This is a genomic window from Gemmatimonadaceae bacterium, from assembly GCA_036496605.1.
GTDB lineage: Bacteria > Gemmatimonadota > Gemmatimonadetes > Gemmatimonadales > Gemmatimonadaceae > AG2.
Genome location: DASXKV010000067.1, coordinates 173,014 through 214,332 on the forward strand (window position 1 = coordinate 173,014; position 41,319 = coordinate 214,332).

Annotated in this window: 34 protein-coding genes and 2 pseudogenes (1 of these 36 only partly in view); 24 read left to right on the forward strand and 12 right to left on the reverse strand. The window is 63.5% G+C overall.

Annotated features, from left to right (window positions below):
- Positions 1–424, forward strand: partial view of an amino acid permease gene (locus VGH98_25295; GenBank protein HEY2379323.1) — the 3' end only. It extends 941 nt beyond the left edge of the window; 424 of the gene's 1,365 nt are visible here — the last part of the coding sequence; its start codon lies off the left edge, out of view; it ends in the stop codon at positions 422–424.
- Positions 425–511: 87 nt separating this feature from the next.
- Positions 512–733, forward strand: coding sequence for a hypothetical protein (locus VGH98_25300; GenBank protein ID HEY2379324.1), 222 nt, complete (start codon positions 512–514; stop codon positions 731–733).
- 25 nt (positions 734–758) lie between these two features.
- Here VGH98_25300 and VGH98_25305 read toward each other — a convergent pair whose 3' ends face one another.
- Positions 759–1,655: a M55 family metallopeptidase gene (locus tag VGH98_25305; protein ID HEY2379325.1), complete on the reverse strand. Its 897-nt coding sequence runs from the start codon at positions 1,653–1,655 to the stop codon at positions 759–761.
- Positions 1,656–1,869: 214 nt separating this feature from the next.
- Here VGH98_25305 and VGH98_25310 point away from each other — a divergent pair, with 214 nt between their 5' ends.
- The 4 genes from VGH98_25310 to VGH98_25325 all read left to right on the forward strand — a co-directional run bounded on the left by VGH98_25310 (position 1,870) and on the right by VGH98_25325 (position 6,796).
- Positions 1,870–2,337 (forward strand): FKBP-type peptidyl-prolyl cis-trans isomerase, encoded by a 468-nt coding sequence (locus tag VGH98_25310; protein HEY2379326.1) that lies wholly within the window; start codon positions 1,870–1,872, stop codon positions 2,335–2,337.
- 51 nt (positions 2,338–2,388) lie between these two features.
- Positions 2,389–4,386, forward strand: coding sequence for an acetoacetate--CoA ligase (locus VGH98_25315; GenBank protein ID HEY2379327.1), 1,998 nt, complete (start codon positions 2,389–2,391; stop codon positions 4,384–4,386).
- Positions 4,387–4,455: 69 nt separating this feature from the next.
- Entirely contained in the window at positions 4,456–5,580 is a 1,125-nt protein-coding gene (hppD, locus tag VGH98_25320; GenBank protein ID HEY2379328.1) for a 4-hydroxyphenylpyruvate dioxygenase, read from the forward strand.
- A 22-nt stretch (positions 5,581–5,602) separates the two neighbouring features.
- Positions 5,603–6,796 (forward strand): homogentisate 1,2-dioxygenase, encoded by a 1,194-nt coding sequence (locus VGH98_25325; protein ID HEY2379329.1) that lies wholly within the window; start codon positions 5,603–5,605, stop codon positions 6,794–6,796.
- An 11-nt stretch (positions 6,797–6,807) separates the two neighbouring features.
- Here VGH98_25325 and VGH98_25330 read toward each other — a convergent pair whose 3' ends face one another.
- The 3 genes from VGH98_25330 to VGH98_25340 all read right to left on the reverse strand — a co-directional run bounded on the left by VGH98_25330 (position 6,808) and on the right by VGH98_25340 (position 9,434).
- Complete coding sequence (locus VGH98_25330; GenBank protein HEY2379330.1) at positions 6,808–7,686, reverse strand: hypothetical protein; 879 nt, start codon at positions 7,684–7,686, stop codon at positions 6,808–6,810.
- Between the two features lie 15 nt (positions 7,687–7,701).
- Positions 7,702–8,172: a hypothetical protein gene (locus VGH98_25335; GenBank protein ID HEY2379331.1), complete on the reverse strand. Its 471-nt coding sequence runs from the start codon at positions 8,170–8,172 to the stop codon at positions 7,702–7,704.
- 461 nt (positions 8,173–8,633) lie between these two features.
- Positions 8,634–9,434: an enoyl-CoA hydratase/isomerase family protein gene (locus VGH98_25340; GenBank protein ID HEY2379332.1), complete on the reverse strand. Its 801-nt coding sequence runs from the start codon at positions 9,432–9,434 to the stop codon at positions 8,634–8,636.
- Positions 9,435–9,511: 77 nt separating this feature from the next.
- On the opposite strand from VGH98_25340, the gene paaA reads away from it, so the two are divergent.
- The 4 genes from paaA to paaD are packed head-to-tail and all read left to right on the forward strand — an operon-like array spanning position 9,512 to position 12,110.
- Positions 9,512–10,501 carry a 1,2-phenylacetyl-CoA epoxidase subunit PaaA gene (paaA, locus tag VGH98_25345; GenBank protein HEY2379333.1) on the forward strand — a complete coding sequence of 330 codons (990 nt, stop codon included), beginning with the start codon at positions 9,512–9,514 and terminating at the stop codon, positions 10,499–10,501.
- 28 nt (positions 10,502–10,529) lie between these two features.
- A complete protein-coding gene (gene paaB, locus VGH98_25350) occupies positions 10,530–10,862 on the forward strand; it encodes a 1,2-phenylacetyl-CoA epoxidase subunit PaaB (protein ID HEY2379334.1) in 333 nt (110 codons plus the stop codon).
- Complete coding sequence (gene paaC, locus VGH98_25355) at positions 10,846–11,607, forward strand: 1,2-phenylacetyl-CoA epoxidase subunit PaaC (GenBank protein HEY2379335.1); 762 nt, start codon at positions 10,846–10,848, stop codon at positions 11,605–11,607. Before paaB ends, paaC begins: the two co-directional genes overlap by 17 nt.
- On the forward strand, positions 11,601–12,110 hold the full coding sequence (paaD, locus tag VGH98_25360) for a 1,2-phenylacetyl-CoA epoxidase subunit PaaD (protein HEY2379336.1): 510 nt from the start codon (positions 11,601–11,603) through the stop codon (positions 12,108–12,110). The genes paaC and paaD overlap by 7 nt, the downstream gene beginning before the upstream one ends.
- Before the next feature lie 479 nt (positions 12,111–12,589).
- On the opposite strand, the gene VGH98_25365 is transcribed toward paaD, so the two are convergent.
- The 4 genes from VGH98_25365 to VGH98_25380 all read right to left on the reverse strand — a co-directional run bounded on the left by VGH98_25365 (position 12,590) and on the right by VGH98_25380 (position 17,982).
- Complete coding sequence (locus tag VGH98_25365) at positions 12,590–13,555, reverse strand: hypothetical protein (GenBank protein HEY2379337.1); 966 nt, start codon at positions 13,553–13,555, stop codon at positions 12,590–12,592.
- Positions 13,552–14,994, reverse strand: a complete 1,443-nt coding sequence (locus VGH98_25370; protein HEY2379338.1) for a hypothetical protein — start codon at positions 14,992–14,994, stop codon at positions 13,552–13,554. Before VGH98_25370 ends, VGH98_25365 begins: the two co-directional genes overlap by 4 nt.
- Entirely contained in the window at positions 14,991–15,665 is a 675-nt protein-coding gene (locus VGH98_25375; GenBank protein ID HEY2379339.1) for a hypothetical protein, read from the reverse strand. Before VGH98_25375 ends, VGH98_25370 begins: the two co-directional genes overlap by 4 nt.
- Before the next feature lie 190 nt (positions 15,666–15,855).
- On the reverse strand, positions 15,856–17,982 hold the full coding sequence (locus VGH98_25380) for a transketolase C-terminal domain-containing protein (protein ID HEY2379340.1): 2,127 nt from the start codon (positions 17,980–17,982) through the stop codon (positions 15,856–15,858).
- Between the two features lie 220 nt (positions 17,983–18,202).
- Here VGH98_25380 and VGH98_25385 point away from each other — a divergent pair, with 220 nt between their 5' ends.
- The 7 genes from VGH98_25385 (at position 18,203) to VGH98_25415 (ending at position 27,616) form a co-directional block, all read left to right on the forward strand.
- The gene (locus VGH98_25385; GenBank protein HEY2379341.1) at positions 18,203–19,057 is read left to right on the forward strand and encodes a hypothetical protein; all 855 of its coding nucleotides are present in this window, start codon (positions 18,203–18,205) and stop codon (positions 19,055–19,057) included.
- Positions 19,058–19,215: 158 nt separating this feature from the next.
- The gene (gene paaG, locus VGH98_25390; protein HEY2379342.1) at positions 19,216–20,001 is read left to right on the forward strand and encodes a 2-(1,2-epoxy-1,2-dihydrophenyl)acetyl-CoA isomerase PaaG; all 786 of its coding nucleotides are present in this window, start codon (positions 19,216–19,218) and stop codon (positions 19,999–20,001) included.
- 2 nt (positions 20,002–20,003) lie between these two features.
- Complete coding sequence (locus VGH98_25395) at positions 20,004–21,188, forward strand: 3-hydroxyacyl-CoA dehydrogenase NAD-binding domain-containing protein (protein HEY2379343.1); 1,185 nt, start codon at positions 20,004–20,006, stop codon at positions 21,186–21,188.
- Positions 21,185–21,646, forward strand: a complete 462-nt coding sequence (paaI, locus tag VGH98_25400) for a hydroxyphenylacetyl-CoA thioesterase PaaI (protein HEY2379344.1) — start codon at positions 21,185–21,187, stop codon at positions 21,644–21,646. The genes VGH98_25395 and paaI overlap by 4 nt, the downstream gene beginning before the upstream one ends.
- Positions 21,647–21,652: 6 nt before the next feature.
- A complete protein-coding gene (gene pcaF / locus VGH98_25405; protein ID HEY2379345.1) occupies positions 21,653–22,876 on the forward strand; it encodes a 3-oxoadipyl-CoA thiolase in 1,224 nt (407 codons plus the stop codon).
- 28 nt (positions 22,877–22,904) lie between these two features.
- On the forward strand, positions 22,905–24,995 hold the full coding sequence (gene paaZ, locus VGH98_25410) for a phenylacetic acid degradation bifunctional protein PaaZ (GenBank protein HEY2379346.1): 2,091 nt from the start codon (positions 22,905–22,907) through the stop codon (positions 24,993–24,995).
- A 158-nt stretch (positions 24,996–25,153) separates the two neighbouring features.
- Positions 25,154–27,616, forward strand: a complete 2,463-nt coding sequence (locus tag VGH98_25415) for a DPP IV N-terminal domain-containing protein (GenBank protein ID HEY2379347.1) — start codon at positions 25,154–25,156, stop codon at positions 27,614–27,616.
- 8 nt (positions 27,617–27,624) lie between these two features.
- On the opposite strand, the gene VGH98_25420 is transcribed toward VGH98_25415, so the two are convergent.
- Positions 27,625–28,593, reverse strand: a complete 969-nt coding sequence (locus VGH98_25420) for a homoserine kinase (GenBank protein ID HEY2379348.1) — start codon at positions 28,591–28,593, stop codon at positions 27,625–27,627.
- Between the two features lie 348 nt (positions 28,594–28,941).
- On the opposite strand from VGH98_25420, the gene VGH98_25425 reads away from it, so the two are divergent.
- The 3 genes from VGH98_25425 to VGH98_25435 all read left to right on the forward strand — a co-directional run bounded on the left by VGH98_25425 (position 28,942) and on the right by VGH98_25435 (position 34,476).
- Positions 28,942–32,097: a SusC/RagA family TonB-linked outer membrane protein gene (locus tag VGH98_25425; protein ID HEY2379349.1), complete on the forward strand. Its 3,156-nt coding sequence runs from the start codon at positions 28,942–28,944 to the stop codon at positions 32,095–32,097.
- A gap of 3 nt (positions 32,098–32,100) precedes the next feature.
- Positions 32,101–33,579, forward strand: coding sequence for a RagB/SusD family nutrient uptake outer membrane protein (locus VGH98_25430; protein HEY2379350.1), 1,479 nt, complete (start codon positions 32,101–32,103; stop codon positions 33,577–33,579).
- Between the two features lie 102 nt (positions 33,580–33,681).
- Complete coding sequence (locus VGH98_25435) at positions 33,682–34,476, forward strand: carboxypeptidase-like regulatory domain-containing protein (GenBank protein ID HEY2379351.1); 795 nt, start codon at positions 33,682–33,684, stop codon at positions 34,474–34,476.
- Positions 34,477–34,592: 116 nt separating this feature from the next.
- Here VGH98_25435 and VGH98_25440 read toward each other — a convergent pair whose 3' ends face one another.
- Together VGH98_25440 and VGH98_25445 are read right to left on the reverse strand one after the other, a co-directional pair.
- Positions 34,593–35,420, reverse strand: a complete 828-nt coding sequence (locus VGH98_25440) for a hypothetical protein (protein HEY2379352.1) — start codon at positions 35,418–35,420, stop codon at positions 34,593–34,595.
- A gap of 285 nt (positions 35,421–35,705) precedes the next feature.
- Positions 35,706–37,589 carry an ABC transporter ATP-binding protein gene (locus VGH98_25445; protein ID HEY2379353.1) on the reverse strand — a complete coding sequence of 628 codons (1,884 nt, stop codon included), beginning with the start codon at positions 37,587–37,589 and terminating at the stop codon, positions 35,706–35,708.
- An 81-nt stretch (positions 37,590–37,670) separates the two neighbouring features.
- Here VGH98_25445 and VGH98_25450 point away from each other — a divergent pair, with 81 nt between their 5' ends.
- The 4 genes and pseudogenes from VGH98_25450 (at position 37,671) to VGH98_25465 (ending at position 41,010) form a co-directional block, all read left to right on the forward strand.
- Complete coding sequence (locus VGH98_25450; protein HEY2379354.1) at positions 37,671–39,023, forward strand: APC family permease; 1,353 nt, start codon at positions 37,671–37,673, stop codon at positions 39,021–39,023.
- A 286-nt stretch (positions 39,024–39,309) separates the two neighbouring features.
- Positions 39,310–39,504 (forward strand): annotated as a pseudogene (locus VGH98_25455) (hypothetical protein).
- A 27-nt stretch (positions 39,505–39,531) separates the two neighbouring features.
- Positions 39,532–39,728: pseudogene (locus VGH98_25460) on the forward strand (hypothetical protein).
- Between the two features lie 973 nt (positions 39,729–40,701).
- The gene (locus VGH98_25465; GenBank protein HEY2379355.1) at positions 40,702–41,010 is read left to right on the forward strand and encodes a hypothetical protein; all 309 of its coding nucleotides are present in this window, start codon (positions 40,702–40,704) and stop codon (positions 41,008–41,010) included.
- 63 nt (positions 41,011–41,073) lie between these two features.
- Here the strand turns inward: VGH98_25465 and VGH98_25470 are convergent.
- A partial coding sequence (locus VGH98_25470) for a hypothetical protein (protein HEY2379356.1) occupies positions 41,074–41,319 on the reverse strand: 246 nt, incomplete at its 5' end.

Here is a 41,319-nt window from a genome sequence, read left to right on the forward strand (position 1 = left end):
CGCCAAGCTCGCGGAGGTGCACCCACGCTTCAGCACGCCCGCGATCGCGATCGTGACGAGCTCGGTGTGGGCGATGGTCCTTGCCGCGACCGGGACATTCCAGCAGCTGCTGACATACGTTGTGTTTGTCGGTTGGATTTTCTACGCCTTGGGCGCGCTCGCGATCTTCGTCTACCGGCGGCGCGAGCCCAACCTGCCGCGGCCATTTCGCACGCCGGGATATCCGCTGACGCCGATTCTCTTCGTGCTTTCCGCCGCGGCGATCGTTATCAACACGATCGCGACGCAACCGCAGAATGTGATCTTCGCGCTCGCGCTCATGGTGCTCGGTGTGCCCGCCTATTACATGTGGCGGAGCCGATTGGCGAAAGCACCGGCGGATGCGTTGAAGTCGCCGTCGTCAAAGGTGCGCGAAAGGGTCTAGCCGCCGCGCGTATCTTGGTGCGCGCCGTGTGAGGCCGGTCACCGCACGCCGCGCAAAAATCGGCACCTTCAGGCGTCCGGAGGTGTCATGTTTGAGAAGCAACTCGAGGTTGGCGCGAAGCTCGTCGTGTCGACCGCTGATGGTGACGAGGAAGACGAAGTGACGCGCGTGCTCGTGACCGCCGTCGATGCCGGAGTGTGGGTCGTCGAGACCGCGCGCAACGGCCGGGTCATCGTTATGAAGGGCCGTGGAGCTTCCCACTGGACGAATCCCCAGCCTTTCGTCCTGGATAACAACACGCTGGCGTAGCGTCGCAAAGCCTAACGGGAAATGGTCAGGGTGTCATATCCGGGTCGTACGTGCCGATGAATTCCAGAAACTTCGACACTTGCAGAATATCCCGACCTTCGAAGCGAATCGCATGGGACGAGGTCCGCTGCACGATCGGCAGGAAGCTGAGCATCTCTGCAGGCGTATAGTTCTTGAACGTCACGTCGAGACGCACGGGCGCGCGCACGACAAATGGCCGCAGCGACGCGCGGCGCTGCACGCCGGCCTTCACCTTCTGCCTGACGAGTAACTGTGCGGCCTCCGGCGTCATCGTCGCCGCCGCGTGGAAGCTGATCGCTTGTTTCACGACGGCACCCTCCATTGCTCCGATGAGCGTCTGCGCTTCGGCGACGGCGACGTTGTCCCCCGAGATCGCGACGATCGGTACGCCGAAATAGCCCGCGATGGCCGCGTTGATTCCGGACTCCGGCATCGCGACGCCATTGAGCTCGACGGCCGCATAGTGAGCGCTCGAGATGGTGTGCGCCCGCACGCCGGCGGGGTTGGTCGTGGCCGCGTGATAGCCGATGAAGACCGCCGCGTCGAAGGTGGAGTCGATGCCCTGCATCATCATCAATGGACGGGGCCACGATCGAATGATGGTCACGTCCGGAGGAAACTTGTCGATGAGCAGACTCTCACCATTGCCGTGCGAGTCGCTGACGACGATCTGCGTCGCGCCGGCGTCGCGCGCTCCAGCGATCGCCGCGAGCGCTTCGCCGGTCATGAACTCCCGAGCACGCTGGTACTCGAAGCCGGTCGGCGAGAGTTGATCCGCCGTGACGACGCCAGCGATTCCCTCCATATCGACCGAGATGTACACCTTCAGGGGGCGTTGGGCGGCGAGCGGAGTGCCCAACAGCAGGAGGAACAATGCGAAACAATGGAAAGAGCGACGCATGGCAGGGAAGGAGGGCGGGGAGCACCGGGATTGTAGCCGCGGCGCAGGGTGAGGCGTCGGAATATCGGCCAACTTAACTCTGGCGGGGTTAGCCGCCAGTAACGGTCCATTCGTCACACTCGTCTCGTCGCGCGAGGGAATCCCCCTCCCGTCCGGCGGATTCCTCACACAGTTTGTACATGCTCCGCGCACCCACCACCCTGGATTCCCGCAAATGAAGCGAATAGCGTTCGTCCTCCTGCCTTGCCTCCTCCTCGCCGCCTGCCTAACGTCGCCCAAGGAGTGCCTGCTGAACCCGAGCGACCCCGCGACCGAGACATTCTCGCCCGCGCTTGGCGTCAATCTCGACTCGATGTTCAAGACGCAGCTTGGCGACTATCTCCAGGACAACGTCGTCGGAACCGGCGTGCTGCTGGACTCGTTGCAGGTGGTGCAGATTCACTATTCGGCCTACCTCAAGGACGGCACACTGATCGATCAAGAGATCAGCACGCCGTTTCCGATCGATCTGAGTAGCACGGCGACACTCGGATTGGCCGACGGGATGCTCGGCATGAACGTCGGCGGACAACGGACCATCGTCGCGCCCTCGGCGAACGCGCTCGGTGCGTGTCCGAATGGACCCGTGCCCGGCAACTCGACGCTCGTGTACAAGGTCGAGCTGCTGCAGATCGGGACCTGACGGTCGGCTGGGTTCGCAACGTCGACGCTCCGCACCAATCGGCAACCCTCCGTGAGCGGCCCGCTGTGGACGCCGTCACCGGCGGACGTCGCGCAGGCTAACGTCACGCGATTCATATCGTTCGTGAACGGTCGCGGCGCGGCTGTTCACGATTATTCGAGCTTGTACGCCTGGTCTATCGCGCGGCCGGAGGAGTTCTGGAGCGCGCTGTGGGAATTCTCCGGCATCGTCGCCGAACGCGATGCGCTGGGGAGCGGGCGAGCATGGCGGTCGGTGCTCATCGGCGGCGATCGCATGGCGCCTCCTGACCCGACGCGTGGTCCCCGCTGGTTCGATGGCGCGCGGCTCAACTTCGCCGAGAATCTGCTCCGCTTTCGCGACGAGCACGTTGCGATCATCGCGTGGAATGAGCTCGGTGCGGGCAGACGCCTCACGTATGCTCAGCTGTACGCGGAGACCGCGCGCCTGGCCGCCACGCTCCGCGCACACGGCGTCCGGGCCGGAGACCGCATCGCGGCGTTCATGCCTAACGTTCCCGAAACGATCATCGCGATGCTCGCGACGGCAAGCATTGGCGCGATCTGGTCTTCCTGTTCTCCCGATTTCGGAGTTCAGGGAGTCATGGATCGATTTGGCCAGATCGAGCCTCGCATCCTGTTCTGTGCCGATGGGTATCGATACTCGGGCAAGGAGGTCGATTCGCTCCGGACAGTCGCCGGGATTGCGCAGCGGATCTCGAAGATCGAGCGCATCGTCGTCGTCCCTTACATGCGCGAAAGACCAGATGTGAGCGAGGTGCCCCGAGCCGTCATGTACGAAGATTTCATTGGCTCGACGCCGGAGCACGAATTGGAGTTCGCGCGACTTCCATTCGATCAGCCGCTCTACGTGATGTACTCGTCAGGCACGACGGGCCTCCCCAAGTGCATGGTCCACGGTGCCGGCGGGACGCTTTTGCAGCACCAGAAAGAGCACCTCCTGCACTGCAATCTCACGCGGGGCGACCGAGTGTTCTACTTCACGACCTGCGGTTGGATGATGTGGAATTGGCTCGCCTCCGCGCTCGCTGTCGGGTCCACGCTCGTGCTCTACGACGGAGCAGCGTTTCTTCGCGGGCGAGCGATTCTGTGGGACATGGCGGCGGCCGAGCGGATCACAGTCTTCGGAACGAGCGCGAAATGGCTCGCGCTCGCCGAGAAGGAAGGGCTCAGGCCACGCCAGACTCACGACTTGTCGGCGCTCGAGTCGATCCTGTCCACAGGCAGCCCGCTTGCCGCGAACAGCTTCGACTACGTGTATGAGCATGTGAAATCCGACGTGCGCCTCAGCAGCATCAGCGGCGGTACTGATCTCGTCTCCTGCTTTGCGCTCGGCAACCCCATCGGTCCCGTCTGGCGCGGAGAAATTCAAGTGCGGGGCCTCGGCATGAAGGTCGAAGTCTTCGACGAAGAAGGACATTCCATCATCGAGCGCCCGGGAGAGCTGGTGTGTACCGCACCGTTCCCGAGCATGCCGATTTACTTCTGGAACGACTCCTCCGGCGAGAAATATCGGTCGGCGTACTTCGATCACTTTCCGAACGTGTGGCGTCACGGCGACTGGGCGGAATTGACCAGCCACGATGGTGTGGTGATCTACGGCCGGAGCGACGCGACGCTCAATCCCGGCGGGATTCGCATCGGCACGGCCGAGATTTACCGTCAGGTCGATCAATTACCGGAAGTGCTCGAGAGTCTCGTCGTTGCTCAGGAGCTGCCCGGCGCGCATGACGACGTGCGAATCGTGCTCTTCGTACGCCTCGTCGCGGGCGAGCTCCTCAGCGAAGCGCTGAAGGAGCGGATCCGCTTACAGATTCGAAGGAACGCGAGCCCGCACCACGTTCCGAAGAAGATTGTCCAGGTCGCGGACATTCCGCGCACGATCAGCGGCAAGATCACGGAGCTCGCGGTGCGCGACGTGATTCACGGTCGGCCGGTAAGGAACCGGGATGCCCTGGCGAACCCGGATGCGCTGGAGCTGTTTCGCGATCTGCCAGAGCTGCGCGACTAGCCCCTAGGCTCTAGCCCCTAACCCCTTCGTATATTCCGCTCAGGGGACACTTTCAGCGCCGGAGCTTCGATGGCGACCGCGACCTTACCAGCGTCAACAGCAACTCAGGACATTTTCCCGATCAACGGAACCGACTACGTCGAGTTCTACGTGGGAAATGCAAAGCAGGCGGCCCACTACTACCAGTCGGGCTTTGGCTTCCAGCTCGTTGGGTATCGCGGACCGGAAACGGGAACGCGAGATCGTGCGAGCTACGTGCTGCAACAGAACAAGATTCGGCTCATCGTCACATCCGCACTCGGACCCGATGGCGAGATCGCGCAGCACGTCAACACGCATGGTGACGGCGTTCGCGACATCGCATTGTGGGTCGACGACGCACGAGATGCCTTTTCGAAGGCCGTCGCGCGTGGTGCTGTGCCGCTGCAGGAGCCCAAGGTGCTCGAGGACGACAGGGGCGAGGTTGTCGTCGCCGCGATTCGTATCTACGGCGACACGATTCACTCACTCGTCGAGCGACGGAATTATCGAGGGCTGTTCATGCCGGGCTTCGTTGCCCGGACGCCGCACTATCAGGCGCCAGACGCCGGACTGCTCTACGTCGATCACTGTGTGGGCAACGTCGAGCTGGGGAAGATGAATGTCTGGGTCGGCTTCTATGAAAAAGTGATGGGCTTCAAGAACCTCATCACATTCGACGACTCCGACATCTCCACCGAATACAGCGCGCTGATGTCGAAGGTGATGGCGAATGGGAACGAGCGCATCAAGTTCCCGATCAACGAGCCGGCGCAGGGCAAGAAGAAATCGCAGATCGACGAGTATCTCGATTTCTACGGTGGGCCGGGCGTGCAACATCTCGCGCTCGCAACGAACGACATCATCAAGACGGTCACCTCGCTACGTGACCGGGGAATCGAGTTCCTCAAGGCGCCGACCTCGTACTATGACGATCTGCAGCGCCGCGTCGGCAAGATCGACGAGCCGATCGACACCCTCCAGGAGCTCGGCATCCTCGTCGATCGCGACCCGGATGGATATCTGTTGCAAATCTTCTCACGCAACGTGCAGGACCGACCGACCGTGTTCTACGAGATCATTCAGCGCAAAGGCGCGCGCGGGTTTGGCAAAGGGAATTTCCGCGCGCTGTTCGAAGCGATCGAGAGAGAGCAGGCGGCGAGGGGGAACCTCTAACGAGCTGCCAGGTGATACGCATATGCCCATCTATCACACGTTAGGCTCCATCCCGCGCAAACGGCACATCGCCTTCCGAAAGCCGAACGGCGGCATCTACGCGGAAGAGCTGATGGGTCACGAGGGTTTCACCGGGACGTCGGCGCTGCTGTATCATGTGCATCCGCCCACGACGGTGAAATCGGTGAAGCGGATAAGAGATCTCAAATACGAAGCCGACCCCGAATCGGCGTTGCGGCACCGCCATTTTCGGACGTCGCAAGCAAAGAGTGGCGGCAGCCCGACGCTCGACCGGCTACCGCTGCTGTTCAACGCCGACATTGCGATGCTCTATGTCGAGCCGGACGAGCAGGACGCGCATTTCTACCGGAATGCGCAGGCCGACGAGGTGGTCTACGTCGCCAAAGGCAGCGGGACGCTCGAATCGGTCTTCGGCGACATCCCGTTTCGTGAGGGGGATTACCTCATCATCCACCGCGGCATCCTCCACCGGTACAAGCTCGACATGAAAGGGGATCATCCAAAGTTCCTCATCATGGAGAGCCGGGGTCACGTGCGCTGGCCCAAGCGATACCGAAACGAATTCGGTCAGCTCAAGGAAGGCGCGCCGTACTCGGAGCGCGACATTCGACGCCCGATCGAGCTCAAGACGCACGACGAGATGGGCGACTTTCGTCTCCTCGTGAAGCAGTACGACGGCCTCAACGAGTTTATCCTGGATCACCATCCATTCGACGTCGTCGGTTGGGACGGCTACTTCTATCCCTGGGCGTTCAATATCTATGACTTCGAGCCGATCGTCGGCCGCGTGCATCAGCCGCCGCCGGTGCACCAGACGTTCGAAGGCGATGGGTTTGTCATCTGCTCATTCTGTCCGCGGCCCTATGATTTCGACCCGGAGGCGGTGCCGGCACCCTACAATCACAGCAACGTCGATTCGGACGAAGTGTTGTATTACGCATCGAGCGAGTTCATGAGCCGCAAGGGCATCGAATTTGGCAGTATCACGCATCATCCGGACGGAATTCCGCACGGTCCGCATCCGGGGCGCGCTGAGGCATCGATTGGCGCGAAGCGCACCGACGAGCTGGCGGTCATGATGGATTCTTTCCGTCCTCTGCACATCGCGAAGCAAGCGCTCGCCATCGAGGAGCCGAATTACCAGAAGAGCTGGATCGAGCAACAGCACGCCGGCTTCAATCCGCCGACGAGCTGACACGAACGCGCCTAACGGCTATTCGCGAGCGAATACAATTGGGCTGCCTGGGCTGCCGTGAGATCGTACGGATCGATCGATTTCGCGACGGGATGGGTGCCGTCCATGCCGATGGCCGCCGCACGGATCCAGCTTCGCCGACACGACGGACAGGTCGCGATACTGAGATTCAGCCCAACAAGGCGCCGCCTGCCGAGCGCTCGCGCGATACGTTCACCGACGTTCGGTAGCTTGATACCGGCTCGCGCGAGCACGTCGTCGAACACCGCGGACGGTGCGCGCTGTAAGAGCTTCCTTGTCCGCGCATAACGACTGCAGGCCGTACATGCTTCGCGCGCCTTGAGCCCGAGCCACATCGTCAATCCGCCGACGAGGAATCCGGCGACCTGCAGCAGCTCGTGCGCATAGCCCAGAAGCCCGAGCTCCGGTGTCGTGTCGATCGTCCGGCCGCCCTGATTCTGAAGCACGAGCTGCATGTGCTCGGTGCGCAGGCGAAGGTAGTACCAGAACGGCACTTCGTCGCTGACTGGCGTCCCGTCCGACAGGCTGACGGTGGCAAAGTCGACCCAGTGCATCAGTAGCCACGTCGACAAGCCGATCGCGAGCATCTCGAAGAGCATTCGTCGGGTGGGCAGCGTCTGCGTCGCTCGCGCCGCGGCGTAATAGCCGCTTGCGGCACCGAGTCCGCCAAGCAGCGCACCCGCCGGAATGACGAACCACAGGGTGAGGCCGAGCATGTCGAGATCGAGCCAGTGTTGCAGTCCGACGTTGACGGCGACGACGGTGATGGCGGCGACAATGCCCGCGAAGGTCGTGAAGACCTCCGCGGACATGTCGCGCATCTCGGAGGCAAATGCCGACCGAACGGGGACCGCGAGCGGCGTGTTCATCGTGCGCGATCGACGTTAGGCAGCGCGTCGCGGTGTCGTGCCGGTGCCGCCCGACGGCATCGGCTGTGTCGCGGCGGCTTGGTACACCGGGCGGCCGTGCTGAGTGAAGACGAGCACGGCGATGCTCCAGAGCACGGAGAAGACGAACATCGTGAGCCACAAGTCCGTCACCTCACCTGGCGTTTCGAGCCAGGCACAGAGCGCGACGGGGAGTGCTGCGATCAGATCGATCGCGTATATCCGCAGCACGCGACGCCAGTTCATCGGGCGCTTGCCGACGAGCTGGAAGTTGTACTGCATCATCGTGCCGTGCCCTTCGGCGCTACCGGGCCGGACGAGCAGCGTCCCGATCGGCAGGATCGGAATGAAGAGAATCGTCAACCACCGCGTTGCTTCGTACGTGTCTTCGGATACGCGACGATAATCGAGAAGCCGAATTCCGGTTCCATTCACGGAGTACGGCTTGAGGAACAAGCGCGTCGACATGATTGGTTAGTGGCTGAGACCCCGAGCCGGGGGCGGGGAATACACCAGCGTGGCTCGCGTTGGTTCGACGTGCCGATGGGCAGTCGCGTCACGCGTTCGCGTTATGCAATGCCGGGCAGATTAGCCGTGTCGTCGCCCTGTGGCGAGAATGCTTTTCTTATCGGAGTGAGCGAACGATCTACATGGAGTTCTGTCCGACCGTCTCGAACTCGTCTTTGAGACGGGTTTCAACTGTTCTCAACACGGACACGGCCGGACACGCGCGGACACCGCCGGACAACAGAAAGAAACCGTGAACAGCTTTTTCAGAAGATCGTCGACGCCCTTTGGTCGTGTCCGGCCGTGTCCGCGCTGTGTCCGGCTATGTCCGTGTCCGCGTTCAATTGTTGATCGCTGCGCCGCCAGTGAGCGGCGACGGTCGGAGATCTCAAAACTGGTGATCCCGCAGTCCGACGACGGCATTAGCTCCTCGCGCCTTGATCGAACGCCGCAATCGCGTTCCTCGTGAAATCGGACAGCACCAGCGTTCCGCTCATCTCGGCCCGCGACTCGAGCAACCGATCCCAGTCATCGGTGCCTTGCCAGAAGATTGCTTTCAGCTGCGCGAGCGCTTGCGGGTTCGATCGTGCGAGCTTGCGAGCGAAGGAATCGAGGCCGCTATCGAGCGCGTTCACGCTGTCGAACACCTTCGCGTAGAGACCGAATTCCTCCGCCCAACGAGCCGTTCGCCAATCGGCGTCGATTGCCATGGCGCCAAAACCGCCGAGGCCAATCTTCTTCTGGATGACCGGTCCGACGACGAACGGGCCGATTCCCACCGCGAGCTCGCTCAATCGTATCGATGCCGATTCCACGGCCATCGCATAGTCGGCCGCCGCGACGAGGCCGACACCTCCGCCGACGGTTTTTCCGTGCACCCGCGCGATGATCACCTTGGGGCACCGCGTCATCGCGAGGATCACGCGCGCGAAGCCCATGAAAAACTCCTTACCGCCAGCGGCGTCGCGGATGCTCCTCAGCTCATCGAACGATGCGCCGGCACAGAACGGGCTACCCCCCGTGTCGCCGCTCCGGAGGACGATCACGCGCACCTCGTTCTGCGTTCCGAGTCGGTGAATCTCGGACGCGAGTCGAGCGAGCAGGGCGGCGGGCAGCGAGTTGCCCTTGGGATGCGTGAAGCGAACGGTGGCGATCGCATCGGTGATGGCGACGTCCACCTCGCCGTCGGCGGTTTGCGACCTCGAGATCGTCAAATCGGGCATTGCAACACGCTATACGCGCCGTGGCCGGCGCGCCACGCTTCACGCCTCCCGCGACCCGCGTGTATAATTCGAGTGTCATGACGCCAATCCAGCCTCAACAGACCCCTGTTTCGTCGCCCGAGGATCCCGAGCGCGTCGCGGCGTTCGAGGCGCGCATTGCCGCGGGGGAGACGATCGAGCCGAAGGACTGGATGCCGGAGCGCTATCGCCGGCAGTTGGTTCGGATGATGTCGCAGCATGCCCACTCGGAGATCGTGGGGATGCTCCCGGAGGGCAACTGGATCACGCGCGCGCCATCGCTCCGGCGCAAGATGTCGCTACTCGCCAAGGTCCAGGACGAGGCGGGGCACGGTCTCTACATCTATTGCGGGACGGAGACGCTCGGCGTCGATCGCCAGGAGCTCATTGAGCAGTTGCTCACCGGCACGGCGAAGTACTCGAGCATCTTCAATTATCCGACGCTCAGCTGGGCGGATATCGGCGCGATTGGCTGGCTGGTGGATGGCGCTGCCATCGTCAATCAGACGATGCTCGCGAAAGCGTCGTACGGACCGTACGCGCGAGCGATGGTGCGCATCTGTAAGGAAGAGAACTTCCACAAGCGTCAGGGCTACGAGATCATGGTGACGCTCGCAGCCGGGACGCCAGCGCAACGGCGCATGGCGCAGGACGCGCTCGACCGCTGGTGGTGGCCGTCGTTGATGATGTTCGGACCGCACGATGGCCAGTCGTCGAATAGCGACGAGCTGATGCGGTGGGGTGTGAAGCGCAAGAGCAATGACGAGCTGCGTCAGCGTTTCATCAACTTGACCGTTGCTCAAGCCAAAGCGATCGACCTGGTCATTCCAGATCCGCAGTTGGGCTTTGACGAGACCACGCAGGACTGGAGGATTGGACCCATCGATTGGGACGAGTTCTGGCGGGTAGTGAAGGGGAACGGCCCCTGCAATCAGGAGCGGCTCGCCGCTCGCCGTGACGCGCACGCCGATGGCGAATGGGTACGGGTTGCGGCCGCGGCGTACGCCGCGAAGCAGGCGAAGATCGATTCCGCCTTCGAGGCAGCCTAACGAGGCAGCAGCTTTCTTCACGACGACGATGGCGAACGAGAGCACGACGCAGGGATCGCGCGCCGACGCGGCGGAGCCGCGCGACAGCCAATGGCCGCTCTGGGAGGTGTTCGTCCAGCCGCCCGGGGGCGATCCCCACGAGCACGCGGGCAGCGTGCACGCGGTCGACGCCGAATCGGCGCTGCAGAACGCGCGCGACGTGTACGCGCGACGTGGCGAAGCGGTCAGCATCTGGGTCGTCCGCTCGGGGCAGATCACCGCGTCGACACCCGAAGACATGGGTCCATTCTTCGATCCGGGCAACGACAAGCCCTACCGGCATCCGCAGTTCTACAAGATCCCTCGTGGCATCAAAGTCTGAGCAGCGCGCCGAGTATCTCCTCCGCCTCGGCGACGACCGGCTCGTGCTCGGTCATCGCCTGTCGGAGTGGTGCGGTCACGCGCCCATCCTCGAGGAGGACATCGCGCTCGCGAACATCGCGCTCGATCTCGTCGGTCAGGCGACGCTGCTGCTCGGCCGCGCCGGCACGGTCGAAGGGAAGGGACGCGACGCCGACGCGCTCGCCTATCTGCGCGAGGCGGTCGAGTTTCGAAACGCATTGCTCGTCGAGCTCCCCAAAGGTGACTTCGCGCTCACGATCGTTAGGCAGCTCTTCTTCGGCGTCTTCGTACTGCTGCAGGCGGAAGCCCTTCAGAAGAGCACCGATCGCGATCTCGCCGGCATTGCGGCGAAGGGCGTGAAGGAATCGCGCTATCACGTGCGCCACAGCGCCGATTGGGTCGTGAAGCTCGGCGCCGGCACGGAGGAGAGCCATGCGCGCACGCAACGCGGCGTCGACGACCTCTGGCGCTATACCGGCGAGCTCTTTCTCGCCGACGACGTCGACCGCGCCGTTGCCGCCGAGAGCTTCGGCGTCGATCCGTCGACGTTGGAGAGCGCCTGGCAAGCGACGGTACGAGACGTTCTCTCCCGCGCCGGCCTAACGATTCCCGCCACTACCTACATGCAGCGCGGCGGACGCGAGGGCCGGCACACCGAGCACCTCGGCCACATGCTCGCCGAGATGCAGATCGTCGCACGCTCGCACCCGGGAGCGTCATGGTGAGCGCAGGCGCCTCGAGCCGAGACGAGATCTTCGCGATCCTCGATGAGGTAAAGGATCCAGAGGTGCCGGTGCTGAGCGTCGTCGAACTCGGCATCGTGCGCGATGTCGCGGTCGACGGGTCGGCGGTGACGGTCACGATCACTCCGACGTATTCGGGCTGCCCGGCAATGCGCGTGATCGAGGAAGAGATCAGGGCCGCGCTCGAAGCTCGGGGGCTGTCGCCGGTGCGACTCGAAACGGTATTCGCCCCGGCCTGGACGACGGAATGGATGAGCGCCGACGCGAAGCGAAAGCTCGCCGCCTACGGCATCGCACCACCCGGCCGGGCGCGTGAGGAGTCGCTCGTTAGCCTCACGCGTGCGCCGGTCGTCGAGCGAGTGCCATGCCCCTACTGTGGCTCGCGGGACACGGAAGTGCGAAGCGAGTTCGGCTCGACGGCGTGCAAGTCGATCGCATACTGCCGTACATGCGCGCAACCGTTCGAAGCGTTCAAGGCGATTTGACGGTCCAGAAGTAAGAGAGCATGAGGGCGCGTCGAGAGAGGCGCGTCGAGAAAGGCGCGTCGAGAAAGGCGCGTCGAGAGGGGCGCGTCGAGAAAGGCGCGTCGAAAAGGGCGCGTCGAGAAAGGCGCGTCGAAAAGGGCGCGTCGAAAGAGGCGCGTCGAAAAGGGCGCTGACCAACAGAGCGGAGAGCCTCGAGCGGCGAGTCCTCAGCCGGGAGTTGAGTTGAGCTGGGGGTTCCGGCTGTGAGAGCTTCGAGCTGAGAGCTCGTAGTTCGGCGCTGGTCTCGACGCGCCCCTTTCGACGCGCCTTTCTCGACGCGCCTTTCTCGACGCGCCCCTCTCGACGCGCCCCTCTCGACGCGCCCTTTTCGACGCGCCCTTTTCGACGCGCCTTTCTCGACGCGCCCTTTTCGACGCGCCTTTCTCGACGCGCCCTTTTCGACGCGCCCCTCTCGACGCGCCCTTATAGGCCGTTCCGACTCACCGCTCGACCAGGACCAGCCACTTGCTCCCTCTCCAGAACCCCTCGGGATCGCGTATGTGCAAACTTCCGCGGAACGTCCCGTCCGCGCTCAGCTTCGTCTCGAGCGCGGAGGTACTCTGTGGAGACAGGATCTGATACTCGCGCCCTTCCTCGAGCTTGATCACGCGACTTCGCATGTGCCCCACCGTGAAGTGCGTGCTGTCGCGGATGTCGGAAGGTTGCAGGATACGTCCCCACCCGGTGACCGGCACGCCGCCGACTTCGCGCGCGAGGTGCCAATCGACGAGCTGCTTGCGGGTCCCGACGACGTAGTAGACCGTGCTGTCGCGCGCCGCGTCGGCGGTAATCACAGCCGTTAGGCGCTCATTCTCGTCGTGCAGTACGCGCGAGTACGTCGTCAGCGAATCGACCTGGTGCTGGAGATCGTCCAGGCGCATGCGAAGGTCGGCGACCAGCACGCGCACGCTGGCAAGGGCCGTGCGGCTCGAGTCGCGTTCGGTGCCGCTGGCGAGGGCGCTGTCCGCGCTCGCACGCACGCTGTCGCGCAACGCCGTCAGCACCCGTCCCTGACGCTCGGCCGCCGCCTCGAGACGCGCCAACCGCAGCCGCGCCGACCGGGCCTCGGTCAGAATGTGCGACCGTTCCGATTCGACGCTCGATAGCGGATCTTCGTGCGGATCCAGCGCGCCTGCTTCCTGCTGCAGCGTTCTAATCTTGCGAAACTCCGATTGCAGCTGCTCCATGAAGTAGTCGAACCCGTGGATCTCGCGAACCAGCAGGTCCTTCTCCATGGTCTGCCGCTCGGTGACGCCGCGAATCACGCGCAGCGACTCGTCGAGCGCCGCGTTGCGCAATCGGAGAATCATGGCATCGCCGGCGGCGCTGTCGCTGATGCTCGCTCCGTGTGATTCCGCACACGAGCCCAGCACCAGCAACCACACGAGCCCCTTCAATCGCTTCATTGCACAACCACCGTGTCCCCGACCAGCGCGGCACGGAGACGTCGCGCTCGGTCCTGCTCCACTGGCGTCCCGAGCAGAATCACCCACGCGAGATCCTCGCGTATCTGGTCGGCGGGACAGTCGAGATGTCCGCCCATACACGCGCCCGCGCGCGCGAGCGACAGCGGGGCCACCACCGCCGTACCCGGGTGAGCGCGGTCAATGGCCGCTGACGTCGATGCCACGATCAACTGCAGTACATCCGCCGCGGGCGTCGGAGCATTCAAGGTTTGCTCGGTCGCGGCTACCGCGGCGATCGCGAGTACGCTGTCGGCGACGATGCGCTCGCTGCTGCTGTCGCGCAATCGCAAGGCGGCGAGTATCCGCAAGCTCCCAACGCCGTCCCCACGCTCCACCGCTGCGGCGGCGGAGTCGACTGTCCGTGGCGCGATCACTCGCGGCGGACTCGCCGGCGGTGCGGTGTCCTGCGTTCCCTGCGCGGCCACCGAGCCCGCCGAAGACGCCCACGTCTGAGCGCGCTGACCTAACAGACGCGCTGCTGCGACACCAGCGAAGACGACGATAGCCGCGCCCGCGGCGATGGTCGCCACGAATGGTGCGCGGCTCCGCGCTCTGGCGACGCCGGCGGAGATACGTGCCGATCTGCGTGCCGCGTCCGCATCGTGTTCCTCGCGACGCCACTCGTCCGTGAACCAATCCAGCAGAGTCGTTAGGCCCGCCGGCCGAATCGCGTTCCGCACCGTACCAGCCGACGAGAAGGCAAAGCAGCGAAGTCGCGGGAAAGCAGCCAGGAGCCACCCGAATGCGGCATCGCCGAGCGCGGCGCGAAGCGCTGCCTCTGGGGAGTCGATCATGCGCTGCATGTCCGCAAGCGGCAGCCGATCGATCTTGGTCAACGCGACGGCAACCGGGACACCGAGCTCCGTGGCCGACGCGGCGTCGAGCATCGCGATCAGTTGACGCAGCAGCGCTGGACGATCTGGCGCGGGGACGGAGCCCGGCACCGGCGCCTCGAGCAGCCACAGAATCGCGTCCGCCGTTTTCGCGGCTGCCATCGTCCGACGCGCGCTGGCGCTCGACGGGTCGGCCGCGAGCTCGCCGCGCGGATCGAGAACGGTCAGATCGGCGGCGAGCGTTGCGCGCCGGCCGGTGTAGCGCCTAACGGGCGCCGTGAATGCGCGCTCGGCGCGCCGGACGGGCGTCTCTTTGACGCCCCGGAGCCGCAACGCGAGCGAGGAACTGTCCGCATAGGTGAGGACATCGGGCGAGGCCGCCTCGAGGTCGATCGTCCAGCGATCCCCGACGCTTTTCGCGCCATCGCTGAGCAGCGCGCCAATCAGGCCGCTCTTGCCGCTGTTCACACCGCCCCAGAGCACGATCGTGCGCCGGCGCTCCACCTCGGGAGCGCGTGGCTGGCCGCGCGTCGAGATGCGCTTCATGCGGCGGCTTCCTCGGTGCGGTCGGCGAGAATCCAGCGAATTGGCGCGAGCACCCCGCGAGGTTCCGGCGCTCCGACGAGAACCGTGGCGCCGTCGCGACGTCGCGGTGTGCGGCCCAATGAGGACACTTTAAACAGTGCGAAACGGGCGCAGTGTGCACGTAGGGCGCGCATTGGCTCGCTGCCGAAACTCTCGAGCCATCTCGCTGCATCTCGCCGCGACGCGTCAGGCGCTTCGTCCGTCTGCGTGAGGCAAACAGCAACGGGTACCGAGACGGCGGGAGGTGCGGCGCCCGCCCGCTCGGGCAAGCGAGCGAGGGTTGTCGTGAGCCACGTGACGCACGCGTCGCGGGCGTCGGCGCTCGCGGCCATCGTCGCGACCGGGAGGAGCAGGATGACGCCGCACGCATCGTCCAGCCGCGCCGATGACGGATCGCCTGCTGCCGCCTCACTCGGGATCAGTTCGGCGACGCACGCCGACCGACGCCCAGAGACATCTGGCGCCTGCGTGATCGAGTAGATGCGAAACACTGGCGTCGCGCCAGTCGGAACGTTCGAGGACGTGAGCGCAATCCCCTCAGGATGCGGAGCACTACGCCGCGCCACCCAGGTCGCCGACGCATCGTCGGCCGGTACGATCGCGAACGGGCGCTCATCTCTCTCTCGCGTCACCCACATAACGAGTGACGTGAGGTAGAGCGACTTTCCGGAACCCGGCGGGCCCCACAAAATGATCGAACGACGTCGTTCGCTTGACACGTTCCCGCCCCTTTGCGCGATACGCGAACATCAATGGGTCAGTTCGCGTATCGTACCGCTTGAACGGCGCTGCATCAAGCGCGAAAAACACCTGTGATGAGCATCACATAGAGAGCAATGCCGCAATGCGTTCGGCGATTCGATCGGCATCCGGAAGTACGGCGTCGAGCAGCACTGGATGGTACGGCATCGGAACGTCCTCGACCGCGAGGCGATCGACCGGCGCGTCGAGCGCCCAAAACGCTTCTTTCGCCACCGTCGCGGCGATCTCGGCACCGAATCCAGCCGTGAGCGTATCCTCATGGACGATCAGGCAGCGACCGGTTCGCCCCACCGAGGCGAGCACCTGGTCCCGATCCCAGGGGGCAACCGTGCGCAAATCGAGTAGATCGATCCGGTCGGGAAACCGGTCGGCCGCCTCGACACATCGATGAACCATGGCGCCCCAACTGACCAGGGTCAGATCTCTCCCCTCGCGCAATCGGTTGGCGCGGCCAAGCGGCAGGACGTAGTCGTCGCCCGGGTAGCGTGCGCTGCCGTCGCTGGTCATGAGCAGCGAACGATGCTCGAAGAACATCGTCGGGTTCCCGCCGCGCATCGCTGCCCGCAAGAGACCGACGGCGTCGGCGGCATTGGAGGGAACGAGTACCTGCCAGCCTAACGAATGCGCGAAGCGCACCTCGTCGCTGAGACTGTGCCAGGGATCGCCGACGTCCTTGCCGAATCCGCCTGGCATGCGGACGACGATGGGAGCCGCGAATCGGTTGGCTGTCCGCCACCGCAGCGTCCCGCAGTTATTGAGCTGTTCGGCGGCGGGGTCCGCGTATTTGCGAAATTGAATCTCCGCGACCGGCATCAAACCGCCGATTGCCATGCCGACGGCGCGGCCGATGATGCCTTCTTCCGAGAGGCTGGTGTCGAAGACACGCTTGTGGCCGAACTGACGCTGCAACCCCTCGGTGACGAGGTGCACGCCCCCCTTTCGGCCGACATCCTCCCCGAAGACGAGGCACTTCGGATTGACCTCGAGCTCGCGGCGCAGCGTACGGCGAATCGCGTCCGCAAAGCGAACCACTTCGCCGTCGCCTTCCGGTGCTTCGTTGCCATCGAGCGCCGTACGTTCCTGGAGCGTCAGACCGCCGACCGTGGCCGGCTCGCCAGCCTCCTCGAGCACGTGTCGCCTAACGAGATCCGGATCCGCCGGTGGCCGAGCGCGTGCCTTCCGCAGGCCTTCGTCCACGTCGCGCTGCACTTCGGCTTCGACCTCGCGCCACTGAGCCGCGGAAATGACCCGTGGCACCAGGTGGCGTTTCAACTTGGGCAGCGGATCTCGCGTGAAATCCGCGGCGATCTCCTCTTCGGTGCGATAGCCGCGCTGATTGTCCGGACCCGAGTGACTGCAGAGCCGCGGCACCGCGAGGTGAACCAGAGCGGGTCCTACGCCCGAGCGCGCGTAATCGACGCATTCCTTGAAGAGTCGAGCCGCTTCGACCGGGTCGGTACCGTCCCCGTCGCGGACCAGCAGATTGCCGAATGATGCAAGATTCTTCGCGATGTTCCCGCCCGGCGTCTGCATCTCGCCGCGCACCGAGATGCCAAGTCCGTTGTCCTCGATGTAGAAGACCATCGGCAAGACCAGCGTCGTCGCCATCGTCAGCGCGGACCAGAATCCGTTCGTTGCAACCGAGCCTTCGCCGCCCAGTACGACGCTGATTGCACCCTTGTACGATGCGTCGCCGAGGACGTCGCGATGATACAGAATCGATTGCGCCCACCCTGCGCACGGTGTGTACTGCGAGCCGACGTCGCCCGACATCGGTAGTACGATCGGACCATCCTTTCGAGGAAGATTGCAGACGACGCCGATGTCGCGGCCGTCGCTGAATCCACCGGAACGCCCGAGGGGACTCGCGAGCGCGTCATCGATTCCAAGACCAAGCGACAGCAGGAGAGGGCGCGAGCGATAGTAGGCGCTCGCTGCATCGCGCGGATGTGTCAGCAGCGAACCGAGGATGACCTGCGCCACCTCGTGCCCGCGCGCCGAAAACTGATACAGCACCAGATGCTCGCGAGGCACCGACGCCTTGTTGCGGTTCGTTGCTTCCTCGACGTCGTCGAGCGCGCGCGACACGAGCGACGTGTACGCGATCCGCCGCCAGTCGAACGGTCCATCTGCTACGCTCGGTCGAGAACGCGCCGGAGTGCGCTTCGGTGCTGCGTGTGTTGCCATCGGTAGGTGTGAATTGAGCCTTGAGCCGGACGAAAGGTCCGAGAGTGACGACGAGTACAAAGATCGCGCAAAAACATATCTCATGTGCGCGGAATCACGTAACGACGAGCCGCCGCAGACGTCGAACGGTCGACGCGCGGTCGCAGAAAAGTCGCACCGCCGCGGCTCATTCCAATTCCGTGGCGCTTCCGCGCCCTCAACCTCATCGAGGGAAGTTCTGATGAAACGCTCACTCCTTGTCGGCGCGCCGATGCTGGCGCTCGTTTTCGCCGCCGCATGCAGCTCCGACAGCACGGGTCCCATTCAGATCACGGCCGACGACGTCAATCAAGCCGCCGTGATCTCCGCGTCCGACGCCACCGCGGAGGACGTGGCCATCCTTACCGCCTCGGATATGACCATGTCTGGCGGCGCGGTGCAGGACGTCGTGGGCAGCGGGTTGATGCTCTCCCGCACGCCGGTGACCTCGCCGAGCTATGCCTGGACCTTTGGCGACGGCTGCACCTACAGCAGCAGCACCGGTCGATTCACCTGCTCGGCGATTACCGCGGGTGGTCTGACGTTGAACCGCGACTATGCGTTCTATGATGCCGGCAACGTCGCGCAGTCGGCGTATGACGCCAGCCTCACGGCGTCGGCCAATTTCCATGTGTCGGTGACGGGCACCCACACCGCCGACAATGGTCAGGATGTCGTCAACCGCGATCGCAATCTTACGGTCACGGGCCTTGCCGGCGCCGAGACGTCGCGCACCTGGAACGGAACGGGGACGCGCAGCGACAACGGCTACCGGAACCTCAGCGACGTGAAGCGCAGCTACACCGTCAACGACAACGTCACGGTCAGCAACGTGGTCGTGAATCTGCCGCGGTCGAGCAATCCGTGGCCGATGTCGGGCACTATCACCCGGCAGATCTCCGGTACGGCGAGCGTCGAGAAGACGGGCGTCAGCAAGTCATTCTCGGTGACGAAGACGGTGACGATCACCTTCAACGGCACGCAGGACGCGACGGTCAGCGTGGGTGGCAACACCTACACGCTCGATCTCTCGACCGGGACGTGGACGAAGAACTAACGGGTAGAGGGTTGAGGGCGGGTAGAGGGTAGGGTGGAGGGTAGAGGGTTGAGGGTAGAGGGTAGAGCGTAAAGTTCGTTGAGGGTCCGGTAAGCTTGCTTACCGGGCCTTCGCCGTCTACGCTCAACCCTCTACCCTCTGCCCGCAACGCTCTACGAATGCAGCACCTACTCGTTGAAACCGAACAAGGCGTCGCACGCCTCACGCTGAATCGCCCCGATGTGCTCAACAGCTTCAACCGCGCGATGGCGCGAGAGCTGTGTGAGGCGCTGTCGTCCATTGCTTCGAACGACCAACTGCGCGCTGTCCTTCTCACCGGTGCGGGCCGAGCCTTCTGCGCCGGGCAGGATCTGGCCGAGGCAGCGCCCGCACCCGATGGATCGCTCCCCGATCTGGGGGATTTCGTGCGACAGGGCTACAACCCCATCGTTCGCGCGATTCGGAAGCTCGAGAAGCCCGTCATCTGCGCCGTCAACGGCGTGGCGGCCGGCGCTGGCGCGAACCTCGCCCTCGCCTGCGATATCGTCTTCGCCTCGAGCAATGCGTCGTTCATTCAATCCTTCTCGAAGATCGGCGTGATTCCGGACAGCGGCGGGACGTTCATTCTCCCACGGATCGTCGGGCTGCAGCGCGCGGCGGCGCTCACCATGCTCGCCGACAAACTCACGGCCGAGGAAGCACGCGACTGGGGGATGGTGTATCGGGTCGTCGAGCCACCGGCATTATTGGACGTCGCCTTGACGACAGCGGTCCATCTCGCTTCGCAGCCAACGCGCGGATTGGGGCTGATCAAGCGCGCCTTCAATCGGTCGTTAGGTGTGGATCTCGACGCGCAGCTCGACTATGAGGAGGAGCTGCAGCGCGAGGCCGGGCAGACGGCCGACTACGCCGAAGGTGTGCGAGCCTTTCTCGAAAAGCGAAAGCCGAAATTCGAGGGCCGTTAGGCGTGTCCGAGGAACCGATTCTGATCGGCGTCGTGGGCGCGGGGGCGATGGGGAGCGGCATCGCGCAGGTCGCAGCCCAGGCTGGCCATCGGGTGATGCTCGCCGACGCCCGGCCCGACGCGACGACCAAAGCCGCCCAGGACATCAGCTCGTCGCTCGAGCGTCTCGTCGAGAAGGGCAGGATCACTCGCGAGGCGCGCGAGGCGACGCTGGCGCGAATCTCGTTCGCGAGAGCGCCGCTCGACGACGTGCTCGCGTATCGCGAATGCGGACTGGTCATCGAGGCGATCGTCGAGGAGCTTGCCGCCAAGCAGGTTCTCTTCGCGAAGCTCGCTGCCTGTGTCGCCGGAGACGCGATTCTCGCGACGAACACGTCATCGCTCTCGGTGGCGTCGATTGCGTCGGCGGTCGTACAGCCGGAGCGCGTCGTCGGCATTCACTTCTTCAACCCGGCGCCGGTGCTCCCGCTCGTCGAGATCGTGCCATGGCTGGGTACGAGGCCTGAGGTCGTGAAGGAGGCGTGGAGGCTGGCCGAGTCGTGGAAGAAGACGCCCGTCTTCTCATCGGACACTCCGGGCTTCATCGTCAATCGCATTGCGCGGCCCTTTTACGGCGAGGCGCTTCGTCTGCTCGACGAAGGGGTCGCCGACGTTGCCACTATCGATTGGGCGATGCGCGAGTTGGGCGGATTTCGCATGGGCCCTTTCGAGCTGATGGACTTCATCGGCAACGACGTGAATTACGCCGTCACGCGGTCGCTATTCGAAGCGTTTTTCTTCGATCCGCGCTACCGGCCGTCGCTCACGCAGCGGCGGCTCGTCGAAGCCGGCTTCCTCGGTCGGAAGAGTGGCCGCGGATACTATGATTACCGGCCGGGCGCGACCGCGCCGCAACCGACGCAGGATCGGAAGCTCGGGGGTGCCATCCTTGACCGGATCCTCGCCATGCTCATCAACGAGGCCGTCGACGCGGTGTTTCTCCGTGTAGCGTCGATCAGGGACATCGACCTGGCGATGACGAAGGGAGTGAACTACCCGAAGGGCTTGCTGGCTTGGGGAGACGAGCGGGGTCTCGAGTGGGTGCTTCGTGCGATGACCGAGCTGCAAAGCGAGTACGGAGAAGATCGCTATCGGCCTAGCCCGCTCCTGCGCCGGCTCTCGTCGGAGCACCGGCGCATCACCGAATGAGCGACCTCGATTCGGACCAACGGCTCGCCGAGCGCGTCGTCGACGCGATGATGGCGGCCGACGCATTCAGCCGTTGGCTGGGTATTAAAGTTCTAGCGGTGCGGCCGCGCGAAGCGACTGTAGCCATGATGGTCCGCGACGAGATGGTGAATGGCTTCGGCGTCTCGCACGGCGGCGTCGTGTACGCACTCGCGGACAGCGCGCTTGCCTTCGCCTCGAACACCCACGGGCGAGTTACGGTGAGCATCGAGAATTCGATCACGTATCCGCAGCCGGTACGGGTGGGAGACGAGCTGATCGCGAAGGCGGAGGAGGAGGGCGCGAGCAATCGCCTCGGGTACTACCGCGTTACCGTCACTCGGCGCGATGGAACGGTCGTTGGTCTCTTTCGCGGCACGGTGTATAAGACGAAGACGGATTTCTTCTCCCGCGACGTTGCGGCGGGGAGTGGAGAGTGAGCGAATATGAAAGTAAGAGACGCATACATCGTCGACGGCGTTCGAACGCCCATCGGTAACATCGGTGGCGGGCTGTCGGAGGTGCGAGCCGACGATCTCGCGGCGCACGCCATTGCCGAATTGATGCGGCGTCATCCCGAAGTCGATCCGGCGGAAATCGCCGACGTCGTACTCGGATGCGCGAATCAGGCGGGCGAGGACAACCGCAACGTCGGCCGCATGTCGGCCTTGCTCGCGGGACTGCCGCACACGGTACCAGGGGAGACGGTGAATCGCCTTTGCGCGTCGGGGATGAGCGCGGTAGCGAGCGTTGCGCGAGCGATCAAGATCGGCGAGGGAGATCTCTACGTCGCTGGCGGCGTCGAGAGCATGACGCGCGCGCCATTCGTGATGGCGAAGGCCAGCAAGCCGTGGTCGCGCGACATCGAAGTCGTCGATACGAGCCTCGGCTGGCGTTTCGTGAATCCGAAGATGCGCGAACGCTACGGCGTCGATTCGATGGGACAGACCGCGGAGAACGTGGCCGAGCAGTATAAGGTGACGCGCGGAGATCAGGATTGCTTTGCTCTTGCGTCTCAGCAGAAAGCGGCTCGAGCACGGAGCTCCGGCCGCTTCGAGGCGGAGATCGTTGCGGTGTCGATTCCGCAACGGAAAGGCGAGCCAAAGCGCTTCGAGGCGGACGAGTTCATCAGGCCGGACACGACGCTCGATGTGTTGTCCAGGCTCAAGCCCGTGTTTCGGTTGGACGGCGAGGGTTCGGTGACGGCAGGCAATTCGTCTGGCCTGAACGATGGAGCCGCTGCGCTATTGATCGCGTCGGACGACGCGCTCGACAAGTTTCGCTTGCAACCCGCCGCACGCATTGTCGCGACGGCTGTTGCGGGAGTCGAGCCGCGACTCATGGGAATGGGTCCGGTGCCTTCGACTCGTAAGGCGCTCGCACTTGCCGGCCTGACCCTGGACGATATCGATGTGGTCGAGTTGAACGAGGCGTTTGCCGCGCAATCGCTCGCGTGTCTGCGCGAGCTCGGCATCGACGACAACGATCCCCGCGTCAATCCGAATGGCGGTGCGATCGCGCTCGGTCACCCGTTAGGCATGTCGGGTGCTCGGCTCGTTCTCACCGCGACGCGACAGCTCGCGATCGCGCAAAAGCGTTACGCGCTGGCAACGATGTGCATCGGCGTGGGGCAGGGAATGGCGATGGTGGTGGAGCGAATGTCATCCTGACAAGGTTGGCTTTCATTTGGAGTCTTTCATGACGAGTACGCTCACAGCTTCCGCGCTCGACCTCACCGGTGAGCATCCGCGCAAGCTGCTCAATTACGTCGCGGGCGAGTGGGTCGAAGGGAGCGGACGTTTCACGACGCTCACACATGCCGTGACCGGGGTGCCGGTGGCGGAGGCGTCGAGCGACGGTGTGGACTTCGCGGCGATGGTGGCGTATGCGCGTTGCGTCGGGGGACCGGCGCTGCGCAAGATGACGTTTCACGAGCGCGCGCTGATGCTCAAAGCGATGGCGCAGTTTCTCACCGCGCGCAAGGACGACTTCTATCGCGTGTCGGCGGCGACAGGAGCAACGAAAGGCGATTCGTGGATCGATATCGACGGCGGGATCGGGACGTTCTTCGTCTACGCGTCGAAGGGGCGTCGCGAGCTGCCTAACGAAACATTCTACGTCGACGGTGCGACCGAGTCGTTGTCGAAAGGCGGAACGTTCGTCGGGCGGCACATCTGCGTACCGCTCGAGGGCGTCGCCGTTCACATCAACGCGTTCAATTTCCCCGTGTGGGGAATGATGGAGAAGCTGGCGCCGACGTTGTTGGCGGGTGTGCCGGCGATCGTCAAGCCGGCGACGCTCACCTCGTACCTCACAGAGACGGTGTTCCGAGCGATGATCGAATCGGGAATCTTTCCCGAGGGTGCGGTGCAACTGGTCTGCGGGAGTGCCGGCGATCTGCTCGATCATCTCGACGCGCAGTGTGCGGTCGCCTTCACTGGATCCGCGGATACGGCGCGGATGCTGCGCGCGAAGCCGTCGATCCTCGATCAGAACGTTCGCTTCAACACCGAAGCCGATTCGCTCAACTTCTCGATGCTCGGTCCCGATGCGGCGCCGGGTAGCGAGGAGTTCGATCTCTTCGTGAAGGAAGTGGCGAAGGAGATGACGGTGAAGGCGGGGCAGAAGTGTACGGCGATCAGGCGTACCCTGGTTCCCGAAGGCCTCGTTGAACCTTTCATGTCGACGCTCGTTAGGCGACTCGAGAGTGTGAAAATCGGGGATCCCGCGATCGAGGGTGTGCGTATGGGTCCGCTCGCCGCGCCGGCGCAGGTGCGCGAGGTACGCAAGAGCGTCGATGCGATCGCGCGCCAAACGGAGCGCGTCTTCGGAAATCCCGACGAGTTCGACGTGGTTGGCGCCGAGCGCGCACGCGGGGCTTTTTTCCCGACGCTTCTCTTCTACGCGAGCGACCCGTTTCGCAGCACCGCGCCGCATGATGTGGAGGCGTTCGGGCCTGTGAATACCGTCATGCCATACAAGAGCGTGGACGACGCCATCGAGCTCGCCAAACGCGGCCGGGGATCACTCGTCGGATCGCTGTTCACGGCGGATGACGCGGTGGCGAAGCGGGTCGTACTCGGGACGGCATCGCACCACGGGCGGTTGATGCTCGTGAACCGGCAGAGTGCGAAGGAGTCAACGGGCCACGGCTCGCCGATGCCGCACCTTGTGCACGGCGGTCCGGGACGCGCCGGCGGTGGCGAGGAGATGGGCGGCGTGCGCGGCGTCCTGCACTACATGCAGCGCACCGCATTGCAGGGATCGCCGACCACGATCTCGCGCGTCGTCAACGAGTATATCGCGGGCGCGGATCAGAAGAAGGACCGCGTCCATCCCTTCAGGAAGTATTTCGACGAGCTCGAGATCGGAGAAACGCTCATCACGCATCGGCGCACGATCACCGAGGCGGACGTCGTGAATTTCGCGGGGATCAGCGGCGATTTCTTCTATGCTCACATGGACGATATCGCCGCGAAGGAATCTTTGTTCGAGCGGCGCGTCGCGCATGGCTACTTCGTCCTCTCCGCGGCCGCCGGACTGTTCGTCGATCCCGCGCCCGGACCCGTGCTCGCGAACTATGGCCTGGAAAGCCTTCGGTTTGTAAAGCCGGTCTACATCGGCGACACGATCTACGCGCGCCTCACTTGTAAGCAGAAGACGGTGAAGGAGGATCGCGAAGGTCAGATTCCCCAGGGCGTCGTCGCGTGGGATGTCGAAGTGAAGAATCAGGCGGACGAGCCGGTCGCGGTCTACACGATCCTGACCCTGGTGCGGAGAAGCGCCTAGCGCCAGGATTTGTCGTGACGTTTGGCGCTCGCGCCACCGGGACGTTCGGCTATCGCTGCAACTTTCACAACCCGCAAATGCAGGCCATCCTCGAGGTCGCCTGACCATTCTTGGAATCTTCGTTTTTCTATTGTGACTCACGAATAGGGGAGCTCGTTATGAACGAAACTCGCGGCATCGCGCGCGTCATGCCCACCGTGCTCGCCGCGCTTGCGGTGGTCGCATCGGCACCGGTCGCGTTCAGCCAGCAGGTGAGCTACACGCGCGCCGAGCAGCTGCTGGACTGGAACACGACGTTGCTCGTGTCCGGCGACGAGGTACGTCCGCAGTGGCTGCTCGACGGCGCGCGCTTCTGGTATCGCAACAAGACCGCCGTCGGCGCGGAGTTTGTGATCGTCGATCCGCAGAAGGGAACGCGCTCCCTGTTATTCGAGAACATGCGGCTCGCCGCGGCGATGTCGGTCGCCAACGATACGAGCTACGACCCGTCGAAACTGCCCTTCCGGACATTCAAGTTCACGAATGACGGAAAGAACGAACGGGAGATCGAGTTCACCGCGAACAAGAAGCGCTTTCTCTGCGACGTCGGCTCGTACAAATGCACGGTGCACGACACGCTGCCGAGCGAAGTGCCGTACGTGCTCTCTCCGGACAAGAAATGGGAGGCGTTCATCTCGAAGTACAACGTCTATGTTCGTCCACGAGGGGGCAGCGACTCGACGCAGCTCACGACGGATGGCGAAAAGTTCTTCTCGTACGGCCTCAACGAGCCGCGGCCGAGCGAGCTCCAGCGGCCGCAGCCGCGCCGCCCGCAGATTCGCTGGTCGCCCGATTCAAAGAAGCTCATCGTCTCACGGAACGACGAGCGGCACGTCGCTCATATGTCGTACATCTCGTACACGCCGCAGCGGCCCAAGGTCTACAGTCAACCGTATGCGCTGCCCGGCGACTCGATCGTGCCAGTCCCGGAGTTCCACATCATCGATGTCGCGGCGAAGAGTAATCTCGCGGTGAAGCTGACGCCGACGCCGAACCAACTCACCATCGTCGGATCGGCGCGCGACTCGGCGTGGAGCGCGACATCGGACAAGGTCTATGTCACGTGGTTCACGCGTGGTTCCAAGAGTGCTTATCTCGCTTCCGTCGACGCAACAACCGGTGCGGTTCACGTGATCGCGCGCGATTCGAGCAAGACGTTCGTCGAGATCGGCCCGCCCACGTTCGACCCGGTGAGCTGGTACGTCACGAAGGACGGATCTGATGCGTTCTGGTGGTCCGAGCGGGATGGCTGGTCGCATCTCTACCGTCTGGACGCGGGCGGCACGGGCGCGGTCGCGCTGGCCGGGACGCCGGCTGGTTCGTCGCGCGGCGGCGTCGCGAACGGCGAGGTGGACCTTTCGAGCTCGAAGTTCCGCAGCGGCATGCTCAAAAACCAGCTGACGATGGGTGAGTGGGACGTCGGCCAGATCGAGAACGTGGACGAGGTGAACAAGTACGTCTACTTCACGGCGCGTGGCCGCGAGCCGGGCGTGCCGTACTATGCGCGCCTCTATCGCGTGAACTACGACGGCTCCGGCCTGACGCTTCTGACGCCCGAAGACGCACACCACGACATCGATTTTTCGCCTAACGGGAAATACTTCGTCGATAGCTACTCCCGCATCGAGAAGGCGCCCGTGACGGTGCTCCGCGCGGTGCCCGATGGCCGCATCGTGCGCAAGCTCGAGGATACCGATGTCAGCCGCCTGCAGGGAGCCGGATGGAAGCCGGCGCAGGTGTTCACGGTGAAGGCGCGCGATGGGGTCACCGACCTGTATGGCGTCATCTATCTGCCGCCGAAGCTGGATAGCACGAAGAAGTATCCCATCATTGATCACATCTACCCAGGCCCGCAGGTCGGCAGCGTCGGGCAGTGGAAGTTCAAGAATGGCGGTGAGGACTTCTCGCTCGCCGAGCTCGGATTCGTCGTCATCGAGCTCGATCACCTCGGAACGCCGTTCCGCTCGAAGGCGTTCCACGACAACTATTACGGGAATTTCGGCGACAACGGTCTGCCCGATCACATCGCCGCGATCAAGCAGCTGGCGGCGCAGTACAGGTTCATCGATCTCGACCGCGTCGGAATCTTCGGGCATTCCGGCGGCGGGTTCGCGTCGACCGACGCCATGCTTCGGTATCCGGACTTCTTCAAGGTTGCCGTGTCGGGCTCGGGGAACCACGACAATCGCAGCTACAACATCTACTGGGCGGAGAAGTATCAGGGGTTGATGAACAAGGACACGCTGCGCAAGACGGACAACTTCGAGGGCTCCGCCAATAAGTCGATGGCGAAGAATCTGCGCGGCCATCTGCTGCTGATGCACGGCGACATGGACGACAACGTGCATCCCGCGAACACGATTCAGCTCGTCGACGAGCTGATCAAGGCGAATAAGACCTTCGATCTGATCATCGCGCCCAACCGGAATCACGGGCTGAACGAGCCCTACTTCATCCGCCGTCGTTGGGATTACTTCGTCACCTACTTGTTAGGCGCGACGCCGCCGGACAATTATCTCATCGTCCGCCCGGTCGATCCGGCCGGCGGTGGCAACACGCCTGATCCCGACGACGTTCCGTAAACTTTGCGTTACAGGATGCGCGCGCCCTGCGGATCGATCCGCTCGACGCGCGCGCTGGCACGAACGCCGCGCGATCCGTACGCCGCACACATCGCCTCGGCGACGCGCGTCGCCGTTGCGTCGTTGGGCGCGAACGCGAAGCTCGTTGGGCCCGCGCCTGAAATCGAGCACCCCGCCGCGCCTGCCTCGAGCGCCGCTGCCTTCGCCTCTCTGAACCCGGTTAGCAGCGGCGCGCGCACCGGCTCGGCGATGCGATCGTCAAGGGCACGGCGCAAGAGATCGAGATCACCGCTTGCGAAGGCGGCGACCATCGCGGCGATGTTTGCACTCTGCTGAACGAGCAGCGCTCGTTCGATCGACGACGGCAGGAGCGCGCGCGCCTCGGCGGTCCGAAAGCGTTGCTCGGGATGCACGAGCGCGACGCGCAGTGTCGTCGGGAAGGGAAGGCTGACGACATCGAGCGGGTCGACCGATCGGACGAGGACGAGCCCTCCGACCAATGCCGGCGCGACGTTGTCGGCGTGTCGCCCCGCGACCGTTGCCTCGGCGTCGAGCGCCGCGGCGAGCAGCGCCTGCGCGTCGAGGGGTGCGCCGAGGAGGGCATTCATCGCGACGGCACCGGCGACCGCGGACGCGGCGCTACCTCCCTGGCCGCCAGCGAGCGGCAGGCCTTTGGTCACGTGCATAACGAGTCCCCGATCCAATCGCACCCCTGCCGCGCGCACGACGGCCATCGCCGCGATGGCGGCTGCATGACGCGTGGGGTCGTTGGGGAGCTCGGGGTGTCCCGCCTCGACGATCCGGAGGGGTGTTTGGGACGATTCGTCACTGAACGCCAGCTCGACGACGTCGCCGCGCCCGGTAAGAGCACAGCCAAGCACGTCCAGTCCCGGACCGATGTTGCCGATGCCGCCGGGTGCGTACACGCGGACGTGTGGCCCGGGCGACTCGTTAGCCATCGATGACGCGCGCTTCACGCGAAGCAGAATCGTGAGGGTTCAATGGGGCGAGACGGCCCCAAACTACGCGATGAGGTACTTCCGTCACATGCATTGCCGGTTCGACTCGTTGGGATCTCACTTGACCTAACTCCGCCTCACTAATACCTGCTCATCCTTCTTGACAGCCTACTCGCGGCGTGGAGATTCAGCGCGATTCGGCGATGATGCCGCTCGTGATGCCCAACGCCGCATAGCGCTTCCTGCGAGCCGTTTCATCACGACGTCTCTCCCCGCGCTGTTACGTCGCGTTAGCGCGTGTACAAACACGGCTGATGCCAGGACCGACAGAAGGGTAGCGAACTCTCACCACGCGAGGTGCTTTCCGTGCGTCACACACTAGCATCGCTCGTCGTATTTCTCGCTCTCGCGCCGACCACCGTGGTTGCCCAAACGCGAGAGATCACTGGCAAGGTGACAGAGTTCGGCAGCGGTGTGCCGGTCACAGAGGCGACCATCGGCGTTGTTGGCGCTCAGATCGGCGTTCGCACGAATGATCGTGGCGAATATCGAATCCGCGTTCCGGAAGCTGAAGTGACCGTCCTCGCCCGCGCGATCGGCTACAAGCGACAGTCGGTGCGCGTTGTCGCCGGTCAAGCGACCGCGGACTTCGTGCTCGAGAAGGACGTCCTGGAGTTGGAGGGCGTGACGGTCACCGGTCAGGCGACGACAGTCGATAAGCGAAACGCCTCCACCGCAATCTCGACCGTGTCGGCAGAGGAGCTCATGGTGGCGCCCGCGAAGTCGATCGAGGCGCAACTCTCTGGCAAGGTGATTGGCGCTGCCATCTACGAGAACAGCGGCGTTCCCGGGGGCGGCATGCAGATCCAGATCCGCGGCGCGACGTCGATCCTCGGACAGGGCGATCCGCTCTATGTCGTGGATGGCGTCATCGTATCGAACGCGTCCGTCGCCGGCGGTCTCGCCTCGATCACGCACTCGAGCGGCTCCTCCAACTCCAGCCAGGACCAGACCGTCAATCGACTCGCGGACCTCAACGCCAACGACGTCGAGAGCATCGAAGTTCTGAAGTCCGCGGCGGCAACGGCGATCTATGGTTCCCGCGCGACGAACGGTGTCGTTGTGATCACGACCAAAAAGGGGAAGGCAGGCGCACCGCGCTATGATGTGACCGAGCGCATGGGCCAATCTCAAGCGACGCGGCTGCTCGGTTCGCGGACCTTCTCGAGCTACGCCGATGGCTGCGGGCCGACCTACAGCGCCGCCGATCTCGGGACGTGCGCAAACGGCGCCGTGAAGCCGTGGCTCGGCGGCAATCTCACCGCCGATTCGATCGCGCGCGCCAATTGCACGCCGCAGTGCGCCAAGTATGACTGGCAGGGTGAGCTCTACGGTCAGACCACTCCGTCGTTCGAAACACTGGCCACGTCCTCTGGCGGCATCGGCAACACGCGCTATTACGCCTCGCTCAACGATCGGCAGAACCACGGCGTTCAGATCAACACCGGTGCGCGACGGACGGGCGGACGGTTGAACATCGACCAGACGATCGGCGACAAGATCACGCTCAGTGGCGGCGTCGACGTCACGCACAGCTTTGTCCAGGACGGCATCGGCAACAACGAGAACTCCGGCACGAGCCCGACCTACTCGTTCGGCTACTGGCCAGCGATCTACGATCTGCGCCAGATCGATCCGACCACCGGTCGACTGATCAAGATGTATATGGGCGGCGGCGGCTCGGCGGCCTCGAATCCGTTCGAAGTACTGGCGGATATCAAGAACAACGAGGACACGTGGCGCCAGCAGGGGAACGTCCGCCTCGGCTACTCGCTGTTGTCGAGCGGGACGAATACGGTGCAACTGACGTACATCGGCGGCATCGATCGGTTCCAGTTCGAGGGCAATCAGTACTCTCCGAACTTCCTGCAATTCGAGCCGGCGGACGGATTCCTCGGAACGGCGCAGGTCTCGAACTTCGACAGCCGGTTCCTCAATCAGAGTGTGAACGCGGTCTGGACGTACACGCCGACGTGGCGCTGGCTGAATTCGGCGCAGTCGTCCATTGGCGGCACGATCGAGACGCAGTCTACAAACAATTACTTCGTGCGTCAGCGTGGTCTTACCCCGACGCGCGAAGCGGTGCGAAACGGCACCGACATTCTCACCGGCGACACGTTGACGCAGTTCGTCGACCAGTCACGCTACTTCAACGAGCAGATCATCGCGTTAGGCGAGCGCCTCTCGCTCGCGGTGGGTGCGCGCGCTGACCGCAGCAGCGCGAACGGCGATCGGGACAAGTACTACTTCTTCCCGAAGTATTCGGCGAGCTATCGATTCGTCGAGCCGCTGTCGCGCTTCACGTCGGCCATCGACGAGTTCAAGCTGCGCGCATCCTACGGGCAGTCGGGCAATCGGCCCAACTACGGCGTGCGCGATATCACGATCTCCTCTGGCGGTGTCATCGGTGGCGCGGGTTCGCTGGTTGCCTCATCGTCGGTCGGTAACCCGGCCATCAAGCCTGAAGTGATGAACGAGTTCGAGTATGGGTTCGACGGGGCGCTGCTGCGTGGTCGCGTTGCCGTCGAGGCGACCCGCTACCAGCGAGTCATCAAGGATCTGCTCGTGAATTTCCCGCTTGCACCAAGCTCCGGTCTCACGCAGCAGACGATCAACGGCGGGCAGATGTCGACGCGGGGCATCGAAGCGGGAATCACACTCGTTCCGATCAATCGGCCCAATCTCGAGTGGACGTTCCGGACGACTTATCAGAGCAACGTGCAGATAGTCGACAAGCTGTCCGTGCCTGCCTTCGTCGCACCGGGTGGATCGTTCGGCTCATCGTATGGCCGCAACCGTATCGCGGTGGGCGTGCGTCCGACGTATATCTGGGGCAACCTGCGCTTCAGCTGCATCCCGACTACGAATGGGAGCGGCCAAGTGGTGATCGGTACGGGAGCCGACGGGCAGCCATGCCATCGGCTCGCACCGGGAGAAAGCGTTGCCGGGGCGACGGTGCGCGATTCGATCGTCGCGGATGCAAATCCGCGCGGATACACGTCGTTCCTGAACACCGTGCGCTACAAGCGCCTGTCGGCGACGGCACTCGTCGATTGGCGCGTCGCGGGCTACACGTCGTCGATGACGAAGAACCTCTGGGACGAGGGCGGCAATTCGCGCGACTACGACAAGCCCTCACCCGATCCGACGATACCGCTCGGAGAGTTTCGTTATGCAAACTTCGCGAGCGGTAACATCACGCCGTACATCGAAGCGGGAACGTTCGTGAAGCTGCGCGAAGTGAACCTCACGTACCAGGCCCCGCAGCGGTGGGCGGAGCTTGCGCGTGCTCGTGAGCTGCGCATTTCGGTGCAGGCTCGGAACCTCGCGATGTGGACCAACTACTGGAGCTTCGATCCCGAGTTCAACAACTTCGGCAACCAGAACTTCAACCGCTTCATCGACCTCGCGCCATATCCCAGCAACCGGCAGTTCTACTTCAGCCTCGATCTCGGGTACTGAGCCATGACACGCATACAGATTCCAATGCGCACAATGCTCGGCGCCGCCGTGCTGGCGATCGTTGTCGGCGCCTGCAGCAACAGCGATCTGAATATCAAGAATCCGAACAGTCCGGACGTCACCGGTGCGACGGCCGATCCGACCGCGTTGCAGCTCCTGGCGACGGGCTTGCTCGTCGACCAGCGCGGGCAGCGGTCCGGCTTCATCACCAACGCCGGTGTTCTTGGCCGAGAGAGTTACACGTTCACGCCGACCGAAGGACGCAACGTTACGCATCCGCTCATCGGCATCGTCGTGAATGGCGTGCAGAAGCTGGATCCCACGGGGTTCGCGACGGGACCGTGGGGCGGTGATTACGGCACGCTGCGGGACATTTACAACTTCAAGAACAGCGTGAACAAGCTCGCGACGCTCACCCCCGCGCAGAAGTCCGCCGCGTTGGGCTTCGCCGAAACACTCGAAGCCTACATGCTGTTCGAGATCGTGCAGACGCATGATACGTTAGGCGGAATCACGGAGGTCAAGGACGACCCCAAGGCGCTCGCGCCCTTCGTGTCACGCGATTCGATGTATAAGTACATTCTCAACACGCTCGACGATGCGACGGCAAAGCTGGCCGCGGGCTCCACGGCGTTCCCGTTCACGCTGCCGTCGGGATTCGCCGGCTTCAATGCGCCGGCCACCTTCAAGCAGTTCACCCAGGCGCTCAAGGCGAAAGCGTCGACTCATTATGCCACGGCCGGCGGTGGTGCGACCGCGTGGCAAGCTGCGCTCACCGCCCTCGGCAATTCGTTCCTGAATTCCGCGGCGACATCGCGTGCCGCGCTCGATGCCGGCGTCTACGACACGTACGCTCCGTCGCCTGATACGCCCAATCCACTGTCCCAGGCGACGAACACGAATTTGTATGCCCACATGTCGTTCCAGTCCGACGTGCAACTCAAGGCGGACGGCGTCACACCGGACGATCGATACACGGCCAAAATTCGAACTGGGCTGCAGTCGCGTCAGGGTCCGGTAACGTCTGCCGGTCCAACGACCGGATCGTCGACACTCGGCTTCGGCATCTGGCCGACGGTGTCTTCGTCCATTCCCATCATCCGGAACGAGGAGCTGATCCTTCTTCGTGCCGAAGCGAAGCTGGCGACGGGCGATCCGGCTGGAGCGATCGCTGATCTGAACATCGTGCGTCAAAACTCCGGCGGTCTCCCAGCGTCCACGCTGACGGCCGCGTCGACCACCGATCAGATTCTGACGGGCATACTGTACGAGAAGCGCTACTCGCTCATGATGGAAGGCGATCGCTGGATCGACTACCGTCGCTACGGCAAACTGAATCTGCTACCGCTCGACGTCGCGTCGGGTCCGAACAAGAACTTCGTTGCAATCGTGAATCCGATCATTCAGGGGGAGTGTCTCGTGCGCGTCGGCCTCACCGGCGCTATGCTTGGGCCCAATGGTCTCAACGACTGCGCCCCATAGCGGCGGCGCGATCGGCGGTTAGGATATCTGAACGAAGCCGGAGGCCGAGAAGCACTACGGCCTCCGGTTTCGTCTCGGAGGGAGTCTTCAGTCGAGGATGTGATGATGCGTAGCACCGTTTCTCCGGTCCTGTCACTGGCACTCGCGATCGCGCTCGCGGCGTCGCGCCTCGGCGCGCAAGTGATCGTGAGTCCCGTGCAGGGGCAGGGCACCATCGACGGCCTGGTGAGCGACACGAGTATGGCGCCGCTCCATGCCGCGTTCGTCTCGATCGTCGGTACACCGATCCGTGTGGGCACGGGGCCTAACGGGAGATTCCGGATTACCAAACTCCGACCGGGTCAGTATCTGGTGATCGTGAAGCGCGTTGGCTACCGGCCCACGTCTGGTATCGTCGACGTTGCCGCGTTTGATACCGCACGGCTCTCGTACACCCTGGAGCCGATCGTCACGACGCTGGCGACGGTGACGGTCAGCGAGAAACCATTCTCGATTCGAATGGGCGAATTCCTCGCTCGACGCAAATTGGGCATGGGCGAATTCATGACGCAGGAGGAGATCGAAGCGAAAAACACGGTCTACGCCACCGAGCTCTTACGGTCGTTCAAGACGATCAATGTCTCACCAAATCGTTCGAGCGTGCTCACGGAGTGGTACGCACTCAGCTATCGCGAGGGTGCAAATCCGAGCCTTGGCGCGTGTCCAATGACCGTGTATCTGGATAACGTCGCCCTTCCGACGCCATTCAATCTCGACCTGCTGCCGTCACCGAAGGACTTGGGTGCGATCGAGGTGTACTCTGGACCTGCGACAACACCGCCGCAGTTCGCCGGTTTCGATCGCGGCTGCGGAGTGATTCTCGTGTGGACGCGAGACGGCAGTCCGTCGAGCCCCTAGGCGTTCGCCGGCGCCGCCTCGATCCGGTGAAATACGGCGGCGCCGGCGATGGAAAATGTTGCGGACGCATCGTGATCCAGACACGACGAGATCTTCAGACGCACTGGCGCGTTCGACTACGGCGTAGAACCGGCAGGCTTGGTCGGGGATCCGGTGACCGGGTTAAATTCGCGATTCCCATTGCAGTAGTTGCGACTGTAGTAGTACCAGTTAGGAACCGGGACGTAGTACGGATCCATTGTCTGGAAGTAGGCGTTCGGAGCCCACGTCAGCTCCGTGTACTTCTCGGGATACGTCGTCACCTCGACGCCGAACGGATAGTCTGCGACAAAGCACGGTTGCTTGAACGTTAGGCCGCCGTCAGCTCCCCACGCCGGCCCCTTCGTGAGCACCTGACCACTGACGCCAGTCAGTAGCTTACCCGCCATGTCTTTCACCTCTACATATACAAACACCGTCCGTATGTCCACCGTTAGGGTCGTGCTCAGGTCGGGCGTGTTGTCGCCCTCGGCAGCGAGGCCAAATCCGGCGCCGCAGTAGTTGTAGAGGCCTGCGCAGGCGCTGTAGTACCAGCGATAGTGTACGGATCCCGCGTTGCCGAGCACCGTCGCATGCCAGATGGCTGGTCCACGACATCCACGGATGAACAATGGACCGTCAACCTTCACGGCTATGCTCGTATCCGATGCGGGCGTCGTGCTCTCCGCGTGCGAACCGCCCACGGTGGAGCACAGTGGAATGAGCGTCGAGTCCACAGTGGGACTACCCGGTCCAGTGCTTCCATCACATCCAGGTTGGCTTGGATCGTCCGAGCACGGCACCTTCAGGAAGGCGCTGCCACTCTGACGTATCTCTCGACGCGGAGCGGCACCGCGATCGGCGGCGCAGGCAACGATGAGGCCAACGGCGACGGTGAGCGCGAGGACTGTGGCGTGTCGATGCATCGCTCTACCTCCAGGTCTGCACGTCATCCGCCAGCTGACGCGCGTGGGGGATTCACGGAATGAGGGAGCTCACCACTAAAGGGCCAGGATTAGAACGCTCTAATCTTAGAATCCTTTAATGAAGGAGCTGCTGATACGGCGCGGGGCCGCTGCAATGATGGCATCCCGCGCTGGCGGCGCGCGAGCATGCCGCAAGACACAGGCCGAAGGCTAACTATTGGCGGCCGTGTGTGACGCGCCGATGACGCTCACTCGTCAGGCGCGCCGTACGTAGGTCACCGCAACTCACCGGTACCCCGACGCCTGCATGTCGAACAGCTCGGCGTACAAGCCGCCGCCAGTGACCAACTCCTCGTGCGTCCCCTGCTCCGTGATCGTGCCATTCTGCAGCACGATGATTCGATCGGCCATGCGCACCGTCGAAAAACGATGCGAGATGAGAATCGCCATGCGGCCGCCGATCAGCTCCGCAAAGCGGACGAAGACCTCGTACTCGGCGCGCGCGTCGAGCGCCGCCGTCGGCTCGTCGAGGATGAGTAGCTGCGCATCGCGCATGTACGCGCGCCCGAGCGCCACCTTCTGCCATTCGCCACCCGAGAGATCGACGCCCTGCTCGAACCGGCGGCCGAGCATCTGCCGATAGCGTGCGGGAAGCCGCGGCAGAAGCGATGCCGCCAGCGACCGCTCGGCGGCGCTCGCGACCGCCGGATGCGGCTCGATCGTCGCGTCGTCGGCCCGAGGTGCCTGGTCGAGATATTCGCGCGCGCTGTCGATCTCGCCGACGGCAATGTTCTCGTCGAAGCGCATGTCGTAGCGCACGAAATCCTGAAAGATCACGCCCACTGCCTGTCGAACCGACGCGAGATCGTAGTCGCGAAGATCGCGCCCGTCGAGGAGAATGCGCCCTTCCGTTGGATCGTAGAGACGGCTGAGCAGTTTCACGAGCGTCGTCTTGCCGGCACCGTTGAGGCCAACGAAAGCGACGCGCTCGCCAGGCGTGAGCGTCAAGTTGATGTGCCTAACGGCCCACCGATCGCTTCCGGGATACGAGAACCCGACGTCCTCGAAGACGAATCCCTCACGGACCGGCCTCGGTACCGGCGGAGCGCCCAGCCGAGCCGTGATCGTCGGCTTCATCTCGAAGAAGGTGAAGAGGTCCTTGAGGTACAACGCTTGCTCGGCAACCGAGCTCACGCCCAATAAGAGACTTTGAATCGAGCTGCGTCCGCGTTGGAACGACCCCGCGAGGAAGGTGAGCGTTCCGACGCTGATTGTTCCGAGGACCGCGCGGACGAGCATCAGGACGTATGCGGCGTAATATCCCGCCGTGCCGAGCAACGAGAGGAGAGCGCCGATTCCGGCTCTCTTATATGAAAGAATCCTGTTCTCGTCATAGAACAGATCCGACAGCTGCCGGTACCGGCCGATGAGCCACGGCGCGAGACCGAAGATCTGTACTTCTTTTGCAGTCTCGACGCTCGCGCCCACGTAGCGCAGGTAGTCGAGTTGTCGGCGCTCGGGTGTTCGGCGAAAGAGGAGGGAATACTGGAGCGACGCGAAGTGCGCCTCGCCGACGAGGGCCGGCAGGGTCGCGATCACGAGAAGGAAGAAGAGCCACACGCTGAACGCGAGGAGCGCGGCGCTGAGCGTCATCATCGTCAAGCCATCCTGCGCGAGGCTCAGCACCTGCGCGAGCAGACCGATTCGCCCCGTGGTGTTGCGTCGCGCCCGCTCGAGGTGATCGTAGAATTCGGGATCCTCGAACTGCGCGAGGTCGAGCGTCGCCGCGTGCTCCATTAGCCGGATACTCATCCGGTTGGTGAAGAGATCACCGAGCAAACCTTCGACGAGCTGGGAAGCGCGGCCGAGCGCGTCGCTACCGACGGCGATGGCGAGCTCGATGCCGACGAGGAGGGCGAGTCGCCGCCAATTCGGTGCCGCGCCGCGCGCGCGAATCACTTCATCGATAATGAGCTTGCCGATCCAGAGCGTCGCGACGGGCACGAACGCGCGCACGACGCGGAGCACCGCCGTCGCGAGCGTCAGGAGGCGATCGGTCTGCCAGACCAGGACGAGCAGCGCCGGCACGTACCGCATCGCGGCGAATCGCTCGCGCCAGGTGAGACGTTCGGGCTTGCCGTTTGTCGTCGGATGTCGTGGAGCAGTCATTTGTGGTGTAAGCTACTCCCCGCTCGCGAATGGGTAGCTGCTCGAACAGGTAGGCCGGCGCAAGGTGATAGTTTATCGCCCATGCTCAAGCGCACGCTGACGACGCTTCCGCTCGTTTTCATTCTCTACTTCAGCACCTCCGGCGGCGCGTTCACGACGGAGACGCTGGTGCACGAGGTCGGGCCAGGGCTCGCGCTGCTCATTCTGTTGCTCGTGCCGCTCGTGTACTCAATCCCGGAGGTACTGATCGTCGGCGAGCTCGCGAGCATGCTGCCGCTCGAGGGTGGTTACTATCGCTGGGTGCAGCGCGCGTTCGGCCAATTCTGGGCATACCAGAACGGCTGGCTCACCTGGATGTACTCGCTCGTCGACATGGCGATCTACCCGGTACTGTTCAATCAGTATCTGGCGTACTTCGCTCCATCGTTAGGCAGAGTGGAACGCTGGATCGTCGCCCTGCTCGTTATCTGGAGCGCGACCGCGATCAATCTCCGTGGCGCGTTCCGAGTCGGCCGCACGTCGGTGATCGCTGGCCTCTTCGTCATCATCGGGTTTTTCACGCTGGCGCTCGCCGCCCTGCCGCACATGACGCACATCCCGTGGCAGCCGTTCGCGGCACCGGGACAGAACGGTCTCGGCGGCCTTGCCGTCGGCCTCTCGATCGCACTCTGGAACTACATTGGCTGGGACAACGCATCCACCGCGCAGGGTGAGGTCCGCGACGCCTCGCGAACGTATCCACGCGCGCTCGCCTTTGCGCTGCCGCTCGTCGTCGCCAGCTATTTCGTACCGCTGCTGCCCGCGTTAGGCGCAACGGATTGGCGGACGTGGACCGAAGGCGGCTGGCCGGAAATCGCGCAAAACGCCGGAGGCTCCGTCGGCCACGCGCTCGCCATCTGGATTGCCGTCGCCGGTATGGTCAGCGCGTTGGCACTGTTCAATGCGCTGCTCCTCAGTTATTCGCGCGTCCCCTTCGCCATCGCCGACGACGGGTATCTTCCGGCGCCCCTCGCGCGAACGGACAACAACGGCACGCCGCGCAACGCGGTGCTGGTCTCCGCGATCGTCTACTCGGCGTTTGTCCTCATTCCCTTCGGCAGCCTCGTCGTCGCAGATGTTCTCCTGTACTCGCTCGCCCTTTCGCTCGAGTTCGCGTCGCTCGTCATGCTCCGTCGACGCGAACCCGACTTGCGCGGTGCATTCCGCATTCCCATCGGCGCCAACGCCGTCACCGCGCTCGCCGCATTGCCGATGCTCGTGCTGCTGGTCGTGATCTTCCTGTCGTTCCGCGACGGCGAGTACGGCCTCCCCGCGCTCATCGGCACCGCCGTCGCGATCGTCCTCGGCCCTCTGACTTTCTATGTGTCTGCTCGCTTGCGCGCTGACACATCAGCGCGCGCCAATACCGCTACCTCCCTGGAGCCGCCGCTTTAGTTCCGGTGTTTTAGATCTGTCCTCCTCACGCTGATCGTCTCACGAGACGGACCCTCCCTGCGCCAATTGTTAGGTTTGGATCTTCCGGGAATTTCGAGATGATTGCGCTTTGCCAGAGTGGCCGCTGACACCACTGACACGACGCTAACGCTAACACCACTGACGGGTGGAGTTGACCCGATTTGGTGGACACCTCAAATAGTGCTTCGAGGAGGTGTTCATGTCGACAAAAGGAAAGCGCCCGCGGCAGCATACGTCTGAGTTCAAGGTGGAGGTAGTGCGCCTGATGCGAGATCGGTTGGCCACGGGGGTGAGCTTACAGCGCGTGAGCGAAGAACTTGAACTCGGCCCCGATCTGCTCCGCGTCTGGGCCAAACAGGTCGCGGCGGCGCCTAACGGCGCGACGCCGAAGCAGATTTTTCCGGGTCCCGGCCGGCGGCGCGGGTATACGGAAGTGCGGACCGCCGTGCCCGATCTGCGCCCGCTCACCCCCGAGCAGGAACTCGCGCGCTTGCGCCGCGAGAATGAGCGCCTGCGCCAGGAGCGAGACTTCTTAAAAAAAGCGGCGGCGTTCTTCGCGAAGGAGTCGCGGTGAAGTACGCCTGCATTGCCCAGCATCACGGGGACCGGGTGCCGCGCGAGCAGCGCTATCCAGTGCGACTCATGTGTCGGGCGCTCGAGGTCTCCCCCTCGGGCTTCTACGCCGCCCAAACCCGCGCGCCGAGCGCCCGCGTCCAGGAGGATCAGCGACTCCGCCTCGCTCCTTTGTCAGCGGTTTCAGCGCCGTGTCAGTGGCCTCAGCGGCCTCTCCCGATGCCAGTGCTTCGCACGGTTCCCAGAATTTCCTGAAGAACCCAGTACAGTCCCGTCGATCCCCGCCGCGAACTTCGTGGCGGGACTGCGCGTGAGGACTGTCTCACGAGAGAGACACTCGACCTCCAATTGTAAAATTTCTCTGATCGGCACTTGACACGGTGCCTAACGTCTCCGAGACGAAAAATCATATGCGGCAAGAGCTCCGCTCACGACGTTCTTTCGCGGTCAGTTCCTGACGCAAGCAACCGCATAGCGAGTTGCCTGAGCACGCGCAACATCAACGATCATTAGTAGTTACACAATCTCCGCGATCGCATGCGTAGGGTTAGACTCGCGCTCGGTCGTGAGACGTCGTGACGCCCGCGGAGTGCTCACGCATTCGACGGCGGTACGCACCGCCCCTTGCGCAAAATGCCTATATATAGGGGGACGAGAGACGCGGTTTTGATCGTGACCGACGCTCCTCGATCACGAACTCGTTTCCCGAACGCTCACAGTTCGTTCGGCACTTCGATGCGCTTACCGCGAGATGTTCGTTGCGTCGTCTGGCGGCGCGAGTCTCGCGAGCGAGGGCGGCAGAAATTGCCTCTTGCGTCAATGGCCGGTTTTTGCGTTTAGCCCATGCCCATATAGCGGGAAGAAGCAGCGATGTTCTCGCCACGCGGTCTCGTGCTGATGTCCCGCCGATCGCGGATTCCCACCTTGTAGACTCGTTGCGCGACCGCCGAGAAGAGTTCGCGTTCGGCGATTCGACGAGCTGCGCCGACGAGTTAGAAGCTCGTACCGCGAGCGTTCAAGCCGTGCCGGTCACGAGGCGCATCGCGACGCCGCAATGTGCGGATGGCCCGAGAGGATGAAGCCTGTGACGCGCGAACTGAGACATGTACAACCGCCTCGCACGTTCGTTTCACTTGATCATCAGCTCAGCCACTCGTATCACGACACCGCCAAGATCGAATTGAATCGCGTACCGCGAGAACTGAATCGTGCACAGGAGAGACTCCGCGTCGTCCCGAAGGAACTCAAGCTCGTCGCGGGCGAATTGATGGCTGTCCAGATGAAACGAAGAGCAGTGCCGATCGAATTGATCGGTGTGCAGACCAGTTTGCAGCTCGTCCCGCTCGAACTGATCGGTGTACCGAGAGAATCATTCGTCGTGCCGGAGGAATGAACGGCCGTCCACCAGGAAGTGGTCATCGTCCAGCACGGATCAACAGCCGTCCAGAAGAGATGATCATCGGTCCAAACTGAAGTGGCTGCTGCGCCGCAAAGATGCGACGCTGTCCAGCAGGGATGCGAAGCTGTCCACCAGGGATGCGCGGCTGTGCCGCATGAATGCACACGCGTCCAGATGGCATGCACACGCGCACAGATCGCATGCAGACGTGTCCAGGGCGAATGGACGCCTGTCCAGGGTGAATGCACACGCGTCCGGATGCAATAGCGCGGCGTCCCGCTCGAATTCTCCGCCGTTCAGAGT

Excerpts from the sequence above, each read along its gene's own strand:
- VGH98_25430 (HEY2379350.1), top strand. The coding sequence starts at position 32,101 with ATGACACGCATACAGATTCCAATGCGCACAATGCTCGGCGCCGCCGTG.
- VGH98_25385 (HEY2379341.1), top strand. The coding sequence starts at position 18,203 with ATGAAACGCTCACTCCTTGTCGGCGCGCCGATGCTGGCGCTCGTTTTC.
- pcaF (HEY2379345.1), top strand. The coding sequence starts at position 21,653 with ATGAAAGTAAGAGACGCATACATCGTCGACGGCGTTCGAACGCCCATC.
- paaG (HEY2379342.1), top strand. The coding sequence starts at position 19,216 with ATGCAGCACCTACTCGTTGAAACCGAACAAGGCGTCGCACGCCTCACG.
- VGH98_25450 (HEY2379354.1), top strand. The coding sequence starts at position 37,671 with ATGCTCAAGCGCACGCTGACGACGCTTCCGCTCGTTTTCATTCTCTAC.
- VGH98_25300 (HEY2379324.1), top strand. The coding sequence starts at position 512 with ATGTTTGAGAAGCAACTCGAGGTTGGCGCGAAGCTCGTCGTGTCGACC.
- paaB (HEY2379334.1), top strand. The coding sequence starts at position 10,530 with ATGGCGAACGAGAGCACGACGCAGGGATCGCGCGCCGACGCGGCGGAG.
- paaD (HEY2379336.1), top strand. The coding sequence starts at position 11,601 with ATGGTGAGCGCAGGCGCCTCGAGCCGAGACGAGATCTTCGCGATCCTC.
- VGH98_25325 (HEY2379329.1), top strand. The coding sequence starts at position 5,603 with ATGCCCATCTATCACACGTTAGGCTCCATCCCGCGCAAACGGCACATC.
- VGH98_25335 (HEY2379331.1), bottom strand. The coding sequence starts at position 8,172 with ATGTCGACGCGCTTGTTCCTCAAGCCGTACTCCGTGAATGGAACCGGA.
- paaZ (HEY2379346.1), top strand. The coding sequence starts at position 22,905 with ATGACGAGTACGCTCACAGCTTCCGCGCTCGACCTCACCGGTGAGCAT.
- paaA (HEY2379333.1), top strand. The coding sequence starts at position 9,512 with ATGACGCCAATCCAGCCTCAACAGACCCCTGTTTCGTCGCCCGAGGAT.
- VGH98_25305 (HEY2379325.1), bottom strand. The coding sequence starts at position 1,655 with ATGCGTCGCTCTTTCCATTGTTTCGCATTGTTCCTCCTGCTGTTGGGC.
- VGH98_25435 (HEY2379351.1), top strand. The coding sequence starts at position 33,682 with ATGATGCGTAGCACCGTTTCTCCGGTCCTGTCACTGGCACTCGCGATC.
- VGH98_25380 (HEY2379340.1), bottom strand. The coding sequence starts at position 17,982 with ATGGCAACACACGCAGCACCGAAGCGCACTCCGGCGCGTTCTCGACCG.
- hppD (HEY2379328.1), top strand. The coding sequence starts at position 4,456 with ATGGCGACCGCGACCTTACCAGCGTCAACAGCAACTCAGGACATTTTC.
- VGH98_25370 (HEY2379338.1), bottom strand. The coding sequence starts at position 14,994 with ATGAAGCGCATCTCGACGCGCGGCCAGCCACGCGCTCCCGAGGTGGAG.
- VGH98_25415 (HEY2379347.1), top strand. The coding sequence starts at position 25,154 with ATGAACGAAACTCGCGGCATCGCGCGCGTCATGCCCACCGTGCTCGCC.
- VGH98_25310 (HEY2379326.1), top strand. The coding sequence starts at position 1,870 with ATGAAGCGAATAGCGTTCGTCCTCCTGCCTTGCCTCCTCCTCGCCGCC.
- VGH98_25440 (HEY2379352.1), bottom strand. The coding sequence starts at position 35,420 with ATGCATCGACACGCCACAGTCCTCGCGCTCACCGTCGCCGTTGGCCTC.
- VGH98_25445 (HEY2379353.1), bottom strand. The coding sequence starts at position 37,589 with ATGACTGCTCCACGACATCCGACGACAAACGGCAAGCCCGAACGTCTC.
- VGH98_25340 (HEY2379332.1), bottom strand. The coding sequence starts at position 9,434 with ATGCCCGATTTGACGATCTCGAGGTCGCAAACCGCCGACGGCGAGGTG.
- paaI (HEY2379344.1), top strand. The coding sequence starts at position 21,185 with ATGAGCGACCTCGATTCGGACCAACGGCTCGCCGAGCGCGTCGTCGAC.
- VGH98_25330 (HEY2379330.1), bottom strand. The coding sequence starts at position 7,686 with ATGAACACGCCGCTCGCGGTCCCCGTTCGGTCGGCATTTGCCTCCGAG.
- VGH98_25365 (HEY2379337.1), bottom strand. The coding sequence starts at position 13,555 with ATGAAGCGATTGAAGGGGCTCGTGTGGTTGCTGGTGCTGGGCTCGTGT.